This window comes from Kitasatospora sp. NBC_00070 (genome assembly GCF_045041205.1).
Lineage (GTDB): Bacteria > Actinomycetota > Actinomycetes > Streptomycetales > Streptomycetaceae > Kitasatospora.
In genome coordinates, this window is sequence record NZ_CP108247.1 from 228,668 (window position 1) to 284,694 (window position 56,027).

The 56,027-nt window shown below is 72.4% G+C and carries 57 protein-coding genes and 3 pseudogenes (2 of these 60 running past the window's edge); 30 read left to right on the plus strand and 30 right to left on the minus strand.

The window, feature by feature from the left end; all coding sequences use genetic code 11:
• Positions 1–37, minus strand: partial view of a MarR family winged helix-turn-helix transcriptional regulator gene (locus OHV05_RS01095; RefSeq protein ID WP_405015842.1) — the beginning only. 422 nt of this gene lie to the left of the window's left edge; the window shows 37 of its 459 coding nt (coding positions 1–37); the start codon lies at positions 35–37; the stop codon falls past the left edge of the window.
• Positions 38–147: 110 nt separating this feature from the next.
• Positions 148–1,290 carry an ATP-binding protein gene (locus OHV05_RS01100; RefSeq protein WP_405015843.1) on the minus strand — a complete coding sequence of 381 codons (1,143 nt, stop codon included), beginning with the start codon at positions 1,288–1,290 and terminating at the stop codon, positions 148–150.
• Between the two features lie 332 nt (positions 1,291–1,622).
• On the opposite strand from OHV05_RS01100, the gene OHV05_RS01105 reads away from it, so the two are divergent.
• The gene (locus OHV05_RS01105; protein ID WP_405015844.1) at positions 1,623–2,633 is read left to right on the plus strand and encodes a hypothetical protein; all 1,011 of its coding nucleotides are present in this window, start codon (positions 1,623–1,625) and stop codon (positions 2,631–2,633) included.
• Positions 2,634–2,636: 3 nt separating this feature from the next.
• On the opposite strand, the gene OHV05_RS01110 is transcribed toward OHV05_RS01105, so the two are convergent.
• Positions 2,637–3,566, minus strand: coding sequence for an LPXTG cell wall anchor domain-containing protein (locus tag OHV05_RS01110; protein ID WP_405015845.1), 930 nt, complete (start codon positions 3,564–3,566; stop codon positions 2,637–2,639).
• 437 nt (positions 3,567–4,003) lie between these two features.
• On the opposite strand from OHV05_RS01110, the gene OHV05_RS01115 reads away from it, so the two are divergent.
• Positions 4,004–7,573 (plus strand): S8 family serine peptidase, encoded by a 3,570-nt coding sequence (locus tag OHV05_RS01115; RefSeq protein WP_405015846.1) that lies wholly within the window; start codon positions 4,004–4,006, stop codon positions 7,571–7,573.
• A 55-nt stretch (positions 7,574–7,628) separates the two neighbouring features.
• Here the strand turns inward: OHV05_RS01115 and OHV05_RS01120 are convergent, their stop codons facing one another.
• Complete coding sequence (locus OHV05_RS01120) at positions 7,629–8,336, minus strand: TetR/AcrR family transcriptional regulator (protein ID WP_405015847.1); 708 nt, start codon at positions 8,334–8,336, stop codon at positions 7,629–7,631.
• Between the two features lie 123 nt (positions 8,337–8,459).
• Between OHV05_RS01120 and OHV05_RS01125 the strand changes: the two are divergent.
• Positions 8,460–8,741 (plus strand): annotated as a pseudogene (locus tag OHV05_RS01125) (NAD-dependent epimerase/dehydratase family protein); the annotation flags it as partial.
• Between the two features lie 90 nt (positions 8,742–8,831).
• On the opposite strand, the gene OHV05_RS01130 reads toward OHV05_RS01125, so the two are convergent.
• Positions 8,832–9,239 (minus strand): hypothetical protein, encoded by a 408-nt coding sequence (locus OHV05_RS01130; RefSeq protein WP_405015848.1) that lies wholly within the window; start codon positions 9,237–9,239, stop codon positions 8,832–8,834.
• Between the two features lie 22 nt (positions 9,240–9,261).
• Positions 9,262–10,359 (minus strand): IS630 family transposase, encoded by a 1,098-nt coding sequence (locus OHV05_RS01135; RefSeq protein ID WP_405015849.1) that lies wholly within the window; start codon positions 10,357–10,359, stop codon positions 9,262–9,264.
• A 102-nt stretch (positions 10,360–10,461) separates the two neighbouring features.
• Between OHV05_RS01135 and OHV05_RS01140 the strand changes: the two genes are divergently transcribed.
• Positions 10,462–10,887, plus strand: coding sequence for a hypothetical protein (locus tag OHV05_RS01140; protein ID WP_405015850.1), 426 nt, complete (start codon positions 10,462–10,464; stop codon positions 10,885–10,887).
• 46 nt (positions 10,888–10,933) lie between these two features.
• On the opposite strand, the gene OHV05_RS01145 is transcribed toward OHV05_RS01140, so the two are convergent.
• A complete protein-coding gene (locus OHV05_RS01145; RefSeq protein ID WP_405015851.1) occupies positions 10,934–11,764 on the minus strand; it encodes a hypothetical protein in 831 nt (276 codons plus the stop codon).
• 184 nt (positions 11,765–11,948) lie between these two features.
• Positions 11,949–12,248, minus strand: coding sequence for a hypothetical protein (locus OHV05_RS01150; protein ID WP_405015852.1), 300 nt, complete (start codon positions 12,246–12,248; stop codon positions 11,949–11,951).
• A gap of 460 nt (positions 12,249–12,708) precedes the next feature.
• On the opposite strand from OHV05_RS01150, the gene OHV05_RS01155 reads away from it, so the two are divergent.
• The 3 genes from OHV05_RS01155 to OHV05_RS01165 all read left to right on the plus strand — a co-directional run bounded on the left by OHV05_RS01155 (position 12,709) and on the right by OHV05_RS01165 (position 14,812).
• Positions 12,709–13,344: a class I SAM-dependent methyltransferase gene (locus OHV05_RS01155; protein ID WP_405015853.1), complete on the plus strand. Its 636-nt coding sequence runs from the start codon at positions 12,709–12,711 to the stop codon at positions 13,342–13,344.
• A 95-nt stretch (positions 13,345–13,439) separates the two neighbouring features.
• Positions 13,440–13,799: a PadR family transcriptional regulator gene (locus OHV05_RS01160; RefSeq protein WP_405015854.1), complete on the plus strand. Its 360-nt coding sequence runs from the start codon at positions 13,440–13,442 to the stop codon at positions 13,797–13,799.
• Entirely contained in the window at positions 13,796–14,812 is a 1,017-nt protein-coding gene (locus OHV05_RS01165; protein WP_405015855.1) for a hypothetical protein, read from the plus strand. The genes OHV05_RS01160 and OHV05_RS01165 overlap by 4 nt, the downstream gene beginning before the upstream one ends.
• 99 nt (positions 14,813–14,911) lie before the next feature.
• On the opposite strand, the gene OHV05_RS01170 is transcribed toward OHV05_RS01165, so the two are convergent.
• Positions 14,912–16,168 (minus strand): hypothetical protein, encoded by a 1,257-nt coding sequence (locus OHV05_RS01170; protein ID WP_405015856.1) that lies wholly within the window; start codon positions 16,166–16,168, stop codon positions 14,912–14,914.
• Positions 16,169–16,380: 212 nt separating this feature from the next.
• Here OHV05_RS01170 and OHV05_RS01175 point away from each other — a divergent pair, with 212 nt between their 5' ends.
• Entirely contained in the window at positions 16,381–17,814 is a 1,434-nt protein-coding gene (locus OHV05_RS01175) for a pyridoxal-phosphate dependent enzyme (protein ID WP_405015857.1), read from the plus strand.
• 48 nt (positions 17,815–17,862) lie between these two features.
• Here the strand turns inward: OHV05_RS01175 and OHV05_RS01180 are convergent, their stop codons facing one another.
• A complete protein-coding gene (locus OHV05_RS01180) occupies positions 17,863–18,834 on the minus strand; it encodes a helix-turn-helix transcriptional regulator (RefSeq protein ID WP_405015858.1) in 972 nt (323 codons plus the stop codon).
• Positions 18,835–18,938: 104 nt separating this feature from the next.
• Here OHV05_RS01180 and OHV05_RS01185 point away from each other — a divergent pair, with 104 nt between their 5' ends.
• From OHV05_RS01185 to OHV05_RS01195, 3 genes are all read left to right on the plus strand, one after another.
• Complete coding sequence (locus OHV05_RS01185; protein WP_405015859.1) at positions 18,939–19,346, plus strand: DUF3224 domain-containing protein; 408 nt, start codon at positions 18,939–18,941, stop codon at positions 19,344–19,346.
• A gap of 342 nt (positions 19,347–19,688) precedes the next feature.
• Positions 19,689–20,078 (plus strand): hypothetical protein, encoded by a 390-nt coding sequence (locus OHV05_RS01190; protein WP_405015860.1) that lies wholly within the window; start codon positions 19,689–19,691, stop codon positions 20,076–20,078.
• 176 nt (positions 20,079–20,254) lie between these two features.
• Complete coding sequence (locus OHV05_RS01195; protein ID WP_405021368.1) at positions 20,255–21,706, plus strand: amidase; 1,452 nt, start codon at positions 20,255–20,257, stop codon at positions 21,704–21,706.
• A gap of 114 nt (positions 21,707–21,820) precedes the next feature.
• Here OHV05_RS01195 and OHV05_RS01200 read toward each other — a convergent pair whose 3' ends face one another.
• Positions 21,821–22,723: an NADP-dependent oxidoreductase gene (locus tag OHV05_RS01200; protein ID WP_405015861.1), complete on the minus strand. Its 903-nt coding sequence runs from the start codon at positions 22,721–22,723 to the stop codon at positions 21,821–21,823.
• Positions 22,724–22,901: 178 nt separating this feature from the next.
• On the opposite strand from OHV05_RS01200, the gene OHV05_RS01205 reads away from it, so the two are divergent.
• From OHV05_RS01205 to OHV05_RS01215, 3 genes are all read left to right on the plus strand, one after another.
• Positions 22,902–23,216, plus strand: coding sequence for an amphi-Trp domain-containing protein (locus tag OHV05_RS01205; RefSeq protein ID WP_405015862.1), 315 nt, complete (start codon positions 22,902–22,904; stop codon positions 23,214–23,216).
• Between the two features lie 69 nt (positions 23,217–23,285).
• On the plus strand, positions 23,286–24,626 hold the full coding sequence (locus tag OHV05_RS01210) for a DUF2252 domain-containing protein (protein ID WP_405015863.1): 1,341 nt from the start codon (positions 23,286–23,288) through the stop codon (positions 24,624–24,626).
• A 62-nt stretch (positions 24,627–24,688) separates the two neighbouring features.
• The gene (locus tag OHV05_RS01215; protein ID WP_405015864.1) at positions 24,689–25,153 is read left to right on the plus strand and encodes a VOC family protein; all 465 of its coding nucleotides are present in this window, start codon (positions 24,689–24,691) and stop codon (positions 25,151–25,153) included.
• A gap of 201 nt (positions 25,154–25,354) precedes the next feature.
• On the opposite strand, the gene OHV05_RS01220 is transcribed toward OHV05_RS01215, so the two are convergent.
• Positions 25,355–25,831, minus strand: a complete 477-nt coding sequence (locus OHV05_RS01220; RefSeq protein WP_405015865.1) for a hypothetical protein — start codon at positions 25,829–25,831, stop codon at positions 25,355–25,357.
• A 272-nt stretch (positions 25,832–26,103) separates the two neighbouring features.
• Here OHV05_RS01220 and OHV05_RS01225 point away from each other — a divergent pair, with 272 nt between their 5' ends.
• A complete protein-coding gene (locus OHV05_RS01225; protein ID WP_405015866.1) occupies positions 26,104–27,117 on the plus strand; it encodes a DUF2599 domain-containing protein in 1,014 nt (337 codons plus the stop codon).
• Positions 27,118–27,190: 73 nt separating this feature from the next.
• Here the strand turns inward: OHV05_RS01225 and OHV05_RS01230 are convergent, their stop codons facing one another.
• Genes OHV05_RS01230 through OHV05_RS01240 form a run of 3 tightly spaced genes read right to left on the minus strand, consistent with a single transcriptional unit; the run spans position 27,191 to position 30,595 of the window.
• Positions 27,191–27,994 (minus strand): phosphatase PAP2 family protein, encoded by an 804-nt coding sequence (locus tag OHV05_RS01230; protein WP_405015867.1) that lies wholly within the window; start codon positions 27,992–27,994, stop codon positions 27,191–27,193.
• A 10-nt stretch (positions 27,995–28,004) separates the two neighbouring features.
• Positions 28,005–28,964 (minus strand): YihY/virulence factor BrkB family protein, encoded by a 960-nt coding sequence (locus tag OHV05_RS01235; protein WP_405015868.1) that lies wholly within the window; start codon positions 28,962–28,964, stop codon positions 28,005–28,007.
• Positions 28,964–30,595, minus strand: coding sequence for a diacylglycerol kinase family protein (locus OHV05_RS01240; RefSeq protein WP_405015869.1), 1,632 nt, complete (start codon positions 30,593–30,595; stop codon positions 28,964–28,966). The genes OHV05_RS01235 and OHV05_RS01240 overlap by 1 nt, the downstream gene beginning before the upstream one ends.
• Before the next feature lie 352 nt (positions 30,596–30,947).
• Here OHV05_RS01240 and OHV05_RS01245 point away from each other — a divergent pair, with 352 nt between their 5' ends.
• Positions 30,948–31,238 (plus strand): hypothetical protein, encoded by a 291-nt coding sequence (locus tag OHV05_RS01245; RefSeq protein ID WP_405015870.1) that lies wholly within the window; start codon positions 30,948–30,950, stop codon positions 31,236–31,238.
• Between the two features lie 172 nt (positions 31,239–31,410).
• Positions 31,411–32,124, plus strand: a complete 714-nt coding sequence (locus OHV05_RS01250) for a beta-glucanase (RefSeq protein WP_405015871.1) — start codon at positions 31,411–31,413, stop codon at positions 32,122–32,124.
• A gap of 75 nt (positions 32,125–32,199) precedes the next feature.
• On the opposite strand, the gene OHV05_RS01255 is transcribed toward OHV05_RS01250, so the two are convergent.
• From OHV05_RS01255 to OHV05_RS01265, 3 genes and pseudogenes are all read right to left on the minus strand, one after another.
• Positions 32,200–32,661 (minus strand): hypothetical protein, encoded by a 462-nt coding sequence (locus OHV05_RS01255; RefSeq protein WP_405015872.1) that lies wholly within the window; start codon positions 32,659–32,661, stop codon positions 32,200–32,202.
• 366 nt (positions 32,662–33,027) lie between these two features.
• The gene (locus OHV05_RS01260) at positions 33,028–33,597 is read right to left on the minus strand and encodes a hypothetical protein (RefSeq protein WP_405015873.1); all 570 of its coding nucleotides are present in this window, start codon (positions 33,595–33,597) and stop codon (positions 33,028–33,030) included.
• A gap of 110 nt (positions 33,598–33,707) precedes the next feature.
• Positions 33,708–34,711 (minus strand): annotated as a pseudogene (locus tag OHV05_RS01265) (IS5 family transposase).
• Between the two features lie 154 nt (positions 34,712–34,865).
• Here OHV05_RS01265 and OHV05_RS01270 point away from each other — a divergent pair.
• A complete protein-coding gene (locus OHV05_RS01270) occupies positions 34,866–35,018 on the plus strand; it encodes a hypothetical protein (protein ID WP_405015874.1) in 153 nt (50 codons plus the stop codon).
• Positions 35,019–35,359: 341 nt separating this feature from the next.
• Positions 35,360–36,271 carry a phytoene/squalene synthase family protein gene (locus OHV05_RS01275; protein WP_405015875.1) on the plus strand — a complete coding sequence of 304 codons (912 nt, stop codon included), beginning with the start codon at positions 35,360–35,362 and terminating at the stop codon, positions 36,269–36,271.
• 40 nt (positions 36,272–36,311) lie between these two features.
• Here the strand turns inward: OHV05_RS01275 and OHV05_RS01280 are convergent, their stop codons facing one another.
• The 3 genes from OHV05_RS01280 to OHV05_RS01290 form a co-directional block, all read right to left on the minus strand.
• Positions 36,312–37,493, minus strand: coding sequence for a hypothetical protein (locus OHV05_RS01280; protein WP_405015876.1), 1,182 nt, complete (start codon positions 37,491–37,493; stop codon positions 36,312–36,314).
• Positions 37,494–37,534: 41 nt separating this feature from the next.
• Positions 37,535–38,065 (minus strand): SigE family RNA polymerase sigma factor, encoded by a 531-nt coding sequence (locus OHV05_RS01285; protein WP_405015877.1) that lies wholly within the window; start codon positions 38,063–38,065, stop codon positions 37,535–37,537.
• A 123-nt stretch (positions 38,066–38,188) separates the two neighbouring features.
• A complete protein-coding gene (locus OHV05_RS01290; RefSeq protein ID WP_405015878.1) occupies positions 38,189–38,413 on the minus strand; it encodes a hypothetical protein in 225 nt (74 codons plus the stop codon).
• A gap of 199 nt (positions 38,414–38,612) precedes the next feature.
• Between OHV05_RS01290 and OHV05_RS01295 the strand changes: the two genes are divergently transcribed.
• Positions 38,613–39,368, plus strand: coding sequence for a sugar isomerase domain-containing protein (locus tag OHV05_RS01295; RefSeq protein WP_405015879.1), 756 nt, complete (start codon positions 38,613–38,615; stop codon positions 39,366–39,368).
• Positions 39,365–40,312, plus strand: a complete 948-nt coding sequence (locus OHV05_RS01300) for an N-acetylglucosamine kinase (protein WP_405015880.1) — start codon at positions 39,365–39,367, stop codon at positions 40,310–40,312. The genes OHV05_RS01295 and OHV05_RS01300 overlap by 4 nt, the downstream gene beginning before the upstream one ends.
• A gap of 32 nt (positions 40,313–40,344) precedes the next feature.
• Here OHV05_RS01300 and OHV05_RS01305 read toward each other — a convergent pair whose 3' ends face one another.
• On the minus strand, positions 40,345–40,746 hold the full coding sequence (locus tag OHV05_RS01305) for a heme-binding protein (protein WP_405015881.1): 402 nt from the start codon (positions 40,744–40,746) through the stop codon (positions 40,345–40,347).
• A gap of 149 nt (positions 40,747–40,895) precedes the next feature.
• Between OHV05_RS01305 and OHV05_RS01310 the strand changes: the two genes are divergently transcribed.
• Positions 40,896–41,732: a helix-turn-helix domain-containing protein gene (locus OHV05_RS01310; protein WP_405015882.1), complete on the plus strand. Its 837-nt coding sequence runs from the start codon at positions 40,896–40,898 to the stop codon at positions 41,730–41,732.
• Between the two features lie 76 nt (positions 41,733–41,808).
• Here the strand turns inward: OHV05_RS01310 and OHV05_RS01315 are convergent, their stop codons facing one another.
• Positions 41,809–42,303 (minus strand): peptidylprolyl isomerase, encoded by a 495-nt coding sequence (locus OHV05_RS01315; RefSeq protein WP_405015883.1) that lies wholly within the window; start codon positions 42,301–42,303, stop codon positions 41,809–41,811.
• A 222-nt stretch (positions 42,304–42,525) separates the two neighbouring features.
• Between OHV05_RS01315 and OHV05_RS01320 the strand changes: the two genes are divergently transcribed.
• Positions 42,526–43,440, plus strand: a complete 915-nt coding sequence (locus OHV05_RS01320; protein WP_405015884.1) for an ACP S-malonyltransferase — start codon at positions 42,526–42,528, stop codon at positions 43,438–43,440.
• Positions 43,441–43,478: 38 nt separating this feature from the next.
• Positions 43,479–43,718: an acyl carrier protein gene (locus OHV05_RS01325; protein ID WP_405015885.1), complete on the plus strand. Its 240-nt coding sequence runs from the start codon at positions 43,479–43,481 to the stop codon at positions 43,716–43,718.
• A gap of 21 nt (positions 43,719–43,739) precedes the next feature.
• Here OHV05_RS01325 and OHV05_RS01330 read toward each other — a convergent pair whose 3' ends face one another.
• The gene (locus OHV05_RS01330; RefSeq protein WP_405015886.1) at positions 43,740–44,393 is read right to left on the minus strand and encodes a GNAT family N-acetyltransferase; all 654 of its coding nucleotides are present in this window, start codon (positions 44,391–44,393) and stop codon (positions 43,740–43,742) included.
• Positions 44,394–44,535: 142 nt separating this feature from the next.
• Here OHV05_RS01330 and OHV05_RS01335 point away from each other — a divergent pair, with 142 nt between their 5' ends.
• The 4 genes from OHV05_RS01335 to OHV05_RS01350 all read left to right on the plus strand — a co-directional run bounded on the left by OHV05_RS01335 (position 44,536) and on the right by OHV05_RS01350 (position 47,625).
• Positions 44,536–45,054 carry a MarR family winged helix-turn-helix transcriptional regulator gene (locus OHV05_RS01335; RefSeq protein WP_405015887.1) on the plus strand — a complete coding sequence of 173 codons (519 nt, stop codon included), beginning with the start codon at positions 44,536–44,538 and terminating at the stop codon, positions 45,052–45,054.
• A gap of 101 nt (positions 45,055–45,155) precedes the next feature.
• Positions 45,156–45,641 (plus strand): hypothetical protein, encoded by a 486-nt coding sequence (locus OHV05_RS01340; protein WP_405015888.1) that lies wholly within the window; start codon positions 45,156–45,158, stop codon positions 45,639–45,641.
• A gap of 38 nt (positions 45,642–45,679) precedes the next feature.
• Positions 45,680–46,534: an SDR family oxidoreductase gene (locus tag OHV05_RS01345; protein ID WP_405015889.1), complete on the plus strand. Its 855-nt coding sequence runs from the start codon at positions 45,680–45,682 to the stop codon at positions 46,532–46,534.
• Positions 46,535–46,749: 215 nt separating this feature from the next.
• The gene (locus tag OHV05_RS01350) at positions 46,750–47,625 is read left to right on the plus strand and encodes an SGNH/GDSL hydrolase family protein (RefSeq protein WP_405015890.1); all 876 of its coding nucleotides are present in this window, start codon (positions 46,750–46,752) and stop codon (positions 47,623–47,625) included.
• An 88-nt stretch (positions 47,626–47,713) separates the two neighbouring features.
• Here OHV05_RS01350 and OHV05_RS01355 read toward each other — a convergent pair whose 3' ends face one another.
• A complete protein-coding gene (locus tag OHV05_RS01355; RefSeq protein ID WP_405015891.1) occupies positions 47,714–47,953 on the minus strand; it encodes a hypothetical protein in 240 nt (79 codons plus the stop codon).
• A gap of 309 nt (positions 47,954–48,262) precedes the next feature.
• Here OHV05_RS01355 and OHV05_RS01360 point away from each other — a divergent pair, with 309 nt between their 5' ends.
• Complete coding sequence (locus tag OHV05_RS01360; RefSeq protein ID WP_405015892.1) at positions 48,263–49,180, plus strand: DUF6891 domain-containing protein; 918 nt, start codon at positions 48,263–48,265, stop codon at positions 49,178–49,180.
• A gap of 200 nt (positions 49,181–49,380) precedes the next feature.
• On the opposite strand, the gene OHV05_RS01365 is transcribed toward OHV05_RS01360, so the two are convergent.
• The 4 genes and pseudogenes from OHV05_RS01365 to OHV05_RS01380 all read right to left on the minus strand — a co-directional run bounded on the left by OHV05_RS01365 (position 49,381) and on the right by OHV05_RS01380 (position 53,056).
• On the minus strand, positions 49,381–50,328 hold the full coding sequence (locus OHV05_RS01365) for a hypothetical protein (RefSeq protein WP_405015893.1): 948 nt from the start codon (positions 50,326–50,328) through the stop codon (positions 49,381–49,383).
• 131 nt (positions 50,329–50,459) lie between these two features.
• Positions 50,460–51,463 (minus strand): annotated as a pseudogene (locus OHV05_RS01370) (IS5 family transposase).
• A gap of 73 nt (positions 51,464–51,536) precedes the next feature.
• Positions 51,537–51,662 (minus strand): hypothetical protein, encoded by a 126-nt coding sequence (locus tag OHV05_RS01375; protein ID WP_405015894.1) that lies wholly within the window; start codon positions 51,660–51,662, stop codon positions 51,537–51,539.
• 878 nt (positions 51,663–52,540) lie between these two features.
• Complete coding sequence (locus OHV05_RS01380; protein ID WP_405015895.1) at positions 52,541–53,056, minus strand: hypothetical protein; 516 nt, start codon at positions 53,054–53,056, stop codon at positions 52,541–52,543.
• 897 nt (positions 53,057–53,953) lie between these two features.
• On the opposite strand from OHV05_RS01380, the gene OHV05_RS01385 reads away from it, so the two are divergent.
• Positions 53,954–55,393: an RICIN domain-containing protein gene (locus tag OHV05_RS01385; RefSeq protein ID WP_405015896.1), complete on the plus strand. Its 1,440-nt coding sequence runs from the start codon at positions 53,954–53,956 to the stop codon at positions 55,391–55,393.
• Between the two features lie 104 nt (positions 55,394–55,497).
• On the opposite strand, the gene OHV05_RS01390 is transcribed toward OHV05_RS01385, so the two are convergent.
• Positions 55,498–56,027: the final stretch of a LacI family DNA-binding transcriptional regulator gene (locus tag OHV05_RS01390; protein ID WP_405015897.1), read on the minus strand. 532 nt of this gene lie beyond the right edge of the window; 530 of the gene's 1,062 nt are visible here — the last part of the coding sequence; the start codon falls outside the window, past its right edge; its stop codon occupies positions 55,498–55,500.

Consider the following 56,027-nt stretch of genomic DNA (forward strand, 5'->3'; position numbering starts at 1 on the left):
CATCGGAAGCGCCGTGCGCGGCGTCTCGGCGACTCATGCCAGAAGCATAGCTGATTTATATGAATCCTTTATGCATCTACCGCAACGCGATGCCGCCCGCCCCCGCCCGGCCCGGTCCCTGCCCGGGCGGGGGCGGTCGACTGCCGCTCAGCCCTGGTGCGTACCCCGGACGAGCCGGCCGACGATCGCTGCGGCCTGCTCCGGATGCGCCGTCAGCCAGCCGCCGAGGTACTCCCGGACGGCCTGTTCGACCCGGTCGCGCACCGCCGTGTTGCCCAGCCGGTCACGCAAGGAGCCCTCGAGCTCGAGCCGGTCGACCTTCACCGCCACGACGGCCGTCAGGCCCTCGCCGATCCGCTCGGTGCCGAGATCGGGTTCGGCCTCCGCCAGCAGCCGCTGCGCACGCGCGTACGCGTTCACTGCGGCGGCCACACCCGCACGCAATCCCTCCTGGTGTGTGCCACCACCCGGCGTGGCCCAGGAGTTGGCGAAGCTCCGGATCCGCTCCCCCGGGGAGTCGCACCACCGCAGCGCCACCGCCACCGCCGCCTCCCCGGCGACCGGTGACCGCTCCTGCTCGAAGCCGATCACCTCCGGGTGCACCGGCTCTCCCGCCTGCTCGCCCAGGAAGTTCACGAAGTCCCGTACCCCGCCGGGGAACCGGAGCCGCTCCGAGCGGGACGCGCCCGGGAGGCGATGGTCCGTCAGGGAGATGTCCAGTCCCGGGTTCACGAAGGCCAGTTCCCGGAAGCGGTCCAGCAGGGCGTCGAAGGAGACCTCCGCCGTCCCGAAGATCTCGGTGTCGGGCCAGAAGGCGACGGTGGTCCCCTGACCGACCGTCGGCCCCGCGTTCACCGGCGGGGCGACCGCGACACCGCGGACGTACTCCTGGACCCAGCGAACCCCGTCGCACCGCACCTCGGCCGTCAGGCGGCTCGACAGGCCGTTCACGACCGCAAGTTCCAGCCCGAAACCCCAGCCGCCCGACAACACGGTCAGCTCCTCCCTGAGGCTGCTGTGACCGGCGGCGTCCCGCACCTCGTCGATGGGCGCACCCGGCCCGTCGTCGGCCACGTACACACCGCCGCCCGCGGTGAGCGTGACCTCCACCCGCCCGGCCCGGCCGGACAGGACCTCGTCCACGGCCCGGTCGGCCGCACTGAACACCACGTTGCGCAGTCCGCGTTCGTCGGTCGAGCCGACGTACATCCCGGGCCGCTGCCGCACCGCGTCCAGCCCCTCCAGCACCTGGATGTGACTGGCGTCGTACTTGTTGGTTCCCTCGCTCACGATGTTCCCCTCCGAAGGTGTCCTGCAGAGGTTCCACAGCCTAGGCGAGATCCATCAAAACACCAGGTCAGAGCATGTTTGGCGAAGGCCGGGACGGCCCCTGCGACAGCCCCCGGACAGCGGTCGGCCACCGTGGGTACGGGCAGTCACCGCGTCACGGCCACGACCCCCGCAACGCCTCGCACGACACCGTTCCGGGCGGCCCCGAGGTCCCCGATCCAGAAAACTTTCCACCCCGACCCGACGGCCCGTCAGACACCCGGCACGGCCTCCCCCGGCCACACCCGGACGGCGGCGCGGGCCATGATCACGGTTGCGGCATACTTGCGGCCGTGCCGATAGCCGATGACCCCCACCCGTCCTCGCCCGACCGACCGGAACCGACCGGCGGCGACCCGTTCGAGGGACTGTTGTTGGACGAGAACTTCGTCCACGGTGCCGCTGTCCGGGAGCCGTCCGCCCGCACCCGGATGCTCTCGGCGCAGTGGCGGCTCCAGGAACCGGTCGACCCCGGCGGCCGCCGGTGGTCGCCCCACCTACACCGGACCTCGCGGTGGTCCGGCTGGCTGGACCGCCGGGGACGGATCGCGCTGGCGGTGCTCTGCGGGCTGACCGCGCTGCTGGGGCTGGCGAGTTGGGCCGGCCGGGAGCCACCCACCGATGACCGGTCCGCCCCGCCCCTGCCGGTCGCGGTCCGGCCGTCGGCGGATGCCGCGCTCCCCGGCGGCGGGATCTTCCCCGGCGGAAAGTGCGGCACCAAGGGCTTCCATCACTTCACCCTGCCACCTGCCGCCGGGAGCGGGCGGCCCGGCAGCCCGGGGCCGGCACTCGACCTCGGTTCCTACGGGTTCAGCTCGCAGTCGGCGAACGATCCCGGCATCCTCGAGGTCGGCCTGCTGATCTCCCCCGGCCCGACCGGGCCGCTGGACCTGGCTCGGCCGCTGGGCCCCGAGGGCGTCGCCGTGGAGATCGAGGGCCCGGGCGGACTGGTCGGCGCGGCGCACCACCTGCCGGTCACGTACGACGACGACACCGAGCCCACCGCGGACGGCCGCCTGATCAGCCCCGTCTCCGCCCTGGTGACGTTCCCGGTCGCGGCCCTCTGCCCTGGCTACACCGGCCCCGCCGTGGCCCGCGGGCTCGTCCCGCCCGTCGACGCCCACAACACCATCACCGGACCGCCGCGCTACACGCTCCACGTCTCGTTCTCCGACCCTGCCGTCGGCGCCCTCCGGCGCGCCTCGGGATCACCCGTCGCGGGTGACGTCCTGGCCGCCGACAACCTCCTGCACGACGAGGTGTCAGCGGTGGGCCCGGCGGCGGCTCCCGGCAGCGGCCGCTGAGGCTCAGCGGTCCGCGTCGGCCTTGCGGCGGCGGGCCACCACCACGGCCCCGACGCCCAGCGCCATGGTCGCGACACCGGCGATCGCGAGCACGGTGGAGGCCGAGGAGGACCCGGTCTCGGCGAGCTCGCCCTGGTGAACGGCCGGCGCCGTCGGGGTCGACCCCACCGACGCAGCGGCCGTCGGACTCGTCGGCACGGTCACGGCGGTGTCCTCCACCCGGACCGAGCCACCGGTGTCGGCCTCTGCCGCAGCGGTCGCCCCGGCGGCGGCGGTCGCGGTACCGCCGGTGGGAACGGCGGGCGCGGGAGTCGGGGTCGGGGTCGGCTGCTGCGTCTCGGCGGCCCGCGCGTCGGCCAGCGCCCGGTCGGCCGCCTGGCTCACCGCCAGCGCGTCGGCCACGGCCCCCTCGGAGGCGCTGGCCTGCTGCACCAGCCCGACCCGCCAGTCCTGGCCCTGCTCCGCCGCCGCGACGAGCTCCTGCTCGGCACCGGCCAGCGTGGCGGCGGCGGCCTCGACGGCGAGATCGGCCTTGCCCAGTTCCCGGAAGGCCGCCACCCGCTCGTCATCGGTGGTGGTGGCAGGCAGGGCGTCGATCGCGTCGTTGCGCTCGGCCCGCACCCGGTCGGCCTCCGCCTTGGCGACCTCGGCCTGCCGCACGGCCGCCGTCGCCGCGTCCTGCCGAGCCTGGATCGCCTCGGGGAACCGTCCGCTCCTCAGCAGTGCGGTCAGCTCCTGCCGGCGCGCGGTCTCCTTGGCCAGGACCGCTTCGTACCCGGCCCGCGCATTGGCGGCGTTCTGCTCCAACTGTGCGACGGTGCCCTGGAGTCGGACCACGGCGGTGGTACCGGCGAAGGCGGGGGCCACCGAGAGGGCAGCCGGTACCGAGACAGCGATCAGGGTGGCCGTGACGACGGTGGTGCGGAACTTCATGGGAGACCTTCTGCGTGGCAATCGGGTAGCCGGGCCGGACGCGGACGCCGACCCCTGCCATGTGTGGTTCTTGTAAAGACAACCCGATGAGCTTACAGACCGCATACGACCCATCGAGCCACCGGACGGCCCACGACGGGCAATCCCGACCGTTCACCGAGTGACTTCCACCACCTCCTGAACCCACGGCCCCGACCGCACCACCGGCCCCACCACCGAGCAGGCCCCACTCAAACCCCGTCACGCACACCCCACCGTCCGTTGACGCTGGGTCAGACGACCCGACCCTCAAGCCACTTGACGACAGTGGCATGTTCCTGCCACTCAAATCCGGTTTCCCGCCCGCCCCCGTCCGGGCAGGGATGGCGACCGCACCACTGTTCTCACCCGTCCGCGCGGCGGCCCCCCGGCCGCCGCCACCGCGTGAAGGAGAATCCGTGGCATTACGGACCAGCCGCCGGCGTACGGCCCTGACCGGGCTGCTCGCCGCCCTCGCCCTCCCGACGGTCACCCTCGCCGCACCGGCCTTCGCCGCACCGGCCGCACCACCGGCGCCGCCCTCCGCGTCCGTACCCGCCGCCGCCAAGATCGAGGCGAAGGTGCTGGACCAACTGGCCGACGACGACAAGGCGGTGTACTGGGTCCAGCTCAACTCCCAGGCCACCACGGTCGAAGCGCAGCGCGCCACCACCAAGACCGCCAAGGCCGAGGCCCTGCTGCGCGCCAAGACCACCCACGCGGACACCACCCAGGCGCACCTGCGCGGCCTGCTCGACGCCGTCCGGGCCGACTACCGGTCCTACTGGATCGTCAACGCGATCCGGGTGACCGGTGACCGCAAGCTGCTGGACACCCTGGCGCAGCAGCCCGAGGTCGCCTCCATCCGCGCCGAGCAGACCGTCAAGCTGGACGAGGTCATCCCGGCCACCGCCGAGCCCAAGGCGGCGGACGCGGTCGAGTGGAACGTCGACCGGATCGGCGCCCCACGGGTCTGGGACGAGCTGGGCGACCGGGGCGAGGGCATCGTGGTCGCCAACATCGACTCCGGTGTCGACTACACCCACCCGGCCGTCAACGCCCAGTACCGCGGCCGCAGCGCGGACGGGGCGTACGACCACAACTACAACTGGTTCGACCCGGCGAACGTCTGCCCGTCCGCCGCCCCCTGCGACAACAACGACCACGGCACCCACACCATGGGCACCATGGTCGGCTCCGCCGGCGCCGACCGGATCGGCGTCGCTCCCGGTGCCAGGTGGATCGCCGCCAAGGGCTGCGAGACCAACAGCTGCTCGGACGCCTCGCTGCTCGCGGCCGGCCAGTGGGTGATCGCCCCCACCGACCTGAGCGGCAACAACCCGCGCCCCGATCTCGCACCGGACGTGGTGAACAACTCCTGGGGCGGCACGCTCTACGACGACTGGTACCGGCTGACCGTGCAGGCCTGGGTGGACGCGGGCATCTTCCCCGCCTTCTCCAACGGAAACAGCGGCCCGGGCTGCAACTCCAACGGCTACCCGGGCGGTTACACCAACGGGTACTCCTCCGGCTCCTTCAACAGCGCCGGTGCCATCTCCAGTTTCTCCTCCCGGGGCCCCGGCGAGAGCGGGCAGCTCAAGCCCGACCTGGCCGCGCCCGGTGAGAACGTCCGCTCCAGCGTGCCGGGCGCCGGCTACGCCGCGTTCAGCGGCACCTCGATGGCCAGCCCGCACACCGCCGCGACGGTTGCCCTGATCTGGGCCTACGCACCCTCGCTGCGCGGCAACGTGGCCGAGACCCGGGCCCTGCTGGACCGCACCGCCGTCGACACCGACGCGACCGCCTGCGGCGGCACGGCCGCGAAGAACAACATCTTCGGCGAGGGCAAGCTCGACGCCTACGCGGCGGTCTCCGCCGCCCCGCACGGCCCGGTCGGCACCCTCGCCGGCCACGTCACCTCGGGCGGCGCCGCGCTGGCCGGTGCCACCGTGTTCGCGGACGGCGCGATCGACCGCACCGCCGTGACCGGCGCCGACGGCTCGTACAGCCTGGCCAACCTGGCCGAGGGCAGCTACAGCCTCAAGGTGACCAAGTACGGCTACCTGCCCGCCACCGCCGACGCCGTGGTGGTCGCCGACCAGACCGTCACCCGGGACTTCGCGGTCGAGCAGGCCCCCTCGGCCGTCGTCACCGGCACCGTCCGCAGCGGCGGCGTCCCGGCGGCCGGCTCGGTGGTCACCGCCACCGGGACCCCGGTCAGCGCCACCGCCGACGCCGCCGGGCACTACCGGCTCACCCTCCCGCTCGGCGAGTACGACGTGACCGCGAGCTCCCCGTACCGCTGCGCCGACCAGGCCCAGCGGCACCTTTCGCTCACCGGCGACACCACCGCCGACATCGAACTGCCGGTCCGCACCGACACGTTCGGCTACAGCTGCGCCGCCGGCGGCGGCGACTGGGTCGGCGGCACCACCAAGCTGGCCCTCACCGGCGACACCGCCGCCGAGCAGGTCAGGCTCCCGTTCGCGGTCCCGCTGTACGGGAACGTGTACACCTCCGGGTACGTCAGCACCGACGGGGTGTTCTCCTTCCCGGCCGCCTCGACCCTCTACAGCAACGGAGCCATCCCCTCCCCCGGTCTGCCCAACGGCGCGCTCTACCCGCTCTGGGACGACCTCTACCTGGACGCCAACTCCGGTGTCTACACGGCCACCACGGGCACCGGCACCGACCGGGCCTTCGTGGTCGAGTGGCGAAACGTCACCTTCTACTCCGACCGCACCGTGCGGCTCTCCTTCTCGGTCGCGATCGGCGAGGACGGCAGCTTCACCTACCGCTACAAGGACACCGCCGCCGCCGGCCCGGCGGCCGGATCGGGCGCCACCGTCGGCCTGGAGAACGCCACCGGCACCGACGCGCTCCAGTACTCGCTGAACACCGCCGTGCTCACCGACGGACTGGCTGTCACCTTCCGGCCCGTCAAGACGGGGCTGCTGCGCGGCACCGTCACCGACGCCAACGACGGGAAGCCGCTGGCCGGGGCCGCCGTCAAGCTGCTCACCGCCGCCGGTGCCACGGCCGGCACCGCCACCAGCGGTGAGGACGGCGGCTACGTGCTGCAACCCGCGGCCGGGGACTACCGGTTGGAGACCGGCGCGGCCAACTACGCCACCGCCACCGGTCCGGTCACCGTGACGGCGGGTGCGGTCCAGCGGCCCGTCACCGCGCTGGCCACCGGCCGGGTCGCCAGCTCGGTGCCCGCGCTGACCGCCGTGGTGCCCGCCGGGCAGACCCGCACCCGCACCTTCGAGCTCGCCAACTCCGGTGCCCCGACGGCGTACACCGTCACCGAGGCGGTCGACGCCGCCTGGCTGAAGGTCGAACCGGCCGCCGGCGACCTCGGTACCGGTGGCAGGCAGACCGTCAAGCTGTCCCTGGACACGGCCGGCAGTGCGCCCGGCACCGTCCTGACCGCCCAGCTGCTGATCCGCTCCGCGAGCGGCCGGGCACCCCAACTCACCGTCCCGGTCACGGTGGTGGTCCCCGGCTACCAGGTCGCCCTGGACGCCGGCGCCATCGGCGGCTTCACCGACTCGCTCGGTGACAGCTGGACCAAGGACCGCGAGTACGCCAGCGGCGGCTACGGCTACCAGGGCAAGTCCTCGGCCAAGGACACCCGGGAGGCCATCACCGGCAGCACCGATCCGAAGCGCTTCCAGACCGCCCGCGAGGGCATGTACGGCTACGCCTTCGACCACGTGCCCAACGGCGTCTACACCGTCGAGCTGGACTTCGCCGAGCTCGACCGCAAGTCGCCCAACACCCGGGTCTTCGACGTGCTGATCGAGGACCGGGAGGTGATCCCCGACCTCGACATCGCCCTCAAGGTGGGCAGCCGCAAGGCCCTGACCCAGTCCTTCACCGTCACCGTCACCGACGGCCGTCTCGACGTCCGCTTCGTGGCCGCCAACGGCAAGACGCTGCTGAACGCGATCCGCGTCACCCAGCGCCCCGACCTGACCGGCTGACCCGACACCCGACCCACCCTCGGGGCCGCGCACCCGTCCGGGCGCGCGGCCCCGGCTACTCCCCCAGCGGGACCGCGAGACCGACCGCCTCCGCCGCGACGACCACCGTGGCGTCGAAGTACGCGTCGAAGTCGGTGACCACCGCGTCCAGGTGACCGAACAGCTCGAAGCTGACCGTGCCGACCAGCGAGATCCACAGCGTCAGCGACCGCTCCACCAGGTCCGCGTACGGCTCGGCGGGCGGGCCGCCGAGCGGGTCCAGCACCCGCCGGGTGATCAGCCCCGGGCCGGGCAGCGGCTGCGCCGGGGGGCACAACTGCCCCTGGGCGTGGGCCTCCAGGACGAGGGCGGCCAGCAGCCGGGTGATCCGGGTGGCCGGGTCGACGGTGTCGGGCGGGGCCTGGTAGCCGGGCACCGGGGAGCCGTAGACCAGGGCGAACTCCTGCGGATGGGCCAGCGCCCAGCGCCGGACCGCCCGGCAGGCGGCCAGCCAGCGGGCCCCGGGAGCCCCCGGCCCGACCGCCGCCGCCTCGGCGGCGGCACCGATCGCGTTGAACGCGTCGACGATCAGTGCCGTCAACAGGGCGTCCCGGCTGGGGAAGTAGCGGTAGAGCGCCGAGGAGGCCAGCCCCAGGTCGCGCGCCACCGCGCGGAGCGACAGCGCGGCGGCGCCGGTCTCGCCGAGCTGCCGGGTGGCGGACGCCTTGATGGCCCGGGTGAGTTCGGCGCGGGCCAGCTGCCGCGCGGTCTGGGACGCCGTCATGCCGGCCATTCTGTCCGGTGAGAGCAGTGACCACAAGAGAGAGCACTGCTCTTGACTTGCCCCGGTCCGGCCGACCAGACTGCCCCCGGGAGAGCACTGCTCTCCATCACCGGGGAGGAACCAATGGCCCGTCACATCGTCATCGGCAGCGGCCCGATCGGCGCCGCCACCGCAGCGCTGCTCACCGAGCAGGGCCGGGAGGTCACGGTGCTGACCCGCTCGGGCGGCGCCGGCCGCACCGCACTGGACGTCACCGACACCACCGCCCTGCGCAAGGCCGCCGACGGCGCCGAGGTGATCTACAACTGCGCGAGCCCGGCGTACCACCGCTGGCCCACCGACTGGCCGCCGATCGCGGACTCGGTGCTGGACGCGGCCGAGGCCACCGGCGCGGTGCTGGTCATGATGGGCAACCTGTACGCCTACGGTCCCGCCGACCGGCCGTTCACCGAGAGCCACCCGCTCGCGGGCACAGAGCGTTGTTGTGTGAAGTGTTCAGCTCGGTTCGGTTGCTGGTGGGTATGTTGGGCGCCCGGCTCGTACGAAGTCGAGGTAGTCGTCTTGGGCGATGCCTGCGTTGACCCATCGGTGGTGGACGGCTCCGGTGCTCGCCTCGGCGATCGCCATGGCGGACGGCTCGTCCTCGGTTGTGGCGATCTCCTGGCCGAAGTCCTCCTCGCCGTCGTCGGAGTCGAGAGGCGGGAACTCGACCAGGTCGCGGAAGTGTTCTCCACCGACGTCTTCGGCAGTGTGGAGCACAACGAGGTAGCCCGAGGCTTTCGGTCTGATCTCGACCCAGCGGATGCCGGGCTTCTCCGGCGTGCCTGCGGCGCCGAGGAACTGCTCGATGGCGCGCCCTCGTCGCAGGGCACCGAGGGCGAAGGGTTCGGTCAGGTAGCGCACGTGACCAGCGTAGAGGGAAGCCTCAGGCGGCCTGGGTCGGGTCCTTGGTCCAGGTACGGATCGGCGAGTCGGGAGCGAAGTTGGTCTTCGGCTCCGCGCGGGCGTTACGCCAACGGATGTAGGAGTTGATGGCGACGTTCTGTTCGGCGTGGCTGCGGTGGTCGGTGCCGTTGAGGGCGAAGTAGCGCAGGGCGGCGAACTCGGACTCGATCCAGTTCAGCCAGGATCCGTAGGTTGGCAGGAAGACCAGCTCGACGTCGTTCTCTGCCGCCCACTCGCGGACGTTGGGGTGTTTGTGCGGGGAGAAGTTGTCCAGGATGACGTAGAGCTTCTCGCCGGGCCAGCGGGTGCGCAGGGACTTGAGCAGGGCCAGGAACTCGCGCCACCGTTTGCGGGGGCGGATGCGGTAGTACATCTTGCCGGTGGCCAGGTCGAGGGCGGCGAGCATGTGCATCACGCCGTCGTAGCGGTTGTAGGTGGCGCGCAGGCGACGTGGTGAGCGGTGCGGGCGCCATGCCTTGCCCTTGCGGGGCATGAGGTTGAGCGGCCCGAACTCGTCCACGCAGACCACCCGGCCGTCGGTGGGCGGGGAGTCGTAGAGCGCCAGGATCCGGTGCATCTTGGCGATGAAGTCCGGGTCGTTCGAGGACTTCCAGGTGGTGGTGGTCTGCCATGAGACCTTGCCCTCGCGCAGTATCCGCCGCAGCGTCTCGCGGCTGACCGCCGGCACGACGGCCTGCTGGACCAGGTGCTCGGCGAGCTTGGCCAGGCTCCAGGTGGAGAACGCGGCGATCTTCCAGTCGGCGGGGGACGTCCGGGCGATCAGGCAGATGTGCTCACGCACCTGGCCGCTGATCGTCCTGGGGCGTCCCCCGCTCCATTTTGGGTCCAGCGCGTCGAACCCCCGCTCGTTGAACGCGTGGATGACGTCGCGCACATAGTCGGCGCTGACCTGCATAAACGAGGTGATGTCTGGCACCGACTGGCCCTGCGCGGACATCATCACCACGATCGCCCGCCGAAGCCTCACCGGATCCTTCGCGGTCCGGCTGATCCGCTGCAGCCGACGCCCCTCCTCCATGCCCACCGGCCGGACGAACACCCCCGGACGACGCCCCACAACCACCTCCACGATCACAACCTGGAAGCAGCCTGCCGCGCAACAGACGAAGGATCAATTACCCGGCCAAGGATCCGAGACGAGCCACTAGCCCAGCGGGTGATGACGCCGCTGCTCGCCGGGAAGCCCGTCCGCGTGCTCGGCGACCCGGACGCGCCGCACAGCTTCAGCTACCTTCCCGACATCGCCCGCACCCTGGTCCGCCTCGGCACCGAGGAGCGGGCCTGGGGCCGCGCCTGGCACGTACCCACCGCTCCGGCCCTCCCCGTCAGGGAGCTGCTCCAGCGGATGTCCCGTCTGGCGGGCCTCCCCCCGGCCAAGGTCGGCGGGCTCCCGTGGTGGCCGCTGCGCCTGGCCGGGCTCGCCAACCCCACCCTCGCCGAACTGCGCGAGGTCCGTTACCAGTTCGACCGCCCCTTCGAGATCGACTCGCGGGCCTGGACCGCCGCGTTCGGCGAGGAGGCCACCCCGGTGGACGAGGCACTCGCGGCCACCCTCGCCTGGTGGCAGCAGCGGCTCGCGCGGTAGTGACCGGTGTGCGCGGGTGCGAGGCCCGCGCACACCACCCGCCGGTTCAGCCCTTGTACGTCGGGCCGTTGGCACCGCGCGCGCCGACCGCCCCCTCGTTCCCGTACGGGCCGTAGTAGGCCTTGAAGGTGTCCTCGGCGTCGTAGCTGAAGGTGCCGCCGGAGTACGGGATGCCGCGCTCGCCACCGGCCCCGCCGCGACCGCCGAGCCCACCGGGCCGGTCCTCCACGCTGTCGCCGCCCCGGCCGCCGGCACCACCCGAACCGGCCTTGCCGCCATAGGCGTTGATGGTGTCCGCGCCGGGGCCGCCGATCACGTTCCCGGCCGGGTTGCCGACACCGCCGGTGCCACCCGTCCCGCCCGTGGCGCCGCGACCGCCGATGCCGGTGTCGGTGCTGTTGCCGTTCGCCCCGGTGGCGCCGGCGGCCCCTGTGCGGCCTGCGCCGCCGGTGATGGAGAACTTGTCGTTCCCGGCGCCGCCGTCCACCACGATCTTCCCGATCATCGCGTCGGACCCCTCGGCGCCGGTGAGGGTGATGGTGTCGTTGCCGTCACCACCGCGCACGTCACTGGCGGTACCACCGCGGATGGTGACGGAGTCGTCCCCGCCGAGCAGGTCGATCGGGTGGCCGACCGGCACCCCGTTCGCGCACTCCAGGACGTCGTTGCCGGCGGTCCCGGTGATCTCCGCGACCGGACTGACCGAGGCCCCGTTCAGGGTGCAGGTCACGGCCGGCCCGGGGGCGGCGTACGCGAGTCCGGCACCCGCCAGGGAGAGCGGGACGGCGACCACGGCCGCCGTCAGGCCGGCCAGCAGGGCGGAGCTCCGGCCACGGGTGGACGTGGGCACTGCGGGGGTGGTGCGGCGGACACGCATGAGCACTCCTGACGGTGGATCACACCGTGCTGGTGCACGGCGCGATCAATTGACCACGCCGGATGATCGCGATGCGGTCACCGACACTCACAACCACCCGTTCAGTCGAGCGACCCACGGTGCTGCCCCCCGGGGGGCAGCAGCCACGGAGTCCGGCGGCGGCGTACCAGCAGACCTGCCGGCGTCAGATCGCGTGTGACGGTGGGGGATCGTCACCGTCGGAGACGTCCTCCGCATGGTGTGCGATGTCGTCGCCGACCGTCAGGACGGCCATCGGCGCGAGGGGCAACTGGTGCCGATCCCGGCCGTTGGCGCCCCCGGCGTCCGGAGCGGCGCGCAGATGGCGGGCTATCTCCCGGGCGGCGTCGATCAGTGTGGTGACCAGCGCGACGACCTCCGGCACGGCTCCTCGGAGCTGCCGGGCGATGCCGGTGGTGGCGACGACGGCCAGGCTGACGATCCCGACCAGCGGAGCGATCTCCACGATACGAACCTCTTCCCACGCGCGATTTCGGAGCAGCTGCGGACGATGACCCGAGCCGTCCCGTGGAGGACGCGCGGGGGTGATCATCCGGTGATCCGCTTCCAGATCCGGGACATGGACATGCCCCTGCCACCTGGCTGCGTCTGGCTGAATCCGAGCAGTCGCCACAGGGCGACCGGCACGTGTCTGCCGATAGGCCGTATCCCTCTCGATCGCGGCCAACCATCCTGCCCTGCTGAGCAGTTGTCCGGCCGTCTCAACGCAGCCTACCCCGCTCCGGCGAATCCCGGCGGGCAGTTTCCCGCCCTGCCCGCCAAGCCGGCCGCGCTCACCGGGCCGGCCGAGGGTGCTCACCGCCGCGGGTGATCCGGGCCCCGGCGGCGTGACTCGCCACAAGCCCGTTTCGTTGAGCGGACGTCGGGCACGCTCCTCATTCGAAGCCCGACCGAAAGGCACCCCCATGAGTCTCGGCACCCTGGTCAGGAACCGTCTCGGAAGCCTGGAGGTACCGGCCGCCAACCTCTACCGCTCGGCCTTCATCAACCTGGACGACCTCGCCACCACCCTGCTCAGCCTCGGCCCCGCCGGGCGAATTCTCGAGGTCGGCTGCGGCGACGCCGCCCTCGCCCATCGGCTCACCGCCCGGTCGCCCACCTCGAGTTACCTGGGCATCGACATCGCCCCCGCGCCCGGCCGCCTCTTCCTGGGCGATCCTGACCGCGCCCGGTTCCGGTCGATGAGCACCTCTCAGTTGATCGCGGAGGACCCGGAGCCGTTCGACCTCGTCATGATCGTCGATGTCCTGCACCACGTCCCGGTCCCGCAGCGCCGGCAACTGATCCAGGACGCGGCCTCCCTCGCCGCACCGGGCGCGGTCCTGGCCATCAAGGACTGGGAGCGGGACGCCGGCGCCGCCCACTGGCTGGCCTACGCCGCCGACCGCTACATCTCCGGGGACCGCACCGTCGACTTCCCCAGCCGCCGGGAACTCCGCTCGGCGATCGCCACCGCACTGCCGGACTGGGTCCCCTTCCTGGAGACCCGCATCCCCCCGCTCAGGAACAACGTGCTGTACGCGCTCCGGAAGGTCGCCTGACCCCCGATCCCGTCGCGAGGACGAGCGGAGCCGGCCCGGCCTCACTCCATAGCTAAACCATCGACATATCTAAGCCGTTGATCTATGGTCTCGGTATGGCAGATCGTCAACTACAGGAACCGACCCGGCTCGTGCTCACCGCACTGGCCGACGCGCCCCGGCACGGCTACGCGATCGTCCAGGAAGTCCTGGCGATCACCGGCGGCCGGACCAAGATGCTCACCGGCACCCTCTACACGGCCCTGGACCGCCTGCTCCAGCAGGGGCTGATCAGGATCGACCACGAAGAGGTCGTCGCCGGGCGGCTGCGCCGCAGCTTCGCGCTGACCGAGCCCGGCCGGGAGACCCTGGCCAACGAGACCGAGCGGCTGCGCGCCGGGGTGGCCGAGGCCGACCGCCGGCTCGCCCTCGGCAGCCCGCAGCCCACCCTCCGGACCGTCGGGGGGACGGCATGACGCACTCGCACCTCCCCACCCCCGGCCTGCTGGCACGGCTCCCCCTGGACGTCCTCTACCCTGCCGCGTACCGGGCGGCGCACGGCGCGGAGATCACCGCCGTCTTCGCCGAGGCCGTGGAGCACACCGACCGACGCACCGCCCTGCGCGAGTGGTCCGCCCTCGCCGCACACGCCGTCCGGCTGCGCACCAAGCTCAGCTCCCGCGACCCGGCGGGCCGGATCATCGCCGGCGCCGCACCGTTCCTGCTGGCCGGCGGCGCGGCGGTGAGCCTGGTCCACCTGTTGCTCGACCTGTTCCTGTCCGACTCCTGGGAGTTGGGGAGCCCCGCCGTCCGGATCGCCGTGGGCACGGCGCAGACCGCGCCCTGGGTGCTCGCCCTGCTCTGCGCCGCCCTCGGCCGCTGGGCACCGGCCCGGGCCCTGGTCCTGCCGGCCGTCGCGGCCCGGATCGTCGGCGCCGTGGTCGCGCAGGCCGACCCGGGTGCGGGGCTCGACCGGGGCACCAGCCTGCTCGTGCTCTGGAGCGTCATCGGCGTCCTGGTCCTGATCGCACCGCCCGACGCCGTCGACCTCACCCGGCAGGACCGCTCCCGGACGACGGCCGCCGCCCTGGCCATCGCGCTGCCGATGAGCGGCGCCGCCGCCCTCTGGCTCAACGCCTGGCCCTACGACGACAGCTCCTACCGCAACGTCTCCTTCGCGCCCAGCTACCAGGCCCTGTTCGACGTCGCCACCGCCTGGCCCGCCTTCGTGATCGGCCTCGCCTACCTCGGGCTGCTCGCCGCCCCGGGCACCGACCGCCTGCGAGCCGCAGGCATCGCCCTGGCCGCCCTGCCCTGGACGCTCCTGGTCGCCCCGCCCCAGTACGGGATCGGCCCGGCCGACGTCCACAACCTGTACCGCACCGGCATCGTCCTCGCCGTCCTGGCCGCAGCCACCACGCTCGGCCTCCTGCTCCGCACCCGTCGGCACACCGGCCGCACCGAACCTGACCCCGCTTCAGCCGCCTGACCCGGTGAACGCGCGACACCCGGCGGCCCTCACAGCTTCGAGGGCCGCCGGTCCGCTGCCCGCACCACGGTTCGTCGGCAGGTCGGCGTGCGTCCCGGGTCAGGACAGGGAGAAGCCGAGCCTGCTCACGATCGGGGTCATCGGGACGTAGATCACCTGCCAGTAGCAACGGGTCGGCGTGGCCGTCGAGTTGGCCGGGCAGCCGACCTCGGTGGAGGAGCCGCCGGCGATCACGACCCCACGGGCCGCCATGTCCTCGCCCGGCCCGTAGGGGTCGGCGAGGACCGGGCCACCGCTGTCGCCCTTGGCGACGATCGGTCGGTGGTCGCCGCCACGGGATTCGGCCACGTCGACCGGCACGGTCACGGCCCCGGCGGCGTCCTTGGTCCGCACGTCGACGCTGGTGACCTTGACGTCGCAGACCCAGCCGGACTGCGCACCGCTGAGGCAGACCAGGTCGCCGACGTTGTTGCGGCCGGAGCCGTAGACCCGGCGCGACGATCCGCCGGTGTCCGACCAGCGGCCGTCGTAGAAACGCACCCCGCCGTCACCGTTGATGCCGATCATGCCGACGTCCAGACCGGCGTCGACCGCGATCCGGTCGCCGATGTAGTGGTCCGCCCCGCTGTAGTAGCGACCCGCGCCGCAGTGCCCGGCGGTGAGTTGAACCCTCGTCGCACCCTTCCACCCGGTGAAGGCCCCCGAGCAGAAGTCGGCCGTCGAGGTCCGCACCTGCGCACCCGCGTAGTACGGAGCGGTGTCCACCCGGCGGCCGCCGGACAGCGGCACGGTCACCCCGCCGGGACGCGCGGTCACCGCCATCCCGGCCAGGTCACCGGCGCGTTCGGCGTACCGCTCGTCGCTGACCCGCGCCCCGGTCAGCGGCCCGGCCGCGGCGGGATCGTAGGTGACCGCGATGCCGCTGCCGTCCTCTTTCGGACCGACCGAGGTCCACACCCCGGGCCCGGCCGCCGCGACGAACCTGTCCACCGCCGCCTGCATCTCCACCCGCGAGTAGGCCCCGGGACGGACCGTGACGGTGAGGCCGGGCGAGGAGTTCGCCCCGATCAACTCCTGCACCACCGCGGGCAACTCACCCGCCCAGTAGATGTCCGCCCGCCGGTTCGGCGCGTCGATCACCGTACCGGCGTACCCCAGGGAGGCGGCCGGCCCGGCCTCCGCCCAGTCCTGGACCGCGTCGGTCACCCGGTGGAGCTTGAGCTGAGCCTGCGGGTCCGACAGCAGGAGCATCGACTCGCCCCGCACCACCGACCCCTCGTCACTCCCGGCAGCCCCCAGAGCAGCCCCGCCGACGGCGACCAGCACCACGGCGAGCGCGATGCGGATGTGACGCACCCTCGGTCCTCCTACGACTGCGACGAAACCTCGCGAAACCGGCGCCCACCAGCGTAGATCCCGCCACCGCGAGTACCGCCCCCACCCAGCGCGCGGACATAACCCGCGCGCCCCGTCCGCGCGCTGGCGACAGCTCCTGACCCCCGCCGATGGCAACCCGCGTCGTGTGCCCCACTGGTCCGTCCCGATCACCGCCTGGCAAGGTTGGCGCCATGGATGCTCACGAGTCTGTGCTCGACCTGATCGGCCGCACCCCGCTGGTGCGCGTACGGATGCCCGGGGGCGACCGGGGTGCGGCCGTCTACGCCAAGCTGGAGTACCTGAGCGTGGGCGGCAGCGTGAAGGACCGGATCGCGGCCAACATGGTGCAACAGGCCGAGCGGGACGGGCTGTTGCGGCCCGGCGGCACGATCGTCGAGGCCACCTCGGGCAACACCGGCATCGGGATCGCCGTGGTGGCCGCCGAGAAGGGGTACCGCGCCGTCGTCGTGGTCTCCGACCGGGTGAGCAGCGAGAAGACCGCCACCCTGCGGGCGCTGGGCGCCGAGGTCGTGGTCCGACCCGCCGGACTCCCCCGCGAGCACCCGGACCACCCGGTGAACACGGCGGCCAGGATCGCCGCCGAGACGCCGGACGGCTGGCTCGCCGACCAGTACGACAACCCGGCCAACCCGGAGGCGCACTACCTGGGCACCGGGCCGGAGATCTGGCGGCAGACCGACGGCCGGATCACCCACCTGGTCTCCTGCATCGGCACCGGCGGCACCATCAGCGGCACCGGCCGCTACCTGAAGGAGGCCAGCGACGGCCGCGTCCGGGTGATCGGCGCGGACCCGGCCTCCTCGGTGTACGCGGGCGGCGACGGCAGCCCGTACTTCATCGAGGCCGCCGGGCACTTCCGCCACCCGGACACCCTCGCGGACACCTGGCCCAAGTCCTACCACCAGGACGTCGTCGACCGTGTCCTGCCCGTCGCCGACCGCGACGCCCTGCTGACCCTCCGCCAACTCGCCCGCGAACAGGGCCTGCTGGTCGGCGGCTCGTCCGGTACGGCACTGGCAGCGGCCCGGCAGGTGGCCACCGAGGCCGGCCCGGACGCGGTCGTCGTGGTCATCCTCCCCGACTCCGGACGGCAGTACCTCTCCAAGTACTTCGACGACACCTGGATGCTCCGCCTGGGCTTCCTGGACGGCGACCCCTCGCACCCCCGGGTCGGCGACGCCGTTCCCACCGACGACCACACCGCGCCCCTCCCCTACCTCAACACCCACACCACCGTCGGGGACGCCCTCGCCACCCTGCGCACCCTCGCCGAAGCGGGCCGACCCGCCGTCCTGCCCACCGGCCCCTGCCCGGACGGCCGCCGCCCCACCGCCCCCGAACTCACCGGCTCGGTCACCCTGCCTGACCTCGAAGGCACCCTCCGGGCCGGCCGCGCCACCCCCACCGACCCCCTCGGCAGCCACCCCGGCCCGCCCCTGCCGCACTTCGGCCACGGCGAGGCCGCCGACACCGCACTCACCCAACTCACCACCCAGGGAACGGAGATCGCCGTGGTCCTGCGCGACGGGCGCGCCATGTCCCTCGTCCGCCCGGCCGACCTGCGCATCCCGTCCCCGACCACTCCCCGTCCCGACCGGAACTGACGGCCCGCCGACTCACCGGACGCCTCCCGCTGAGACCCCAGACCGCCGTCAGGGCGAGGCCGCATACCGCCTCGCCAGCTCCGCCACCGCCTGAGCCGTCGCCTCCCGCAGCTCAGGCGGACCGAGCACCTCCGCCTCGACACCGAGTCTGAGCACGTCGCCGACCGCGACGGCCTGCGTCTCGACCGGCAACTCCACCTCCACCCAGCCCTCCTGGTCCGCCGGCCCGGCCGCCCCCAGGGCCCGTGCGCCCGCCGCACCGAACTGCGCGGGCAGCAGCTTCTGTGCGCGAGGCGAGACCCGCAGCCGTGCGGTCCCCTGGTGCAGCACGGCCGCCATGCGCCGTGCGGACTCCTCCCAGTAGGCGGCCAGATCGAAGCCGGCCGGGCGCTCGAATCTCTCCCCCGGGATGTCCAGGGCCAGGACTCGCGATACCCGGTAGGTCCGCAGGGACTCCTCCGACAGCGCCACCAGATACCAGATACCGCCCTTGAGGACGATGCCCAGCGGGCGCAGCTCCCGGTGCACCTCACCGCCCCAACGCCGGTAGTGGGCACGGAGCACACGCTGCTCCCACACCGCCTGGGCGATGGGCGCGAGGTACGGCACCGGGTCCGCGTCCCGGAACCAGGCCGGCGCGTCCAGGTGGAACCGGTCCTGGATACGCCGTGCCCGGTCGGCCAGTTCGACCGGCAGAGCGGCCTGCAACTTCAGCTGAGCGGCCGCCAGTTCCGCGCCGAGGCCCAGATCACGCGCCGGACCCGGCGCCCCGGCGAGGAAGAGCGATCCGGCCTCCGCCTCGGTGAGCCCGGTCAGCCGCGTGCGATACCCGTCCATCAGGCGGTACCCGCCCGCTGGACCGCGATCCGCACAGACCGGGACGCCCGAGGTGCCGAGTGCCTCGATGTCCCGGTAGACCGTACGGACGGACACCTCCAACTCGGCGGCGAGTTCGGGGGCGGTCATCCGCCCGCGATTCTGGAGCAGCAGGAGCAGGGAGAGAAGCCGGTCGGCACGCATGGAGCCATTGTCCTGCCGCACCTGACAGAAGGTGTCAGGTACAGCGGGCAGGCTTCTGATCACGCCGTACGGACGACGCCGCGCGGCTGATCGAGAGGACTCCCGTGCCCACGCAGACCACCGGCCGCTTCACCTTCGCCAACTGGGAGGAGCGCCCCGTCACCCCGACCGAGGCAAGCCCGAGACTCGCCCATGCCTCCGTGACCAACGCTTTCGACGGTGGCATCGAGGCCGCCACGACCACCTGTGAGTACGCCATCGTCTACGTCACGGAGAAGACCGGGACGTTCGCCGGTATGGAGGTCCTGGTCGGCAGTCTCGACGGATGCCAGGGCGCCTTCGCCCTCGAAGAGCGCGGCTCGTTCGACGCCGACGGCACCGTGCGCTGCACCTTCGCGGTCGTGCCCGGATCCGGCACCGGCGAGCTCACCGGGTTGCGCGGGACCGGCCGTTTCACCGTCGAACCCGGCGCACCGTCCGTCCCCTACACCTTCGACTACGACCTGGACTGACTGCGGGGCGCCTCGCCGACGAACTGCACGATCCCTTGGGATCGATCGAAGCGGGCCCCAACAGGTCTGGCGGTGGCCACCGGGATGTCCCCGGTGCAACTGACCTGCCGTTCAGTGGAATTGGTCACTGTGGCCGGTCGTAGCCTTGCGGTTGCCGGCCGATGACGGAGGTCTCGATGTGGTGGCGCCGGCTGAACGCTGCACCATCAAAACGGTCACAGACCGCCAAATGCCCCGATTCCACCATTGATTGATTCCAGGTCAGACCAGGGCGTGCCTGGCCAGTCGTGCACAAGGGGGAATTCGCGGCCGGACACCCTTCCGACGCAGTACCGTGAGCCGGTGGATGAGATCACAGCACCGACGGCAGGCATGACGATCAGTGTGCGGATGCGCCAGGACGTGGTGGTCGTCGATCCGGAGCGCTTCATCGCGGCGGCCCGCGCGGCGCTCCGCGAAACCGACCCGGAAATGACCGAGGAGCGGGCAGCCGAGTTCATCTGCGATGTCCACGACGCCGTGTGGGCTCTGATGGACCGCTTCGGCCGCCTCGCAGCCGACGCACCGGCAACCAGCGGGCGCCCCGGGCAACGGATTCTGGACCGCCCGGACGGACTCTCCCCTGCGGGCGAGCGGCAGCAGATCGTGCTGAACGATCCGTTCCCGCTGCAGGACTACGGCTGCTTGATGCCCGAGAATTATGACCCGTTCGCCATCCCGCCAGTGGCGTGATGGCGTCCTCGCGCAACCAGCGGCGACGCCGTCGGTGATCCCGCCGCGTGTCGCCATCGCCGGCGGCCGGGCGAACCACCTGCGGTCGGCGAGGAACTGATGAGTATTCAGACCACCACCCCGTTGTGCGAATCGGCATTTCGTGGCCTGTTCCAGGGGTCGGTACGGTCGGATTCATGGAGTGGAAATTTCAGACGGCCGAAGAACTCGCGGCCGCCATGCGCGCCGGTGAAGTGACCTCGGCGGAACTGACCGACGAGGCGATCGCCCGGATCGAGCGGGACGACAAGGCGATCAACGCGATCTGCGTGCCGGACTTCGACCGTGCCCGGTCCGCCGCGCGCGCCGCCGACCAGGCGCGTGCCGGCGGTGCGGACCGGCCGCTGCTCGGCATTCCGGTGACGGTCAAGGAGTCCTACGACATCGCCGGGCTGCCCACGACTTGGGGCATGCCTCCGCACCGCAACCACCTGCCGTCCGAGGACGCGGTGCAGGTGTCGCGGCTCAAGGCCGCAGGCGCCGTGGTGCTCGGCAAGACCAACGTGCCCTTGGGGCTGCAGGATGTGCAGAGCTTCAACGACATCTACGGCACCACCAACAACCCGTGGGACCACGGTCGCACGCCGGGTGGATCCTCGGGCGGATCGGCGGCGGCCCTGGCGGCCGGGTTCGGCGCACTGTCCATCGGCTCCGACATCGCCGGTTCGTTGCGCACGCCCGCGCACTTCTGCGGTGTCTACGCACACAAGCCGACCCTCGGCCTGGCGGCGAACCGCGGTATGACCCCGCCGCCGGCGCCGGCCTTGCCGGTCGACCTCGACCTCGCCGTCGTCGGTCCGATGGCACGCAGCGCCCGTGACCTCACCCTCCTGCTCGACGTCATGGCCGGACCGGACCCACTGACCCACGGTGTGGCGTACGACCTGCGACTGCCGCCGGCGCGCCACCAGGAGCTCCGCGACTTCCGAGTCCTGGTCATCGAGGACCACCCGCTCATCGCGACCGGATCCGCCGTGCGGGCGGGCGTCAACCGCGTGGCCGACGCGCTGACCGACGGCGGCGCCCGCGTCGAACGGCACAGCGCGCTGCTCCCCGACCTGCGCGAAGCCGCCATGCTCTACATGCAGTTGCTCGCCTCCAGCTCCGTCATACGCTTTCCCATCGAAGCCCGCGAGCAGGTGCAGGCCCGCGTTGCCGAGGTGAGCCCGGCCGCCGAAACCCTCGACACTGCACGGCTACGCGGCACGGTGCTCAGCCACAGCGACTGGCTCGAGACGAACGGCCACCGCGAGCTCCACCGACACGGCTGGCGGCAGCTCTTCACGGAGTTCGACATCGTGGTGTGCCCCGTCACACCCACCCCTGCCTTCCCACACGACCACCACCCCGATCCGCTGGAACGCCGGATCGACATCGACGGTGTCGCGTACCCGTACTTCGACCAACTCGTCTGGGCCGGCCTGGCCACCATGCCCGGCCTACCCGCCACCGCCGTACCGACGGGCCGGTCCCCCGAGGGCCTGCCGGTCGGAGTGCAGCTCATCGGCCCGATGTTTGAGGACCGCACCCCACTGCGGCTGGCCGAACTGCTCGAACAGAAGATCGGCGGCTTCCAGGCACCGAAGTAGCGCGTACGACCCGGGGCCTACCGAGCTACGTGACCCAGGTGGGTCCTGAGGTCGCCACCCTCGCGGGCCACCGCCTCGGTCGGTGGCCGGAGCCCCGGACGAGCCGTGACCGACTCAGTCGACCAGGAGCACGAGCTTCCCGCGCAGGCCACCTGCCTCGCCCACGCGGTGCGCCTCGGCGATGTCGGCGAGTGGGAAGGTCCGTACGGTGGGCGGCACGAACCGGCCCGCCTCGATCAGTGGCCCGATCTCCGTGAGCACGTACAGCGCCCGGCCGGTGTCACCCCGGCTGAACCGGACGCCGTGCTCGCGGGCACCGGCGAAGTCGGCGATCGTCACCACGTTCGCCGGGGCGCCCGCCAACGCGATGAGTTCGGGCAGTACGCCGCTGCCCGCGACGTCGAGGGCCAGGTCGACCCCGCCGGGGGCGAGCGTGCGGACCCGAGCGGCCATGCCCTCGCCGTACGCCACGGGTTCGGCTCCGAGGGAGCGCAGATGGTCGTGGTTGGCCGGTCCGGCCGTGCCGATCACCCTTGCGCCCCGCGCCACGGCGAGTTGGACCGCCGCGCCGCCGATGCTGCCCGAGGCGCCGTTGACCAGGAGCGTCGAGCCGGCCGCCACGCCGAGCTGGTCCAGGGACCGCGCGGCCGTCTCCAGTGCGGCGGGCAGTGCCGCAGCCGTGGCGAAGTCGAGGGCGGGCGGCATGGGGACGTAGTGGTCGAGCACCGCCGACTCGGCCTGTGCTGCGCCTTCACCCGAGAGGCCGAAGACGCGGTCGCCCACGGCAACGTCCGACACACCGTCACCGAGCCGGTCGACGACGCCCGCTGCCTCGTGGCCCAGGGTCTGCGGGAGCTCCCGGTCCATCAGGCCCTGGCGCTTCTTCCAGTCGCCGGCGTTGACCCCGGCCGCACGCACCGCGATCCGGACCTGGCCCGGCCCGGGCTGCGGGTCGGCGAGTTCCACGATCTCCAGGACCTCGGGGCCGCCGAAGCTGCTGAACCGAGCTGCCTTCATCGTCCGCTCCGGTCTCCGCCTCGGTCCGCCCGTCACCGGCACTGTAGACCGCCGCCGACCACCGTCTCGCGGGACACGCCCCGGACCTGACGGACCGACCGATCACGCCCCGGGTGCCCGCCGCACTGCCCGGCCACAGAATGGGCCCTACCTGCTGTTCCGCCGAATCGGAGGCACCGTGAAGGACCTGAAGTTCGAGCAAGAGGGCACGCTCTCCCGCCTGGAGGTGGCCGATCGGCTCGCCGCACTGGCCGAGGCGCTGCGGAGCGGCGGCACCGCCGAGCTTGACCTGGGCTCGGGGAAGCTCACCCTGCGGGTCCCCGACGAACTCACCAGCGAGTTCGAGATCGAGGTCGGCGACGGACACATCGAGCTGGAGATCGAACTCAAGTGGCCGACCACGCGGACCGCACGGACCACGCCGTCCCCCCGGGCGACACCGGCCCCGGCAGCCGCCACGAAGAAGACGACCGCCCGAGGCAGGAAGAGCTGACCCGGAGCACCCACCCACCCCACGAGCGACGAGTACGAGCGACGGACGACGGACGACAGGAACCGCCCCATGACCAGCCCAGCCGAGCGAGCACGCCGCGGCCGCGCCGCCCGAAAGACCGTCACCCGCTCGGCGCACGGCCGCTGGACCGCCGCCGCCGACCGGCCGGACCCGCTCGCCGTACTGGAGCGGCAGGGCGCCGACCGGGTCGCCGAGCTGCTGCCGATCCGGTACGGCCGGATGGCGGTGTCCCCGTTCACCTTCCTGCGCGGTGCGGCCGCCGTGATGGCCGCCGACCTGGCGGCCGTCCCGAACACCGGGCTGAACGTCCAGCTCTGCGGTGACGCGCACCTGCTGAACTTCGGCGTGTTCGCCTCCCCCGAACGGGCGTTGCTGTTCGACCTCAACGACTTCGACGAGACCCTGCCGGGGCCGTTCGAGTGGGACGTCAAGCGCCTCGCCGCCAGCGTCGCGGTGGCCGCCCGCGACAACGGGCACGGCGACGAGCAGGCGTGGCGGGCGGCCCGCGCGGCCGCCCGGGCCTACCGGCTCGCCGTCCGGCAGCTGGCCGAGCTGGGTGAACTCGCGGTCTGGTACGAGCGGATCGACGCCGACCAGGTGCTCGACCTGATCCGTGAACCCAGGAACCGCCGCCGGGCCGAGGCCAACCTCGGCCGGGCCCGCCGCCGGACCAGCCTGCAGGCGCTCGGCAAGCTCACCGAGCGGCGGGACGGCCGCCGGCGCATCCTGCAGGACCCGCCGCTGCTGGAGGCGGTGAGCAGCACCGAGCTGCGGGCCGTCGGCAAGATCTTCAGCGAGTACCGCAGCACCCTCCCCGAGGAGCGCCGGCTGCTCCTCGACCGGTTCCGCTTCGTCGACACCGCACGGAAGGTGGTCGGTGTGGGGAGCGTCGGCACCCGCTGCTTCATCATCCTGCTGACCGGCCGGGACGAGCACGACCCGCTCTTCCTGCAGGTCAAGGAGGCCGGCCGGTCCGTCCTGGCGGACCACCTGCCGGCCGGCGGCCACGAACACCAGGGGCACCGGGTGGTCGCGGGGCAGCGGCTGATGCAGGCCGCCGGTGACATCTTCCTCGGCTGGATGACCGGCCCGAACGGCCGGCACTTCTACGGTCGCCAGCTCCGCGACATGAAGGGGTCGGCCGCCGTCGAGACCATGACCCCGGCCGCCCTCCGCCAGTACGCCCGGCTGTGCGGCACCGCCCTGGCCCGCGCGCACGCCCGCTCCGGCGACCGGATCGCGATCGCGGGCTACCTCGGCGACACCGACACCTTCGACCGGGCGATCGCCGACTTCGCCCTGCACTACGCGGACCGCACCGTCGCCGACCACGCCGCCCTCACCGCGGCGGTCGCCGCCGGCTCCCTCGCCGCCACCTCCGGGATCTGACCCGCCGTCCGCCGGGCGCGGCGTCGGCAGCACCGTCGGTGCGGGTCGGTAGGGTGCCGCCCATGACACCAACCCCGCTGCACTGGAAGCTCGTTGTCGACTCCCACGACCCGCACGCGCAGGCCGACTTCTGGGCCGCCGCGCTGCACTACACGGTCGAGGACCACAGCCCGCTGATCGGCAAGCTGCTCGGCCTCGGCGCCGTCCCGCCCGATCTGGTCATCGAGCACGGCGACCGGCAGGCCTGGCGCGACGCGGCGGCGGTCCGTCACCCCGACGAGCCGTTCGACCCGGAGAGCGGCACCGGGCTGGGGCGTCGGCTGCTCTTCAACCGGGTGCCGGAGTCGGAGAAGAAGACCGTCAAGAACCGCCTGCACATCGACCTGCACGGCCCTGCGGGCGAGCGGGACAAGGAGGTCGAGCGCCTGACCGCCCTCGGCGCCCAGGTCTTCCGTCACGTCAAGGAACCGGCCGGCGAGTGGACGGTCATGACGGACCCGGAGGGCAACGAATTCTGCGTGCACTAGCAATGCTCTGTCAGGTGGCGTCGTAGGGCTGCCACGGGATGGGTTGTCGACGGGCAGGTTGGAGCGACTCACCCGCGCCGAGGGCCGTGCACCGCTCCGCTCGGCTCACCGACCCCGACCGAGCGCGTCCGGGAGTCCACCGGCACCGCCGGCCGGCCCCAGGACGAGCCCGACCGGCCTGGGGAACGGTCTTCGTCACTCTCACCGGCGTCCGTCGAGCAGACGGCGCAGCACGAGGGCGGTGAGGATCGCGGCGGCGGCCGCGACCAGGAGGGGCTTGGGGTTGCTGCGGGCGGCCCTGGCGGCGCGGCCGGCCTGCGCTCGGAGCTGTGAGGAGGTGTGTTCGGTGCTGCGGTGTGCGAGATGTGCGAGGTGTGCCGCGGTGTCGCGAGCCAGGGTGGCGGCCTGGTCGAGGTGTTCGCGGACGGCGGGGTCGTGGGTGTGGGAGTGGGCGGTGTCGATCGCGTGGGTGACGGTGTCACGGACCAGGGCGGCGGCGTGTTCGGCGATCTCCTGGGCCTGGTGCTTGGCGGCGGTCACGGCGCGGACGGCAGCGTCGGTGTCATCGGTGAGACCTTTCATGCTGTGACTCAACTCCTCGCGGGTGCGGTCGGCTTGGGTGGTCAGCTCGTCCACGGACGGCGTGGAGCTGTCGTTCCCCGGTATCCCTGTCGTCATCGGTGGGCCACTCCTCAGGTCGTGGTGGAGCCGACCCGCCCCTGATCCGGAGTGGGTGGCGTCCTTGCCACCTCCCGGCTACCCCGAACCGCGCAACCCACCCACCCAGCTCCCCCACCGATTCCGGCGACCCCCGACCGGGCGGACGGGCCGCTCCCGGTCAGCAGCACATTCCGGCCATCGTCCGCCCTCACCGGCGTGTACGGGCCCGCCCACGAATCCGACCGGGCACCATGTGACCTCCGTGCCCAACAGGCGATAGGGGAACACAGTTGAACACCCGAACCACCACGCCCCGCCTTCTGAGGGCGGCGGCCCTCACCTGCGCCGCCGCCCTCGCCATGGTGACCGGACAGGCCGGCCCGGCCGCGGCCGACGAGACGATCTGCGGCCATCAGGTCGGCGGCGACATCCTCGCCAAGTACCAGTCCGTACAGGGCGAGAACGGCCCGCTGGGCTGCCCCACCTCCGATGAACTGCCCACACCGAACGGGCGCGGCCGGTACAACACCTTCGTCGGCGGCTCCATCTACTGGACGGCGGCCACCGGCGCCCACCCCGTCTGGGGAGCCGTCCGTGACAAGTGGGGCGGCCTCGGTTGGGAGAACGGCCGACTGGGCTTCCCCACCGACGACGAGCTGACCAACCCGGACGGCCAGGGCCGGCGCCAGCAGTTCGAAGGCGGCACCGTCTACTGGCACCCCACCCTCTCGAACGGTGCCCACCCCGTCTGGGGCAAGATCGGCGAACTCTGGGGCCAGTACGGCTGGGAGGGCGGCGAGTTCGGCTACCCCACCAGCGACGAGTTCGCCGACCCCGGGTACAACGGGGTCCGCCAGACCTTCTCCGCCCGTCACATCAGCCTCTTCTGGTCCGCCGGCCGGGGCGAGCCGCACGGCACCTGCATCGGCGAGTGCGTCGGCTACGAGGGCACCACCAACGTCCCCTGGGTCAAGCGGACACACGTGTGGAAGGCCGTCCACAACGGTGACATCGACATCTTCGTCTATCCCACCGACCGGGGATTCGACGACGCCGACACCGACTACAACGCCCTCTGGGACCAGGCGTGGAGCGCCGTTCCCTATCCCAGGGGCCTCAGCGACTCCCAGGGATCCTCCCTCTACAAGCAACTCGCCTGCCACTCCCGCTACGCCTACACCAAGCCCGACGGAAGCCATGTGACCGGCGACAGCTGGGACTTGGAGACCTGGCGACCGGACGTCTCCTGGGACTACGCCGTCAACCCGCTCATCGTGCCCTTCCACCAGTGCAACTGGACCTGACCGTCTCTCGGCGGGACCCTGCACACCGTGGTGACCACCGCGCCGGGCGGTCCGGCGCGGGCCTGACGTACCGTCACCGCTGCCCGCGAACGGGCGCCTCGGGCCCTTCGGAGCCTGCGGTCGCCAGCTCCGGTTCCAGGCCCGCCGTCACCGGCGGCACGCTGCGGCCGGTCTCCCGGCGCCAGGTGTCGAAGGTCCAGGCCGTCGCCGCCACCAGCCCGGCCCCGAGCAGCCAGCCGCCGAGCACGTCGCTGGCCCAGTGCACACCCAGTGCGACCCGGGTGAAGCCCACGCCGAGGACGGACACCGCCGCCAGCGCCCGGGCGGCCCACCGGAGCCCCCGGGGGACCACCGGCTCCAGGACCAGCAGCAGCACCGCACAGGAGGCGGCCGCCGTCATCGCGTGCCCGGAGGGGAAGGAGTACCCGGGCGCGAGCGCCACGGGGTCGGGCAGGCTCGGGCGGACCCGGCCGACCACCAGTTTGACCAGGAGACCGGTGAGACCGGCCGCGATCTCGGTGGCCGCCGCCCACGCGGCCAGCCGCCACGCGCGCCGGTACAGCAGCCAGCCCACCGCCGCCGCGACCGCCAGCCGCATGGTGACCGGATCCCACACGTGGTCGCTCAGCACCCGGATCACGGACAGCAGCGCCGGGTGCTCCAGGACAGCGGCGTGCAGGCGCTCTGCGGCCGCTCGGTCGAGCTCGGCCAGTGGCTGCCAGCCGGCCTCGATCAGCACCAGCAGGAGGCCGGCCGGCACCGAGGCGAGGGTGAACGCACCTGCCACCACCAGCAGCCGCCCGCCGAAGCGACGGTCGGCGGCGCCCAGCGATCGACGCGGGAGACGGCGGAGGAGGCATCGGATGTCGGTCTTCACGCTGCTGCGGCTACCCCCGCTCGGGCTGGTCAGCCCCCGGATCCGGGCTGATCGGCGTGCACTGGCCGTTCCGGTCCGCCTCCAACTGGGCCGCGAACGAGATCCCGAGCAGCAGGGCGATCGCCGTCAGGTAGGCCCAGACCAGGAGTGAGACGCCCGCGCTGAGGGGGCCGTACACGGCGTCGAAGGACCCGCTGATCCGCAGGTAGAGGCGGAGCAACCAGGTGGCGGCCATCCAGAGCACGAGGTACACGGCGGCGCCGAAGGCAAGCCAGCTGTAGCCCGGCTGCTTGCGACGCGGTGCCCGCCGGAAGATCACCACGGCGGAGAGCAGGGCCAGGCCGAAACCCACCGGCCAGCGGAGCACCGTCCAGATGGTCGCCACCCCGGTGCCCGGTTGGTAGACGTCGGCCACCGAGGCGGCGATCTCCGGGCCGGCCACCAGGACCACGAAGCCCGCTCCCATCGGCAGCCCGGCCAGGACGGCCATCAGCACGCCCCGGCCGTACTTGCGATCCGCCGGGCGGTCCCGCTCGATGCCGTAGATGCGGTTCGCGCCGCGTTCGATCTGGCTCATCGCCGTGACCAGGTTGACCATCGAGAACACCAGGCCGAACCAGAGCGCGACGGAGCCACCCGAACCGGCTCGCGTCCGGCTGCGGTCCAGCACCTCGCGGACCATGTCCGCGCTCGGGCCTGCGGTGAACCGCTCGATGGTGAGCTCCGCGACCTTTCCGATCCGCTCGGTGTGCATGACCTCGGAGAGGCCGATCACGGCGATGACGAACGGCACGACGGCCAGGACGGTCTGGAAGGCCAGCGCCCGCGCGTGGCTGAAACCGTCGGCGTACCGGAACCGGACCAGGGCGTCGCGGAACAGCGGCCAGCGCCCGTGCTTCCGCAGGGTCGCGACGGCATCGTCGGCGGACAGCTCCTCGCCCCGGCCGCGCACCCTCCGCGCGGTGCCCATCAGCCCGCCGCCCCGACCGGTCGGCTGCCGGCCTCGGCCGCCGGGCGGTCCTCCGTACCCGGTCGCGACGCCGTGCCCCCGGTCCGGTCGCCCCGGCCGCCGGCCGGGACCGGCGCGTGCACCAGCAGAGCGCCGGGCCGTACGGTCAGCTGCAGGCGCCGACCGTCCTTCACCGGCTCACCGTCCAGCTCACGCGGGGTCCCGCGCTCCGTGACGAGCGTGATCCGGCGGCCGCGGAAGTGTTCCAGGCTGCTCGCGCCGGCCGACCGCCCGCCCCGGGCGGGTCCGCCCGGCCGGGTCTCCTGCTCCGCCCGGCCCTGACGGCCGGTCACCAGCCGGAGTACGGCGCCGCACCAGCCCACCGGTCCCCGGGGCTGGAGCAGCACCAGGTCGAGCACACCGTCGTCCGGCTCCGCCTGCGGCAGCAGGCGCACGCCGCCTTGGAGCGAGCCGACATTGCCGACCACGGCCATCGCGGCCCGGCGGTGGAAGGTGGCTCCGTCGTCGACCGTGACGGCCAGCCGCATCCTCCGGTCCCGCAGGTGTCGGACGATGCCCACCCCGTAGGCGGCCCAGCCCAGGCGGCGCTTGAGGTCCCGCCCGGTGTCCGCCATGACGGCCGCGTCCAGGCCGATCCCGGCCATCACGCCGACCAGGGTCGGCTCGATGCCGTCGCCCTCCGCCAGTGCCAGGTCGATCCGGCGCGGCGCGCCGTCGAGCGCGGCGGCCAGCGCACCGACCGGCGAGGTCGGCAGGCCGAGGTTGCGGGCGAGCAGGTTGCCGGTGCCGCACGGAACGATGGCCAGCGCCGTCCCGGTCCCGGCGAGGGCCTGGGCGCAGGCGGTGACGGTGCCGTCGCCGCCGCAGACCACCAGCAGCGGGAAGCCGTCGGCCACCGCCCGGGCGGCGGCCGACCGTCCGAGGTCGTCCGGGTCGGTCTCGGTCAGCCGGGGCTCGGGGTAACCGTGCTCGGTCAGCATCACGCGGACGCCGTCGAGGACGTCGGGGCCGGCCACCGCGGGATTGGACACCACCATCACCCGCCGGTCCGCCGGCTCGCCCGTCCGTCCGCTCCCCGCCGGGACCCGGCCGGGTGGGGCCGAGGCGGCCGGGTCCCGGCGGGGCCGCAGGAACGGGCTCAGCACCAGCAGGGCGGCGGCGCCGTTCAGCAACCCGGCCAGCACGTCGCTCGGATAGTGCATCCCCCGGTAGAGCCGGCTCACCGCGACCACCAGCGGTACCAGGCAGGCCAGCGCGCCGACCGGCACCCGCCACCGTCGGCCGTGCGCCGACCGCAGGAGGAGCACGGCCAGCGCCCCGTACAGGGCGGTCGCGGCGCCCACGTGCCCGGACGGGAAGCTGGAGGTGGGCAGCGCCCCGTCCAGCCGGAGCACGTCGGGCCGGGTCCGGTCCACCAGGGCCGCCACCGACACGAAGACGACGGCCTGGGCGAGCACCGCGCCACCGACGAACAGCGCCTCCCGCCAGCGGCGCGGCCGGCCCGCGAGCACCAGCGCCGGCATCACCAGCGCGGTCACGGTGACGACGGCGGGCGTGAACGCGACCGCCGAGACCCATCCGGAGGCATGATCCAGTGCCGGGGTCCGGTGCTCCGCCAACCAGGTCACCACCGTCGATTCCTGTGGGTCCCAGAGGCCGAACGGCGGGTGCGTGACGAGGAGTCCGGCCAGCACCAGCAGGACGGCCTGAGCCGACAGCGCCGGGAGTGTCCACCGGATGAAGGGTCTACCCCCTGGTGTCATCATGCGGGACCGTGTGCCCCGGACCGGCGGCTTCACGCGGCCCCGTCCCCTGACAGCCCGTCAGCGGGGCTCGCCTGCCGCAGGTGCCGCGGGTGCATCTCCAGGAGCGGCGCCGCGCCCTCAGAGGGCCGGGGCCGGACAGCGAATCAGTGACGAAAGACCACATCTGACGGGACCTTCCGCGCCCCCTCCAGCGAGCCGGGAACACCAGGATGGTGCCATGAACCGCCGACCCCGCCTTGTCACTCTGGCCGCCCTCGCCCTCACCGTGGCAGCCGCCACCGGGTGCGCGGCCACCGAACGCGACGACACCGAACCCGCCTCGGACCCCACCACCGTCACCACCCCCACGGAACCGGCCGCCCACCCTGCCGACGCCTCGACCCCGGGGGCGCGCGACCTCGGCCGCCAACTGGAACAGCAGGGCCGCGAAACCGGCCGGCAGGCAGAGCAGCAGGGCCGCGAGACCGGAGAACACTGGCGCGACTACGGCGAGTCCCTGCGCCGTTGAGAACGCCCGCTCGGAGGGCGGGTCCGGGAGGGCGCGAGCGCGCCGCAACCCGTGTGGGCACGCCCCTGAGTGCGGGCGCTCGCACCTCCGCGCGCCGGTTGGCCGGGCGGTCGGGGTACCGCTCGACGGGCATACCCGCGGTGACCCGATCATGCGAACCGAGGAGCACCCGGTGACCGAATCGTTTCCGCCGAGCGGCGTGCCGGCCGGACCGGCCGTGGTGTTCGACGCCCCGTTCTCCGATCGCAGGCAGTGGGCGGCCGGGGTCTCGTCCGCCTACCCGCCGGGCGGCCTCAACCCGGCCGACAACAAGCTGGACCACCTGGTCCCCGGCTACGGGCCGGACGGGGACCGGTTCACGGCGGTCCGCGAGACCTCGCGCCGATGGCGGACACCGCTGGTGACCACGGAGAACACCGAGGGCGGGTTCGAACTACGGCCCGGTGACCGGCTGGAGGCGCAGTGCCTGCTGTCGGCCGCGCCGGGCGTCTGGCCGGCGATCTGGACCTGGGGCCGGGACGTCTCCCCCGGCCGCCCGCAGCCGGGCCACGGCGAGGTGGACGTCTTCGAGTACCACGACGACCACCCGCGGATGCTGGAGTTGAGCAACCACGTCCGCCCCGGTGAGCCGGCCTACCTGAACGGCTTGGTCACGCCCGGCAAGTGGCTTGCCGTCAGCTGCCTGTTCGGCACCGACTCGGTGGACTGGTCGGTGGACGGCCACCAGGTCCACGCCGACGGCCAAGGCGTGGGCCCGGCCTGGCGTGCCTGGCTCGTCGTCAACCTGTCCGTGGCCGACGGACAGTGGGGCCACCGCAGACCTCGGGCGGACGCGCGGCAACTGTCCTGGCGCTGCCGTGAGCTGCGGGTCCACCGCTGGGCGTGACGACGGCACCGCTCGGGAACGAAGCACCCGTCCGTCGTCGGGACCGTCCTCCTTCGACCTCGCACATGCGGCCGCTCACAGCCTTGACACGATCGCGCGGGCCAGCGTTTCGAGGTGGTCGCGGATCTGACTGGAGTGCTCGTCGGGGCTTCCCGGGGCAAGGGGGTCGAACGCGTAGTTGACGGCGAAGTTGACCGAGCCCTTGCGCACGTACAGATGGCCACCGATCGAGGCTTCCTCGTACAGGGCCACGTCGCCCACTCCGGCCACCGGTGTGCCGGACTTGGTGAGTCGGCTGACCTCGTAGGGCAGCAGGGTGATGAAGACTTTGCGGCCCTTGGCGGCGTTCACGTAGGTGCACTGTGTGAGGCCCGGCAGGGCGGTGTCGTCCCGGCTTCCCTTGGCCGGTTGGCTGAGGACCGCCCCGACCTCCTCCTCGGTCGCCAACGCGCAGACATCGAGCGCCGGTTTCGCGGGTTCGGCGTCCGCGGAGCCGCCGGAGCTGGTTGCGCAGCCGCTCAGGGCTGACAGGATCACCAGGCCCAGGACTCCCGGTAGGAAGCTGTACCGTGCCGGCCTCCGGGAACGCGTCATGTCCGGCCCCTCTCGTCGAGTCGGTCGTCGGGCGTCCTCGGCCCGAGGCGCGCCGGGCGCAGCAGACACCGTTGCAGACGGCCATGTGACGATGCGTCATCTTCTGGTGGCGGCCAGCCTAGTGCGGCCTTCGTGAAGATTTCTATGATTGCGGCTCATTCCAGCTCCCCGTAACGGCACACACGATCCGGTGGGCGCACCCGCCGGCCCTCAAAAAGGGGAGGACGTCCGGGGCGAGAACTGCCGCGCGGGCCGTGGCCGAAGTGAGGAGGCGGCTGTGACGGCAGCGGACCTCCCGGCCGGTAGTGCTCAGCGGCTGTCCTGACGACCGTAGCGCTTCCTGTGCCAGGCCACTTCTTCGGCGCTCACCGATGAAAGGATCTTGCGCACGTCTCCGAGACGATCGCCGCCGCGCCGACGTTGCCGCCACTCCGGGTGGGCCCGGTACACCATGACGGACACCTGCGAAGCGGGCTGCCAGTGCTGGGTGAACTCTGGACCGTTCGCGTCCGGCACGTCCTCCAGGGGCAGGCCGCGCTTCCCCAACAGTCGCTCCAGTTTGTCGAACCCGAGGTGCCGGTCGAAGCGCCCGTACCGGTCGCGAATCGCCTTGTTGACGATGCCGTCGCCCCGGTACGACAGTCGATGCACCTGCAGCGTGAAGTGGTGCCCCTCCCAAGGGTGGTCCGGCGTCTCCCGCTGCCAGAAGAACTCGACCAGTCCGTAGTCGCGCCACATGCTGTGGTCGTCACGGGAGTTCTCGGCGAAGTCGGCACCCAGGATCGCGGTGACCTGGTCGGGACTGTCCGTCGGCTTGGCATCGAGCACCGTTCCGGAGGCGACCACGTCCAGGTAGAACGCGAGCGAGTGCGGGGTCAACTGGTCTTCCTTGGCCGGGCCGTTGGGTCAGAAGCGACGGCCGGCATATGCGACCAGGACGCCACAAGGATATGCCGGGGCACGGCACTAGGGAGCGTATTTGGTTGTGATCAAGTGGAGCTTCGCGTGAGGTCCTTGATCCAGATAATCGAGGCGCGGAGGTGGAGGCCGGCGAGGTAGCTGCCCGGAGTCTTGTCGTAGCGGGTGGCGATGCCGCGCCACGCCTTCATCCTGTTGATCGCGCGCTCGACGGTGTTCCGCTCCTTGTAGAGGTCGGCGTCGTGGCTGACGGGGCGGCCGCCTCCGGAGCCCTTCTTCTTCCGGTTGGCGGCCTGGTCCTTCTTCTCCGGGATGACCGCCTTGATTCGGCGTTTACGCAGGTGGGCGCGGTTTCCGCGGGACGAGTAGGCCTTGTCCCCGGCGACCGCGTCCGGCCGGGTGCGGGGACGGCCGACGGGCCCGCGCACCCGCACCCTCTTCAGAACGGGGATGAACTGCGGGCTGTCCCCGGCCTGTCCGGCGGTCAGGACAAGTGCAAGCGGACGGCATCCGCGGTCCGCGGCGAGATGAATTTTGCTGGTGAGTCCGCCCCGGGACCTGCCGAGCAGGGCGGCCTTCAGTCGGAGTCCGTGCCGACGCCGGATGCGTCTTCGCTCCTCTCGCGCGGGATCGCTTTCGGCCTCCTGCCCGCTTTGTTCTTCGAGGCCGCCCCCTTTGACCTAGCCTTCTCCTCCTCGGCGGCGGCTTTCTCCAGGGCGGTGACGACGTCCCCGTCGAGGTGCATGCCGGCCGCGTCGTGGTGGGCCCGGGCGGTGGTGGAGTCGATGCTGACCAGGGACAGATCTACCTCACCGCGCTTCGCGGCTTCCGCGATCGTGCCCTCCAGCAGGGCCTCGAAGACCCCGGCGTTGCGCCACTGCCGGAAGCGGTTGTGGACGGTCGACCAGGCGCCGAACTCCGTCGGCATCTCCCGCCACTGCCCGCCCGTCTTGAACCGCCAGATCACACCCTCGAACTGCTGCCGCAGCCGCTCGGGGTACGGGCCGTACTCGCCGATCGGCAGGTACGGCTCGATGAACTCCCACTCATCATCAGTCAGTTGAACTCGCGTCACGCAAGACGGTCTACCGGACCGGGCCGTGCCACGAAGGCACATCCCACAGATTGATCACGACTCGATACGCTCCCTAGCGCCGCCGAGGTGCGGGTACATCTTCAGCTGGGCTCCCGGGGATGGGCCCGGGCGCACACGGCGTGAGGGGGACGCAGTGAAGAAGAAGTGGTTCGGCGTGGACCGGTTCGGTCTGCTCTTCGGTGTGGTGGCAGTGCTGTGGCTGATCTTCCTCCTCTGGCTCGCGGTCAACGACGACCGGAGGTGCCCGGGCCGCCCGAACTGCAGCGTCACCAGCGTGGAGCACTGACCGGCCGCTGAGGCGGAAGGTGTGGCGGGCGACACCCTGCGGGGTGCCACCACCGAGTGCGCGCCCGGCCGGGCCGGGCCGGCCATCAGCGCGAACGGCTGATCCGGCCACGCCCGTACGGCAACCGATGCGCGATCGGTTGCCGTACGGGCGATGGCCGTCCAACGGTGCCGCGCAGCGGGGTGGTGGGGTGGCAGAGGCCGCCGGTGTACCGCAAATCGGTATGCAGGCCTTGAGCCGTGGCCCGGAAGAGACCGTTTCGGTTCCCGGAGCACCCGCACGGGCCGCCCGGCGGCCACCGGCTAGGCTCGGCGCCGGGAACGAGACGATCGGTGGGCCGAGTGGGCAGGTGGGAACGGGCGCTGGACGCGGCCGGGGTGCACGACCCGGGGCTGCGGGCCGACTACGGCCGGCAGCGGCGGCAGGTCGCCGCGTACAAGCGGGAGGTGGCGCTGGCCACCGGACTGCTGCTGCCCGGCGCGACGGTGCCGCACGTGATCGCGGCCGCCGCGTTCATGCACCACACCGACACCCTGCTGGACAGCGGCCCGCCGGCCAACCGCAAGGCGGCGTCCGCCCGTTGGGCACACGAGGTCTCCGAGGCTCTCGCCACCGGCCGCTCGGACGATCCGGAGATCCGCCCCCTGCTGCACACCGTCGGCGCGCACCCGGTGCTCCGCGACCGCGTGGCGGACTACCTCGCCGCGGCGGCCACGGATCTCGACTTCACCGGGTTCGCCACCGAGGAGGACTACCAGCGCTACGTGGACGGGTACTCGCTGCCCGCCTTCCTGGTGGTCGCCACACTGCTCGGCCCGGACGGCGACCGGACGGCCTTTCAGGCGGCCTGCCGGACGTTCATCGACGCGAGCCAGCGGCTGGACTTCGTCAACGACCTGGCCGAGGACCTGACGGACGGTCGGCTCACCCTCCCGGTGGCGACGCTGGAGCAGCACGGCGTCACCCGCGCCGACCTGGAGCAGGCGCGCGCCGTACCGGCCGTGCTGGACCTGCTGGCCGACCAACTCGACCGGGTGGACCGCACCTTGGCCGAGGGAGCGGCGGTCGTCGACCTGGTACCGGCCGCCCACCGGCCGATGGTGCGCTGCCTGGTCGGGGTGGACCGGCTCACCAGCGCCGCCGCCCGCGCCGCAGGCGGTGCGCTGCTGCGCGGGCCCGCGAGCCCGTCCAAGCCCGCCGCGCTGCGGCTGCTCGGCCGGGAGTACCTGCGGGCCCGGCGACGGCTCGGGTGACGGCTCGGGTGACGATCGGTCCCCCGAGCCGCCCGGGGTGTCACCCCTGCCAGGTCGGCGAGGCCACGATGGCCGCCAGCTGGTCCATCGTCAGCACCTCCCGCCCGGACAGCGGCGGAACGTCCGGCCAGACACCCGGCGCGGCCTGGCCGACACTCACCCGGGTGCCGTCCGGGTGCAGCGCCTCGGCCGACCAGGTGAGCACCGGGCCGGTCTCGTCCGAGTCCGCCCGCGACTCGCGGCGGACCACCGAGGTCCCGTCGGCGGTCCGGGTCAGGTTGCTCGGGTCGGCCCCCGACTCGAAGGCCTCCCGGGTGATGACGCCGTAGCGCTGCGCGCTGATGTTGAGCACCACCTGACGGTCCTGCCCGGTCAGCGTCAGCACGGTCTGGCCGTTGGCGAACCGGCCTTCGGGGGCCTTGGCCGTGACGCCCGGCGGCAGCAGGGCGGTGGCGGTCGCGGCGATCCTGGCCGCCGGCAGGCCGGAGAACGCCTGCTTGGGGTACCTCGGGGTGGTCACCGCTCCGAACACCGGGTCCCAGGTGGTACTGGTGACGATCCCGATCATCTGCGGCACGCCGACCGCGGAGTCGGTCCGCTCGCCGTCGGCGAGCGATGCCTCCAGGCGGATCCGCCGGCCGTCCGTCGTGGTGGCGGTCACCACCCACTGCCGGCGGACCGGAGCCTGCACCCAGCTGTCCTGCTCCACCACCACGATCGTCCCGTCGGGGCGGACCGTACGCTCGCAGGTGCCGCGCTGAAGGCCTGCCATGCATTCGGTGCCTGGGGTGTCCGCGTCGACCGGCAGCGCCATCCGTTCGGTGGTCAGACCGAGCTGGGTGGGCCCCTTGCCGTCGTCGAGGGTGAGGGCGATCTGCGCGATCTCCCCGAAGGGCTTGGCCTTCTCCACGCCCGAGGCGTGCACCTGGGCGACCTGGCCGGGCGGCAGCAGCGCCCGTACGGTCTGCTCCATGAAGGCGGCGGAGATCGACGGGTCGTCGGAGGCGACAGTGGTGCCCCTGCCGCTGCCCGGCAGCACCGCGACCGCGGTCACCGTGCACAGGGCCAGGGCCGCGGCCCCGACCAGCGCGGCGGCGCGGCGGCGCCGGCGGATCGCCCGGCCCCGGGCGGCGGCACCGGCGGCGAAGGCGGGCGGCGACGGCTGCGGGGCCAGGGCGGCCGCACCGCGCAGGGCCTTGACGAGATCGTCCTCGGTCGACATGGCGTGGCTCTCCTCGGGCTGGGGTCCGGGCGGCTGCGTCCTCACTTGACGGCCAGTTCTGCGAGTTCGGTGCCGAGCACGCTGCGCAGGCGCTCCAGCGCCCGTCCGCTGCGGGTGCGGACCGCGCCCGACCGCTGCTTGAGGATCGTCGCCGTCTCCTCCACGCTGCGGTCCTCCCAGAACCGGAGCACCAACACCGCCCGGTCCTGGGGCGGGAGTTGGGCCAGCGCGTGCAGCAGCGTCAGCCGCAGCGCCGGGTCCCCCTCGCTGACCGGCGTCTCGGAGAAGGTGTCGGTGACGTGCTCACCGCTGCTCCGGCGCCGCTTGTGGGTCAGGAAGGTGTTGACCAGGGTCGTCTGCGCGTAGCCGACCGGGTTCTCCATCCGTGACACCGTGCGCCACCGGGCGAACATCCGGCCCAGCGTCTCCTGCGCCAGGTCCTCCGCGAGATGGGCGTCGCCGCCGGTCAGCAGGAAGGCCGTCCGCACCAGGTGCGGCCCGCGCCCGGCGGCGAACTCCAGGAAGTTCGCCGGCCCTTCGGGTGCCGGGTCGTGCTCCGTCGTGTCCTTCATGTCCTTCCAACGCGATGGGGGCGCGATCATGTCACAGCCCGCCGCCGAAAACCTGCCTGGCCCGGGCCGGCGCGTACGGCCGCCGGGCTGACGAGCCGTCGGTGTCCGGCGGCGGGCCTGGCGTCAGATCGCGGTACCGGAGTCCGGGTCGGAGAACGTCAGCCCGCCCACGGCGAGCGGCCGACGGGCCGGACGCGGCTCGGCGACCTCCTCGCCGGGCGGCTGCCGGAAGTCGGCGCCCTGCTCGACGGGGTGCAGGTGCCGGCCGGTGCTCGGGGCCGGGACGGGCGCGTCGGTGGCGGGTTCGGAGAATGCGGGCAGCCCGAGGCTGCGGCGGTCGGGGGTCATGTCGATCAGTGTGACAGGTCCACGGACGGGCCCCGCCCCGGGCCTGCTGCGCCGACCCGCGGCACCCCCAGCGGCACACCACGGGCCGGTCACCGGGGCCTCCGGGCACCGCCCCGCACCCGGTCCAGACCACTCGTTGACAGCGGCCGGGTGCAGCCCAATAGTTGGGCAGCACAGCGAGCCCAACGAGGAGGTCCAGGTGCCCACACCGTCAGCGGCGGAGTTCACGGCCGCGGTCCACGCCGCGATCGACCGGGTCGGCAAGGAGCAGGCCGAAGGGGTGGCCAGGGCAGCCCAGTTGATCGCCTCGGCACTGGCGGCCGACGGCATCGTGCAGGCCTTCGGCACCGGACACTCGGAGGCGCTCGCGATGGAGCTCGCGGGCCGGGCTGGCGGGCTGGTCCCCAGCAACCGGATCGCCCTGCGCGACGTGGTGCTGTACGGCGGCCGGCCCCTGGACGTGCTGAAGGGGCCCGAGTTGGAGCGCGGCACCGACTCCGCCGCCCTGCTGTTCGAACTCGCGGCCCCGCACCCGGCCGACGTCTTCGTGCTCGCCTCCAACTCCGGGGTGAACGGCTGCGTGGTCGAACTCGCCCGGCTGGCCAAGGAGAACGGCCATCCGGTGATCGTCATCACCTCGGCCGAGCACACCGCCCGGGTCCAGCCCAAGCACCCGTCCGGCCTGCGGCTGCGCGACCTGGCCGACGTCGCGCTGGACAACGGGGCGCCGTTCGGCGACGCCGTGCTGCCGATGAAGAGCGGTGGCCTGGCCTGCGGCATCTCCTCGATCACCGCCGCGCTGCTCGCCCAGCAGATCGTCGCCGAGGTGATCGCCCGGATCGAGGCCGCCGGCGGCGTCCCGCCGGTCTACCTGTCGGCCAACATCCCCGGCGGCGACGAGCACAACCGGGTGCTGGAGGCCCAGTACGCCGGCCGGATCCGCCGTACCGCATGACCGGCGGACCGCTCGTGCTCGGCCTGGACGTCGGCGGCACCACCAGCCGGGTGCTGCTCGCCGATCTGGACGGCCGGGTGCTCGCCACGGCCACCGGTGCGGGCGGCAATCCGGTCTCGCACGGCGGGGCGACCGCCGCCCGGCACGTCCTGGCCGCCCTGCGCACCGCCCTGGCCGAGGTCGATCCGGCCAGGGTCACCGCCGGGGTGATCGGCCTGGCGGGCGGTCAGATCACGGGCCCGACCCTCGATCAGGTCTGGCCCGCCGCCGGGCTCCTGACCACTCCGCACCTGGTCAGCGACCTCGAACTCGCCTACGCCGCAGGCACGGCGGGCCCGGCCGGGTCGGTGCTGCTCAGCGGCACCGGCGCGGCCGCGGCCCAGTGCCGGGACTTCGAGCCGGTCCGGATCGCCGACGGCCACGGCTGGCTGCTCGGCGACCGGGGTTCCGGCTTCTGGCTCGGCCGGGCGGCGGTCACGGCCGCCCTCGCCGCCAACGACCGGGGCGAGCTCGACGGCCTCGCCGCCCGGGTGGTCACCGCCCTGGCCGGCCCGCTCCCGGCCGGGCCGGGGACCCGCGCCGCCGTGATCGCCGCCGTCCATGCCGACGCCCCCGTCCGGCTGGCCCGGCTCGCCCCGCTCGTCCTGGCCGCCGCCACCGCGGGTGACCCGGCGGCCCGGCGGCTGGTCGAGCGGGCGGCCGACCACCTGCTCGACTCGCTCACCGCCGTCCGCCCGGCGGATTCGGCCCTCCCCGTGGTGCTGGCCGGTGGCGTGCTCTCGCCCGGCTCCCCGCTCTGCACCTCGGTCCGCGCCCGGATCGCCGCCCGCTGGCCCGACGCCCCGCTCTCCCACACCGGCAACACCGCCGGCGCCGCCGCCTGGCTGGCCGCCCGCAGGCTCGGCCGCACCGACGGGGCGCTGCACGCCCGCCTGACGGCCTGAACCGGTCGGCGACTGACGGGCCGTCCGTCCGTTCAGAGGGCTGCCAGACCCGCCTGCGCCACTTGGACGTCCTGGTCGCCCGTACCACCGGAGACGCCGATGGCACCCAGCACCCGGCCCGCCGCGTCGGTGATCGGGAGGCCGCCGCCGAACGAGACCAGCCCGCCGTTGCTCCACTCGATGCCGTACGCCGGCCCGCCCGGCTGGGAGACCGCGCCGAGCACCGAGGTGGGCATCCGGAACAGGACGGAGGTCTTGGCCTTCTTCAGTGCCAGGTCGATCGACCCGAGCCACGCGTCGTCCATCCGGGAGAAGTGCAGCAGGTGGCCGCCCGCGTCGACCACCGCGATGTTCATCGCCGTCCCGATCCCGGCCGCGGCGTGCCGGCCCGCAGCGGCGATGCGGGCGGCGGATTCGAGCGTGAGCACGGTCATGGGGGCCTCCGGTGCAGTGGTGGGGTGGACGTCCACCAGCCTCCCGGCCCGGGTCGTGGGCGACCAGAGCCCTCCGGTGGCCGGGAACCGCGTTCCTGGGGTCGACCGACCCGGGAACGCGCCGTACCACCGGTGCCAGACTGGCCCGGATGAGCGAACTCGGAGACTTCCTGAAGGCCAGGCGTGCCGCGATCACGCCCGAAGAGGTGGGCCTGCCGCCGATCGGCAACCCGCGCCGCGTCAAGGGCCTGCGCCGGGAGGAGGTCGCCCAGCTGGCCGCCCTGAGCGTCGACCACTACACCCGGCTCGAACAGGGCCGGGTGACCGCGACCTCCGAGAACGTCCTGGCGGGCCTCGCCCGTGCCCTGCGGCTCACCGACGACGAGCACACGTACGTGCGCACGCTGGCCCGGAGCCGCCCCGCACGCCGCTCCCCCGCCGCCGCCCGGGTCGCCGGTCCCGTGCAGGACCTGCTGAACGCGCTCACCCACACACCGGCCCTGGTCCTCGGCCGCCGCACCGACGTCCTCGCCTGGAACCGCGCCGCGGCCGCGCTGTTCGTCGACTTCGCCGCCCTGCGGCCGGAGCACCGCAACCTGGTCCGGCTGCTGTTCCTCGACCCACGGATGCGCGCGCTCTACTCCGACTGGCCGGCCGTCGCCGCCGAGGCCGTGGCCAGCCTGCGGATGGACGCCGTCCACGCCACCGGCGACGCCCGGCTGGCCGAGCTCGTCGGGGAGCTCTCGCTCCGGGACGACGACTTCCGGCGCTGGTGGGGCGGCCACGCCGTACGGGCCGCGGGCGGCGGCCGCAAGCGCCTCCGGCACCCGGTGGTCGGCGCGATCGAGCTCGACTGGCAGGCCATGCGGCTCGGCGCCGCCCCGGACCAGACCCTCGTCACGTACACGGCGCCCGCCGGCGGCCCGGACCACGACGCGCTGCGCATCCTGACCTCCTGGTCCACCGACCCGTCGCGGCGCGGCTGACCGGGGACGGACGAACGCGACCGGCCCCGGGCGCTGCCCGGAGCCGGTCGCAGGTGCGTTGCCGACGGGGTTCGGATCAGGCCTCGACGACGCCGGACGCGGCGATCTCGATCTTGGCCTTGGTGGCACCCGACTGCGAGCCGAGGGACTCGATCTTGTCGACGATCTCCTGGCCCTCGACGACCTCGCCGAAGACGACGTGCTTGCCGTCGAGCCAGGAGGTGACGATGGTGGTGATGAAGAACTGCGAGCCGTTGGTGTTGCGGCCGGCGTTCGCCATCGACAGCAGGTACGGGCGGTCGTGCTTCAGGTCGAAGTTCTCGTCGGCGAACTTCTCGCCGTAGATGCTCTTGCCACCGGTGCCGTTGTGGTTGGTGAAGTCACCGCCCTGCAGCATGAACTCCGGGATCACGCGGTGGAAGCCGGAGCCGGCGTAGCCGAAGCCGTTCTGGCCGGTGGCCAGCTCGCGGAAGTTCTGGGCGGTCTTCGGAACGACCTCGTCGAAGAGGTTGAAGACGATGCGGCCCGCAGGCGCGCCATCGATGGTGATGTCGAAGTAGGCGTTGCTCATGGGTTCGATTCTGTCATCCCCGGTGCACTGCTCCGGCCACCGCCGTCGGACACCGGCGACCGTCCACCGGTCGCGGCCCGCCCTGCTCGCGGGGACGGACCTGGCACCCCCGCGCCCGCAACACCCCGGGCACGTTCAACAGAACTGGGACGGAGGGTGGTTGTGCGCGCCTCCCGGGGTGTCGGTTAATCGAGTGGTACCCCATCGGCCCCTGGAGCCCAGATGCGTACCCTCCATCTCTTTCCCGGCCAGGGCGACTTCGAGCTCCGCGTGCTGCGCGACTGGCTCGCCACCCGCTCCACCGCCCGCGACCTCGCCGCCGAGGTGTTCGCCGCCGTCGACCGGGCCGCCGCCGAGGCCGGACTGCCGGCCATCGGCCCGATAGCGCTCGGCACCGAGCCACCCGACGGCCGCGAGTCGGTCGACGGCCCGCCCGGCGCCCATCAACTGGCCCTGTTCGGCGCCTGTCTGACCGTCCACCGCGCGGCCGCCGCGAGCGGCCGGGCACCGGACCGGCTGCTCGGGGTGAGCTTCGGCGAGGTCGGCGCGCTGACCGCCGCCGGGGTCTTCGGGCTGACCGACGGGGCCCGGGTCGCCGCCGAGGTGGGCCGGCTGCTCCCCCGCGACGGCGGCCTGACCTGGATCGGGGCGGGCGAGGCCGCCGTACGGGAGTTCCTGGACGAGCCCGACGTGGTGATCGCCTGCGTCAACTCCCGCACCGAGTGCATCCTGGCCGGCCCCGCCCCCGCCCTGGAACGGGTGGCGAAGCTGGCCACCTCCCACGGCCTCCCCGCCGTCCGCGTCCAGGTCCCGTTCTACGCCCATCACCCCGCCCTGATTCCGGCCGCCGCCGCCCTGGCGGCCTTCGTCCGCGACCTCCCGTGCCACCCGCCGAAGCTGCCGGTGTACTCGGCCGCCCACCTCCGCACCTACCAACACCCGTCCGCGGTACCGGAGTTGCTGGGAGAGTGCCTGACCCGTCCGGTACGCCTTCCGAAGGCGCTACGGCTGGCCTCCGGCAACCGTCAGGCGGTGCTGCTGGAGGCCGGCACCGGCAGCGCGCTCGGCCGCAGCGCCCGCCAGGTGCTCCCGACGGCCACCGTCCTGTCGCTGCCGGAACTGGGCAGCACCCCGTGATCCCGCCCCGCACACCCGCTCACCCTGGAGGCAGCCACGTGAACGCCGTCTACGAACACCTCACCCTCCTGCTGACCGAGAAGTTCGAGGTCCCCGCACCCGAGATCCGCCCCGACGCCACCCTCACCGACCTCGACCTCGACTCCCTGGCCGTCGCCGAGCTCTTCCTCACCCTCCAGGAACACTGGGACGTCCCCCTCGAGGACGACAGCACCACCGCCACCCTCACCCTCACCGAGGTCACCGACCGCATCACCACCATGCGCCTCGCCGACTGACCGCCTCGCAACCTGTCCAGCTCAGCGGGCGGCGTCCGACGGCTCGTACCAGAGGCTCGCCATCGGGGAGCGCACGGTCCAGCCCAGCGCGGCGTAGAGCGCCCGGCCCTCGGGTGTGCCGACCAGCAGGCCGGTCCGCGCACCGGCCTCGTACGCGGTGCCCTGCAGCGTGCGCATCACCAGCCCACCGAGGCCCTTGCGCCGGTGCTCGGGGGCGGTCTCGACCTGGTCGACCACGGCATGGTCGCCCACCCGGGCGATCTGCCCACGGGCGGCGAAGTGCCCGGCCCGCGTCCGGACCAGCACGCGGCTGACGCCGCCCCGGGTCCAACTGGTGAGCATGTAGCCGACCGGCACCTCGGGGCGCTCCGGGGCCAGCCGGCAGGTCATCAGGAAGCCGGGGAGGTCGCGCCGCCAGCCCGGCCCGACCCAGGGCAGGACCGCCTCGTCCTCGGCGAACAGCTTCAGCCACGTCCAGGGCGCGCTCGTCGCAGCGACGATCTCGCGCACCTCGGCCTCGGAGGGCTCCGGCAGCACGTGCCGGGCGACGTGCCTGGGCTGCCCGACGTCGATCGTCCACCCCCACGGCTCGTCGATCGGGTCCGAGCCGCCCCGGGAGACGGCCCAGCCCTCGATCCACCTCCGCACGAGCTCACTGATCCCGGTGTCCGGCATCGACGCCCGCTCCCCTCTTGTTGGTAACAGATGCAGCTGCAGTGTGCACCTTACGCAAGGGGGCCGGGCCCTGGCTACGGATTTCCGGACCGCCCGCACCGGCACCTTGACAGCCGAGATAGTTAGCCGCCATATTATCTACATGACGAGGAGCGGGGACGACGGCGAGACACCCACACTGGAGCAGGCCCGGCAGCAGGTCGAGCACTACGGCCTGGCCGTCGATCCGCAGGCGGTGCTGGTCGCGGTGCGACTGATCTCGGCCGGCGCGCGGGTCGGCCGGGCAGCCGAGGCGCACTTCGCCAGGTTCGGCCTCTCGACCGGACGGTACCGCCTGCTCGCCGTCCTCGAGGCGCACGGCGGGGAGAAGTCCCCTTCGAGCCTTGCGGCCGATCTCGACGTCTCCCGGGCCACCATCACCGGCCTGCTGGACAGCCTCGAACGCGAGGGCCTGATCGCCCGGCGTCCGTCCACCGAGGACGGGCGGGGCACGGTGGCCATCCTGACCGCGCGCGGTGCGCAGCGCCTGCGTGACATGGCACCCGAGCACTTCGGCCGCCTGGAGTCGATGGTGGGCGGGCTCAGCACCCGGGAGCGCACCGTGTTCCTCGACCTGCTCGCCCGCGTCGTCCAGGGCAGCGCCGCCCTGACCGCCGACTGATCCGACCCCGGCCCGCCCGGCCCCGCCCTCTGGGCCGGGCCTTTTTTACGACGCAGTAGTTAGCCAGCTAATTATCTCGCCCGCACGAGAAAGAGGCCCGCATGACCGCAACGAAGGACACCGTCGGCCGACGCCGGGCCGCCACCCCACCACCCCGGCGGTTCGTCCTCTGGCGCGAAGTACTGACCGCCTACGCCGCCCCCGCGCTGATGGCCGGCACCGCCGGAATCCTCACCGGACAGCCCGACCTCGCCAGGGCGGCCGTCACCTCGATCGCCGGCACCTCCGCCGTGGTGGCGCTATTGATCGGCGCCTGGCTGCACCGCGGGGGCCGGCCGCGCCGGTGGACCGTCGCCGTCCCGCGCGTCGTCCTGACCGCCGTCCTGCTCGTCGCCGCCGTCGGCGCGGCCGGGCTGCTGGGCTGGTTCGCCGCCGAGTGGCTGCCCGCCCACACCGCGATACCCGACGCGGCCTGGCTGGACCGTCTGCGCATCGACCTGCCGGTGTCGGCGGCCCTCGCCACCACCATCGTCACCCTGCGCTGGCGCAGCACCGTCACCGCCACCGCCGCCACGCACCAGCCGTAACACCCACCAGGAAACGAGGACACCCGATGATCGTTGTCATGGGAGCGACCGGAACCACCGGAAACGCCCTGCTCCACAGCCTGCTCGCCCTCGGCGAGCCCGTCCGCGCGCTGACCCGCACCCCGGAACAGCCACTGCCCGGCCTCACCGGCGCGCACCGCTTTCCCGTCGAGGTCCAGTACGCGGACGCCACCGACCCCGACTCGCTGCGCACCGCCTTCAAGGGCGCGAGCCGGCTCTTCCTCGCCATGGCCAACAGCCCTGCCCAGGTGGAACTCGAGACCCGCGTCATCGACATCGCCGCCGACGCGGGCATCGGACACCTCGTCAAGGTCTCGGCCCCCGCCGCCGAGCCCGACTCGCCGGTGGCGATCTCCCGAGGACACCACGCCATCGAGGAACACCTCCGGGCCACCGGGCTCACCCACACCGTCCTGCGTCCGTACGCGTTCATGCAGAACCTGCTGCGGCTCGCCCCCGGCGTCGCCCAGGGCGTCGTCCTCGGGACCATGGGCGACGCCTCCTGCACCTACGTCGACTCCCGCGACATCGGCGACGTCGCCGCCGCCGTCCTCACCCGGCCCGGACTCGCCGGCCGCACCTACACCCTGACCGGCCCCGAAGCCGTCTCCCACCCCGAACTCGCCGCCCGGCTGACCGTCCTGACCGGCCGTGAGGTCCGCTACGTCCACCTCACCCCGGAGGAGCTGCGCGACCACCTCGTCCACCGGGTCCGGATGCCCGGCTGGCTCGCCGAGCACGTCACGGAGATCGAGCAACTCGCCATCGCCCGCCCCGACACCCCGACCACCACCGTCGCCGACCTCCTCGGCCGACCGCCCCGCACCCTCGACGCCTTCCTGCAGGAACACCGCAACCACTACCGCGGCTGACCCGACCCGGGTGCCGCCGCCCGGCCCGCGCCGGGCGGCGGCACCAACTCCCTTTGCTGCCGGAGTTATTGACAGTTCATCACTCGCCGCACATCCTTACCGCACGGTAGCACCGCCTGGTAACAACGGCGGAGGGCGACAGCGCCTCCCGTCGGCGCCCCCACGCCCACCCGGCGGGTGCTCCTCCCCCACCCACCCCACCCGGAGGCACCCCCATGCCGTCGACCGGAACCACCCGCGCCCGCACCACCGTCACCGCCCTCGCGCTGACCGCCGCACTCGCCGGCACCGTGACCGCCACCGCGAGCCCCGCCGCCGCCCGGACCTCGTACGCCCGCTACGTCGCGCTCGGCGACTCGTACGCCTCCGGCGCCGGCGTACCGGACCAGATCGACACCGCCTGCACCCGCTCCAGCCGCAACTACCCCTCGCTGGTGAGCGCGGCCCTGGCACCCACCGCCCGGGCCGACGTCACCTGCGGCGGCGCCACCACCGCGCACATGACCACCACCCAGACCGGCTCCGGCGGGCCGCAGTTCGACGCCCTGACCGCCGACACCGACCTGGTCACCCTCACCATCGGCGGTAACGACATCGGCTTCGCCGACATCATCGTGCGCTGCGCCACCCTCGGACTGTTCTCCCCCAACGGCGCACCCTGCAAGTCCAGTTACGCCAAGTCGGGGGTCGACCAGCTCGCCGTGAAGATCGACGCGACGGCCGCCAGGATCGCCGCCACCCTCGACGGCATCCGGCAGCGCTCGCCCGGGGCCACCGTCCTGGTCACCGGCTATCCCGCGATCCTGCCCGACAACGGCACCAACTGCTTCTCCACCGTCTCGATCGCCAAGGGCGACGCCCCCTGGCTGCGCGACACCGAGAAGCACCTCAACGCCGTGATCGCCGCCCAGGCCGCCGGCCACGGCGCCCGCTACGTCGACACCTACACCCCGTCCGTCGGCCACGACGCCTGCAAGCCCACCGGCACCCGCTGGCTCGAACCCCTCATCGCCAGCGGCGCGGCCCCGTTCCACCCCAACGCCGCCGGGGAACAGTCCATGGCCACCGCCACCCTCGCCGCAGCCGGCTGACCCGCCCCCGGTACCGGTCCCCGCGCCACCCGCCGGGGACCGGCCGCCGCGAGGATCACCCGCTTCACCGCTTCACCGCTTCACCGCTTCACCGCCAGAGCGGACCGCTGCTCCCGTTCTCCGCGTCCTCGCAGGCCCTGATCCGCTGCTCGACGGCCTGCGCCTCCGCATACCGCCCCTGCGCCCGCAACTGCGCGGCCCGGGCGCCCATGGCGGCGACGTCACAGCTGACCGTCCCGCCCGCGGCCGTTGCCGGTGCGCCCCCGGCGAGCAGCGCGGCACCGCCGACGGCCACGGCCAGCGCAAGGGTCGACGCACGACGGATCACAGCTACTCCTCCGATGACCGGGTCCACCTCGCGCGGCCCACCCTCGAGTCGACCATCCCTCGGCACCCCCGCACCACGATCCACGCCGACCCGGACGGGTGAACGCCGCCGGTCCTGCACACCGCACCGAAGCCACTCGCCACATCACATGACCAGCCGACTCACCGGCGAATCCACCCCGACGTGGCGTGGCAGATGAACCACCATCCCGATACAACAGGACGAAACGCCGGGGTGGAACGCCCTCTCGGCGTCTCACCACCGCAGCCGGTGCACGGTGCCGTCAGGCAGGTGTGTCAGAGTCTGCGGATGCTCGAGATCATGGTGAAGACGGAGAACTGGGAGCGGCACGTCCGCGTGGCTGCCGAGGACTTGGCCGCGCTGGTCAGGCGCATCGGCACTGACGGCGACCGGTTCCTGGTCATCCAGCGGATACCCGACCTGCCGGACGTCTTCGCCCAGGTCTGGCACGAGTCCGGCGGCGACTACACGCTGGAGCACCGCGACGGCGCCGCCGACCGGCACTTCCAGGCGACGGCCGACGGCCCCTCGGCCGTGATCGCGGCGATGACCGGCTGGGCCGGCCGGCAGTCGGATTGGGACACCGGTCTGGCCTGGTCATCGGTGGACATGGGTCCCGCCAGTGAGGTGCCGCCGCTCGACCTCGACGAAAGCGACCGCGCGGAGTTGGAGAAGCGGGTCCGCGAAGTGCTGGCCGGCGGCTACGCCTCCCGTGCCGAACTCGCGGAGCTCGCCGAGGAGTACCTGGTCACGGCGGACCGCCGGCCCGTTTCGCGCGAGCAGGCAGCGGCGCTGGCCGACCGGCTCTGGCTGGAACGCGTCGCGGAACAGGCCCGCTGGCAGGGCGAAACCGACCCCGAACGGCTCTCCCGCGCATTCGCCACCCTGCAGCGGGCCGGCATCACCGCCCGCGAGAACTTCACCTGCTGCCGCAACTGCGGCCAGTCCGAGATCGGCGGCGAAGGCGGCCCCGACGCCCGGGGGTTCGTCTACTTCCACACGCAGTGCACGGACTCCGCCGCAGCGGGCCAGGGCTTGATGCTGCTCTACGGCGGCTTCGACGGCTCGTCCGCGACCACCGCAGCCATCGGCCACGAGGTCGTGGCCGCCCTCGAAGCGGTCGGCCTCCCTGTCGAGTGGGACCGCGACCCTGACCGGGCCATCACCGTCACGCCCCTGGACTGGCGTCGTCGCCTGGTCGGTTAGAGACCGTCTTCAGAGCTTTCGGCAGAGCGGATGTCCTGCTCTGCGCGGACATCTCACTCCCGCGCCTGCTCCCCGGGCGGCACTCCTCAGCATGAGACGGGCTGAGCCCATGCGCTGACGTGGCATCAGCCCGGCTCCTGGGAGGGAGCCGGGCCGGTGCCTCGGGGCAGGGGCCGGTTACTGCCGGAACCGGCCGGGGGTCAGGAGACGAGCTTGATGACCGCCTCGGCCGCGGCCTTGCCCGCCGCGGACACGATCGCCTTCACGACGTCGCCGAGGGCTCCCGTGACGCCGGCCGCGAGGGTATCGGTCCCCTGCAGGCTGGCCTGGAAGGTGCCGTTGAGGATGCCGTCCCATTTCTCGGTGATCTTCGGGTCGTTTCCGACGAACGTGAAGTCGTCGTTGCGGTCGGGGGTACCGAAGGGCAGGCCGGCCACGGTTCCTTCGGTGTGACCGGAGTGCTGGAAGGTGAACACGGTTCCGTCCGGCGTCAGGACGGCCGCAGTGATCGTGTAGTCGACGTTGTCGAACCCGCTGTCGTGGGCGTGCGTGCTGAACGAGAAGAAGCCGTCCTGCCGCATCACGACGTGTGCCGAGCCTCCGATGGCGATGTCGGTGGTGACGTCCTGGTCGAAGTTCTTGCTCGACGTGTCGTACCAGAAGTGGTCCTGGACGGAGGCGTCGCCCCCGACGAACCGGATCTCCATGCTGTTGGGGATCCGGGAGAGGGCGGCGACGCCACTGGTGACGGAGGCGCTGCCGGCGGGTGCGAGTTCGAATGCCTGCCAGTTGTTGCCCTCGTACCAGTAGCGGTCCTGGACGGAGCCGTTGGGCCCGACGAACCAGATCTCCATGCTGCCGGGGATCCGGGACACCGCCGCGATTCCGGTGTGGGTGGAGGCGCTGCCGGCGGGTGCGAGTTCGAAGCTCTGCCAGTTGTTGCCCTCGTACCAGTAGCGGTCCTGGACGGAGCCGTTGGGCCCGACGAACCACACCTCCATACTGCCCGGAATCCGGGACACCGCAGCAACACCACCGGTGGTCGCGGCACTGCCTGCAGGCGCGAGCTCGAAGCTCTGCCAGGGACTGCCCTCGTACCAATAACGGTCCTGCACCGAACCGTTCGCCCCGACGAACCACACCTCCATACTGCCGGGGATGCGGGAGAGGGCGGCGATACCGCCGTTGACCGAGGCACTGCCCGCGGGCGCGAGTTCATAGCGCTGCCACGGCGAGCCTTCGTACCAGTACGCCCCCTAGGGAGCGTATTTGGTTGTGATCAAGTGGAGCTTCGCGTGAGGTCCTTGATCCAGATAATCGAGGCGCGGAGGTGGAGGCCGGCGAGGTAGCTGCCCGGAGTCTTGTCGTAGCGGGTGGCGATGCCGCGCCACGCCTTCATCCTGTTGATCGCGCGCTCGACGGTGTTCCGCTCCTTGTAGAGGTCGGCGTCGTGGCTGACGGGGCGGCCGCCTCCGGAGCCCTTCTTCTTCCGGTTGGCGGCCTGGTCCTTCTTCTCCGGGATGACCGCCTTGATTCGGCGTTTACGCAGGTGGGCGCGGTTTCCGCGGGACGAGTAGGCCTTGTCCCCGGCGACCGCGTCCGGCCGGGTGCGGGGACGGCCGACGGGCCCGCGCACCCGCACCCTCTTCAGAACGGGGATGAACTGCGGGCTGTCCCCGGCCTGTCCGGCGGTCAGGACAAGTGCAAGCGGACGGCATCCGCGGTCCGCGGCGAGATGAATTTTGCTGGTGAGTCCGCCCCGGGACCTGCCGAGCAGGGCGGCCTTCAGTCGGAGTCCGTGCCGACGCCGGATGCGTCTTCGCTCCTCTCGCGCGGGATCGCTTTCGGCCTCCTGCCCGCTTTGTTCTTCGAGGCCGCCCCCTTTGACCTAGCCTTCTCCTCCTCGGCGGCGGCTTTCTCCAGGGCGGTGACGACGTCCCCGTCGAGGTGCATGCCGGCCGCGTCGTGGTGGGCCCGGGCGGTGGTGGAGTCGATGCTGACCAGGGACAGATCTACCTCACCGCGCTTCGCGGCTTCCGCGATCGTGCCCTCCAGCAGGGCCTCGAAGACCCCGGCGTTGCGCCACTGCCGGAAGCGGTTGTGGACGGTCGACCAGGCGCCGAACTCCGTCGGCATCTCCCGCCACTGCCCGCCCGTCTTGAACCGCCAGATCACACCCTCGAACTGCTGCCGCAGCCGCTCGGGGTACGGGCCGTACTCGCCGATCGGCAGGTACGGCTCGATGAACTCCCACTCATCATCAGTCAGTTGAACTCGCGTCACGCAAGACGGTCTACCGGACCGGGCCGTGCCACGAAGGCACATCCCACAGATTGATCACGACTCGATACGCTCCCTAGACGGAGCCGTTCGAGGCGACCCACCAGACCTCCATGCTGCCGTCGATCCGGGAGACCGCCGCGAGTCGGCTCGACGGGTCCGAGGTGCCGGTCGAGGACAGCGTGAATTGGTTCCAACCCATCTGGGATCCTCCAGTACTTCACTGTTGGAACACACGGGCCGGGAGGGCCCCGGCTCATGGAGTGGGTCGTCGTCGACGACCCGGATCGCCTGAGCTGCCGGACGGTGTCACCGGCCGAGTGCTCAACGCGTGCTCCTACGTTAGGAATCCGCGATGCCCGGTGGCATGAGGTCGTGGTCCCGGGTACGTCCCGGGATCTGTGGACCAGCCGGGAGCCCCCGCCATGGGACAGGCGGGCAGACCTGGATCCGCCGCTGTCCTGCTCAACTCCAGCTTGGCGTCGGCATCCGGGCGATGCTGCGGGAGCGGTCGGTCCGGTGCTGGGGCCGTGAGGGTTCACTGGATCGGTGAAGTGCCTTGTGCTTGTGGTCGAGGAGTACCGCCGCCACTGGAAGCGGGAGACGGAGCGGCGCTGCCAGCGTGTCTCAACGCGCGGGCGCGTTCGTGGCGTTGGGCGGCGAGCAGTCCGCCGCTGATCCACAGGGCGGGATTCATGGGAGGTGTCCTTGCACGGTGCCGGCTCGGGGCCAGGGCCGGCTCCTGGCCCCGCCGGTCGTGTGGCGGGCGGTTGGCCGGCCGTGCCGGCCGGTGCCGTGCCAGGGCAAGCCTTGCCGGGAACGGCACCGGGTCGCCAGGTCGCAACCACGCGGCGCTGTCGCTCCTGACCGACCAGGCCCGACACCACACCTGCGGACGCGGTCACTCAATCGTGTTCTCATCCCGGACGGCTCCCCACCCGGTCGGTCCTTCCCCACGAGGCTGCACGGGCAGGTGCATGGACACCGGCGGCAGAAGGGCCACGAGATGGGAACGAAGCGGGGTGATCACTCCCTCGGTCGGCCACCCGACTTCGACCCGCGAGTCCTACCGGGCCAGCGTCAGGGGTCCTGGCGGCCGTAGCGTGCTCGGTTCCATGCCACTTTCCCGGCAGTGAGTGATGACGAGATGCTGTTCACGTCGCCGACAAGTCGGTTGCCGCGCCGCCCGGACCGCCCGCACCCGCGTTCCCGGAAAGCCATGACGGACACCTGTGAGGCGGGCTGCCAGTGCAGGGTGAAGGCCGGGGCCTCGGCGTCCGGGACGTCCTCCAGACAGACGCCGCGGTTCACCAGCAACCGCTGCAGCTTGTCGAAGCGCAGGTGCCGGTCGAAACGGCCGTACCGCTCACGGATCGCCTTGTTGACCAGGTGGTCGCCCCGGTATGCGAGGCGATGCACCTGAAGGGTGAAGTGATGCCCCTCCCACGGGTGGTCGGGCGATTCACGGACCCAGAAGAACTCGACCAGTCCGTAGTCGCGCCACATGCTGTGGACGTAGCGGGAGTTCTCGTCGAAGTCACCGCCCAGGATCTCGGTGACCTGGTCGGGACTGTCGGTCGGCTTGGCGCCGAGCACCGTGCCGGAGGTGACCGCGTCCACGTAGAACGCGAGGGAATGCGGAGTCAGTTGCTCTCTCCTTGACTGTGTTGAGGTGGCAGGGAGCGGCCGCCCGGCATGAGGTGGCACGCCCACCGCGAAGATCCGCCGGACCGACCCTACGCCCGGTTGCGGAGGTGGGTGATCGTCACGACGCCGCCAGGGCGCTGGGCAGGGGTGTATCCGGAGGATCTCGGCATGGCCGGGACAGTAGACGTCCGGGCCGGCAATCCGCATCCGCATTTGGCCGACGACCCGGCCGCTGCCGTACGTCCTGCTGATCCGGGGTCAGGCCCGAGCTGATTCGTCGAAGCGGCCGGGTGTGTGCAGGACCTCGCCGGGGTCGGTGCCGCCGTACTCTCCACGCTGTTCCGCGCCCGGCCCGCCGGCAAGGACGGGTTTCCCACCTTTCCGGCCGCCGGCGGGCCCGGCCGGCAGATCGCCCACGATGCGCGACCGGACCGTGCCGAAGGCAGTCCCGTGTTTTGCCGAATCCCTTGACACCACCGGGTCCTCACTCCGAGACTCTCGGTCGACCGCTTGTTTGCGTCAACATGCTTGGACGGGCAGACCGTCGCGACAAGCGGTCACCTCCCGGCCGTCCGCCTGACCCACCAGGCCGGAGACCGGGGTGCACGGAAGTCGGGCAACCCCGGGCCACCGAGGGTTCCCACCCCAACTGCCCATCACATTCTCGTACTTGACGGCACGAGAGCGAGCAACAAGCCTCCCCCACCCACGATGCCTGCGCGTTCCACGGAGCTGGATCCGGAGGGTCCTCCGCCGCACCCCGGGCCCACCCACGGCCCCGGCGTGTTTGCGCGGCCAGGACCGACCCGTACCGGCGCTCGCATCGGAGAACGAAGGTCTGAAGAGATGCCGCGATTGAGAACGATTGTGCTCGGCGCCCTGCTGGCGCTGTTCCTCCCCCTCCTGCAAGGCTTCGGCACCGCGCAGGCGGCCACGGTGACCATTACCAACGGCACCCAGTTCACCGACACCGCCGGGAACCCGGTCCACGCGCACGGCGCCGGCGTCATCAAGGTCGGCCAGTACTACTACTGGTTCGGCGAGAACCGCAACGCCGACAACACCTTCAAGTACGTCTCCGCGTACCGCTCCACCGACCTCAGGACCTGGGAGTTCCGCAACAACGTCCTGACCCAGGCCGCGGCCCCGGAGCTCGGCTACGCGATCGTCGAGCGGCCCAAGGTCATGTACAACGCCGCGACCGGCAAGTTCGTCATGTGGATGCACAAGGAGTACGGCGCGCACTACGGCGAGGCCCGGGCGGCGGTCGCGGTCTCCGACACCGTCGACGGCGACTACACCTGGCAGGGGAGCTTCCGGCCGCTGGGCGAGATGTCGCGTGACATCACCACCTTCGTGGACGACGACGGCACCGGGTACATGATCTCGGCCGCCAACGAGAACGCCGACCTGCACATCTACCGGCTCACCGCCGACTACACCGGGATCGACGCCCAGGTGCAGAGTCTGTGGGTGGGTCAGTCCCGCGAGGCGCCGGCCCTGTTCAAGCGCAACGGGGTCTACTTCCTGCTGACCTCCGGCGCCCAGGGGTGGTCGCCCAACCAGCAGAAGTACGGCACCGCTTCCAGCATCACCGGGTCCTGGAGCGGCCTGCAGGACATCGGCGACGGGATCACCTACTGGAGCCAGACCGCCTTCGTCCTGCCGGTGCAGGGCACCGGCGGCACCGGCTACCTGTACCTGGGCGACCGCTGGGGCAACTCCATGGGCGGGACGGTCAACGACTCCCAGTACGTCTGGCTGCCCCTCACCTTCCCCACCGACACCACGATGAGCATGGGCTACTCGCCCCGGATCACCGTGAACACGGCCACAGGCACGGTCGCCGGCATGAACGTCACCTGGGAGAGCCTGACGGGACGTCAGAGCGGCAAGTGCGCCGACATCGCGAACTACTCCTCCGCTCCCTCCGCCCAACTCATCCAGTGGGACTGCGGCAACGGCGCCAACCAGGACTTCTGGATCAGGAACCTCGGCACCGGCTACGTCCAGCTCATGGCCCGGCACAGCGGCAACTGCCTCGACGTCGCCGGTGCCTCGACCGTGGACGGCGCGCTCGTGGTCCAGAACGCCTGCGGCGACCAGACCTCCCAGCAGTGGCAGGTCCAGAAGGTCAGCGGGGCCACCGGCTACGTCCGCCTGATCGCCCGGCACAGCGGCAAGTGCCTGGACGTCACCAACCAGTCCACCGCCAACGGCACCGCGCTGGAGCAGTGGACCTGCGGCAGCGGCACCAACCAGCAGTGGCGGCGGACCGCAGCCTGACCCGCCCCCGCCCCCGCCGACGCCCCTTCACCGCTGCCCACGGCTGCCCGGTGGAGGGGCGTCGCGCTGACGGTGCGCCGCCCCTCAGGAGCGGTGCACCGTCCTCATCCCCGGAGGTGGGCCGGCGGGTGGGTCGAGCTCGACCTGACGACCAGTTCGGGTGTCACGGAGATGGGCCGGGTCGCCGGACGCTCCCCGGCGGGCGAGTCGATCTGGTCGAGGAGCAGCCCGACGCACTGGCGGCCCACCTCCTCGAAGTCCTGCCGCACCGTGCTCAGCGGGGGCGCGAAGTAGGCCGACTCGGGCACGTCGTCGAAGCCGACGACGCTGACGTCCTCCGGCACCCTGCGCCCGGCCTCGCGCAGCGCCAGCATCAGGCCCAGGGCCATGTGGTCGTTGGCGGCGAACACGGCGGTGACGTCGGGACGGGCGGCCAGCGTCCGGCCGATCCGGTAGCCGGACGCGGCGGTCCAGTCGCCGAGTTCCAGCTTGGGGACGGGGGCTCCCGCGTCCTTCAGTGCGGTGTGCCAGGCGGCCGCACGGCGGCGGGCGGCGTAGGAGTCCTGGGGGCCGCCGATGTGCCAGACCGTACGGTGGCCGAGGTCGAGCAGGTGCCGGGTCGCGGCCGTCGCGC

Coding starts and splice junctions, on each gene's coding strand:
- OHV05_RS01300 (WP_405015880.1), top strand. CDS start 39,365: ATGACCGGCGGACCGCTCGTGCTCGGCCTGGACGTCGGCGGCACCACC.
- OHV05_RS01290 (WP_405015878.1), bottom strand. CDS start 38,413: ATGACCCCCGACCGCCGCAGCCTCGGGCTGCCCGCATTCTCCGAACCC.
- OHV05_RS01195 (WP_405021368.1), top strand. CDS start 20,255: ATGGAGTGGAAATTTCAGACGGCCGAAGAACTCGCGGCCGCCATGCGC.
- OHV05_RS01315 (WP_405015883.1), bottom strand. CDS start 42,303: ATGAGCAACGCCTACTTCGACATCACCATCGATGGCGCGCCTGCGGGC.
- OHV05_RS01160 (WP_405015854.1), top strand. CDS start 13,440: ATGGCAGATCGTCAACTACAGGAACCGACCCGGCTCGTGCTCACCGCA.
- OHV05_RS01220 (WP_405015865.1), bottom strand. CDS start 25,831: ATGACGACAGGGATACCGGGGAACGACAGCTCCACGCCGTCCGTGGAC.
- OHV05_RS01285 (WP_405015877.1), bottom strand. CDS start 38,065: ATGAAGGACACGACGGAGCACGACCCGGCACCCGAAGGGCCGGCGAAC.
- OHV05_RS01360 (WP_405015892.1), top strand. CDS start 48,263: ATGCTCGAGATCATGGTGAAGACGGAGAACTGGGAGCGGCACGTCCGC.
- OHV05_RS01110 (WP_405015845.1), bottom strand. CDS start 3,566: ATGAAGTTCCGCACCACCGTCGTCACGGCCACCCTGATCGCTGTCTCG.
- OHV05_RS01145 (WP_405015851.1), bottom strand. CDS start 11,764: ATGCGTGTCCGCCGCACCACCCCCGCAGTGCCCACGTCCACCCGTGGC.
- OHV05_RS01155 (WP_405015853.1), top strand. CDS start 12,709: ATGAGTCTCGGCACCCTGGTCAGGAACCGTCTCGGAAGCCTGGAGGTA.
- OHV05_RS01140 (WP_405015850.1), top strand. CDS start 10,462: ATGACGCCGCTGCTCGCCGGGAAGCCCGTCCGCGTGCTCGGCGACCCG.
- OHV05_RS01350 (WP_405015890.1), top strand. CDS start 46,750: ATGCCGTCGACCGGAACCACCCGCGCCCGCACCACCGTCACCGCCCTC.
- OHV05_RS01345 (WP_405015889.1), top strand. CDS start 45,680: ATGGGAGCGACCGGAACCACCGGAAACGCCCTGCTCCACAGCCTGCTC.
- OHV05_RS01180 (WP_405015858.1), bottom strand. CDS start 18,834: ATGCGTGCCGACCGGCTTCTCTCCCTGCTCCTGCTGCTCCAGAATCGC.
- OHV05_RS01305 (WP_405015881.1), bottom strand. CDS start 40,746: ATGACCGTGCTCACGCTCGAATCCGCCGCCCGCATCGCCGCTGCGGGC.
- OHV05_RS01280 (WP_405015876.1), bottom strand. CDS start 37,493: ATGTCGACCGAGGACGATCTCGTCAAGGCCCTGCGCGGTGCGGCCGCC.
- OHV05_RS01210 (WP_405015863.1), top strand. CDS start 23,286: ATGACCAGCCCAGCCGAGCGAGCACGCCGCGGCCGCGCCGCCCGAAAG.
- OHV05_RS01375 (WP_405015894.1), bottom strand. CDS start 51,662: ATGGGTTGGAACCAATTCACGCTGTCCTCGACCGGCACCTCGGACCCG.
- OHV05_RS01385 (WP_405015896.1), top strand. CDS start 53,954: ATGCCGCGATTGAGAACGATTGTGCTCGGCGCCCTGCTGGCGCTGTTC.
- OHV05_RS01175 (WP_405015857.1), top strand. CDS start 16,381: ATGGATGCTCACGAGTCTGTGCTCGACCTGATCGGCCGCACCCCGCTG.
- OHV05_RS01215 (WP_405015864.1), top strand. CDS start 24,689: ATGACACCAACCCCGCTGCACTGGAAGCTCGTTGTCGACTCCCACGAC.
- OHV05_RS01330 (WP_405015886.1), bottom strand. CDS start 44,393: ATGCCGGACACCGGGATCAGTGAGCTCGTGCGGAGGTGGATCGAGGGC.
- OHV05_RS01245 (WP_405015870.1), top strand. CDS start 30,948: ATGAACCGCCGACCCCGCCTTGTCACTCTGGCCGCCCTCGCCCTCACC.
- OHV05_RS01335 (WP_405015887.1), top strand. CDS start 44,536: ATGACGAGGAGCGGGGACGACGGCGAGACACCCACACTGGAGCAGGCC.
- OHV05_RS01365 (WP_405015893.1), bottom strand. CDS start 50,328: ATGGAGGTGTGGTTCGTCGGGGCGAACGGTTCGGTGCAGGACCGTTAT.
- OHV05_RS01320 (WP_405015884.1), top strand. CDS start 42,526: ATGCGTACCCTCCATCTCTTTCCCGGCCAGGGCGACTTCGAGCTCCGC.
- OHV05_RS01310 (WP_405015882.1), top strand. CDS start 40,896: ATGAGCGAACTCGGAGACTTCCTGAAGGCCAGGCGTGCCGCGATCACG.
- OHV05_RS01235 (WP_405015868.1), bottom strand. CDS start 28,964: ATGGGCACCGCGCGGAGGGTGCGCGGCCGGGGCGAGGAGCTGTCCGCC.
- OHV05_RS01340 (WP_405015888.1), top strand. CDS start 45,156: ATGACCGCAACGAAGGACACCGTCGGCCGACGCCGGGCCGCCACCCCA.
- OHV05_RS01200 (WP_405015861.1), bottom strand. CDS start 22,723: ATGAAGGCAGCTCGGTTCAGCAGCTTCGGCGGCCCCGAGGTCCTGGAG.
- OHV05_RS01165 (WP_405015855.1), top strand. CDS start 13,796: ATGACGCACTCGCACCTCCCCACCCCCGGCCTGCTGGCACGGCTCCCC.
- OHV05_RS01120 (WP_405015847.1), bottom strand. CDS start 8,336: ATGACGGCGTCCCAGACCGCGCGGCAGCTGGCCCGCGCCGAACTCACC.